Origin of the sequence: Pseudomonas sp. NPDC088444, from assembly GCF_044900175.1 — a bacterium.
In the GTDB taxonomy this organism is placed as follows: domain Bacteria; phylum Pseudomonadota; class Gammaproteobacteria; order Pseudomonadales; family Pseudomonadaceae; genus Aquipseudomonas.
Window position 1 is genome coordinate 57672 of record NZ_JBJDNK010000014.1, and the last position, 57402, is coordinate 115073.

The 57402-nt window shown below is 61.2% G+C and carries 49 protein-coding genes (2 of these 49 running past the window's edge); 21 read left to right on the top strand and 28 right to left on the bottom strand.

Going from position 1 to position 57402, the window contains the following annotated elements; genetic code table 11:
- The 5 genes from ACI2KB_RS24310 to ACI2KB_RS24330 form a co-directional block, all read left to right on the top strand.
- A protein-coding gene (locus ACI2KB_RS24310; protein ID WP_404638788.1) for an isochorismatase family protein crosses the window boundary here: on the top strand, window positions 1-159 show its end. It extends 462 nt beyond the left edge of the window; the window shows 159 of its 621 coding nt (coding positions 463-621); the start codon falls outside the window, past its left edge; its stop codon occupies window positions 157-159.
- Window positions 160-302: 143 nt separating this feature from the next.
- Window positions 303-1517, top strand: coding sequence for an ABC transporter substrate-binding protein (locus ACI2KB_RS24315; RefSeq protein WP_404638790.1), 1215 nt, complete (start codon window positions 303-305; stop codon window positions 1515-1517).
- Window positions 1518-1793: 276 nt separating this feature from the next.
- Window positions 1794-3740: an ABC transporter permease gene (locus ACI2KB_RS24320; protein WP_404638792.1), complete on the top strand. Its 1947-nt coding sequence runs from the start codon at window positions 1794-1796 to the stop codon at window positions 3738-3740.
- Window positions 3737-4519, top strand: a complete 783-nt coding sequence (locus tag ACI2KB_RS24325; RefSeq protein ID WP_404638794.1) for an ABC transporter ATP-binding protein — start codon at window positions 3737-3739, stop codon at window positions 4517-4519. The genes ACI2KB_RS24320 and ACI2KB_RS24325 overlap by 4 nt, the downstream gene beginning before the upstream one ends.
- 26 nt (window positions 4520-4545) lie before the next feature.
- Window positions 4546-5286, top strand: a complete 741-nt coding sequence (locus tag ACI2KB_RS24330) for an ABC transporter ATP-binding protein (protein WP_404638796.1) — start codon at window positions 4546-4548, stop codon at window positions 5284-5286.
- Between the two features lie 73 nt (window positions 5287-5359).
- Here the strand turns inward: ACI2KB_RS24330 and ACI2KB_RS24335 are convergent, their stop codons facing one another.
- Genes ACI2KB_RS24335 through ACI2KB_RS24345 form a run of 3 tightly spaced genes read right to left on the bottom strand, consistent with a single transcriptional unit; the run spans window position 5360 to window position 9099 of the window.
- Window positions 5360-6586, bottom strand: coding sequence for a c-type cytochrome (locus ACI2KB_RS24335; protein ID WP_404638798.1), 1227 nt, complete (start codon window positions 6584-6586; stop codon window positions 5360-5362).
- Entirely contained in the window at window positions 6583-8346 is a 1764-nt protein-coding gene (locus ACI2KB_RS24340; RefSeq protein ID WP_404638800.1) for a GMC family oxidoreductase, read from the bottom strand. Before ACI2KB_RS24340 ends, ACI2KB_RS24335 begins: the two co-directional genes overlap by 4 nt.
- 6 nt (window positions 8347-8352) lie before the next feature.
- Window positions 8353-9099, bottom strand: a complete 747-nt coding sequence (locus ACI2KB_RS24345; protein WP_404638802.1) for a gluconate 2-dehydrogenase subunit 3 family protein — start codon at window positions 9097-9099, stop codon at window positions 8353-8355.
- A 682-nt stretch (window positions 9100-9781) separates the two neighbouring features.
- Between ACI2KB_RS24345 and mrdA the strand changes: the two genes are divergently transcribed.
- Window positions 9782-11716 (top strand): penicillin-binding protein 2, encoded by a 1935-nt coding sequence (mrdA, locus tag ACI2KB_RS24350; RefSeq protein ID WP_404638804.1) that lies wholly within the window; start codon window positions 9782-9784, stop codon window positions 11714-11716.
- On the opposite strand, the gene ACI2KB_RS24355 is transcribed toward mrdA, so the two are convergent.
- Window positions 11713-11853, bottom strand: coding sequence for a hypothetical protein (locus tag ACI2KB_RS24355; protein ID WP_404638806.1), 141 nt, complete (start codon window positions 11851-11853; stop codon window positions 11713-11715). The genes mrdA and ACI2KB_RS24355 overlap by 4 nt on opposite strands.
- Window positions 11854-12289: 436 nt before the next feature.
- On the opposite strand from ACI2KB_RS24355, the gene ACI2KB_RS24360 reads away from it, so the two are divergent.
- Entirely contained in the window at window positions 12290-13810 is a 1521-nt protein-coding gene (locus ACI2KB_RS24360) for an FGGY-family carbohydrate kinase (RefSeq protein ID WP_404638808.1), read from the top strand.
- Here ACI2KB_RS24360 and ACI2KB_RS24365 read toward each other — a convergent pair.
- The 6 genes from ACI2KB_RS24365 to ACI2KB_RS24390 all read right to left on the bottom strand — a co-directional run bounded on the left by ACI2KB_RS24365 (window position 13797) and on the right by ACI2KB_RS24390 (window position 19915).
- On the bottom strand, window positions 13797-14516 hold the full coding sequence (locus tag ACI2KB_RS24365; protein ID WP_404638810.1) for an SDR family oxidoreductase: 720 nt from the start codon (window positions 14514-14516) through the stop codon (window positions 13797-13799). The genes ACI2KB_RS24360 and ACI2KB_RS24365 overlap by 14 nt on opposite strands.
- Before the next feature lie 21 nt (window positions 14517-14537).
- The gene (locus ACI2KB_RS24370; protein WP_404638812.1) at window positions 14538-15518 is read right to left on the bottom strand and encodes a sugar-binding transcriptional regulator; all 981 of its coding nucleotides are present in this window, start codon (window positions 15516-15518) and stop codon (window positions 14538-14540) included.
- Between the two features lie 32 nt (window positions 15519-15550).
- Window positions 15551-16417, bottom strand: a complete 867-nt coding sequence (locus ACI2KB_RS24375; RefSeq protein ID WP_404638814.1) for a carbohydrate ABC transporter permease — start codon at window positions 16415-16417, stop codon at window positions 15551-15553.
- A gap of 1 nt (window position 16418) precedes the next feature.
- Entirely contained in the window at window positions 16419-17324 is a 906-nt protein-coding gene (locus ACI2KB_RS24380) for a carbohydrate ABC transporter permease (protein ID WP_404638816.1), read from the bottom strand.
- Between the two features lie 152 nt (window positions 17325-17476).
- Window positions 17477-18823, bottom strand: a complete 1347-nt coding sequence (locus ACI2KB_RS24385) for an ABC transporter substrate-binding protein (protein WP_404638818.1) — start codon at window positions 18821-18823, stop codon at window positions 17477-17479.
- Between the two features lie 60 nt (window positions 18824-18883).
- Window positions 18884-19915 (bottom strand): zinc-binding dehydrogenase, encoded by a 1032-nt coding sequence (locus ACI2KB_RS24390; RefSeq protein WP_404638820.1) that lies wholly within the window; start codon window positions 19913-19915, stop codon window positions 18884-18886.
- Between the two features lie 141 nt (window positions 19916-20056).
- Here ACI2KB_RS24390 and ACI2KB_RS24395 point away from each other — a divergent pair, with 141 nt between their 5' ends.
- Together ACI2KB_RS24395 and ACI2KB_RS24400 are read left to right on the top strand one after the other, a co-directional pair.
- Window positions 20057-21205 carry an ABC transporter ATP-binding protein gene (locus tag ACI2KB_RS24395; protein WP_404638822.1) on the top strand — a complete coding sequence of 383 codons (1149 nt, stop codon included), beginning with the start codon at window positions 20057-20059 and terminating at the stop codon, window positions 21203-21205.
- 76 nt (window positions 21206-21281) lie between these two features.
- A complete protein-coding gene (locus tag ACI2KB_RS24400) occupies window positions 21282-21890 on the top strand; it encodes a hypothetical protein (protein WP_404638824.1) in 609 nt (202 codons plus the stop codon).
- A 226-nt stretch (window positions 21891-22116) separates the two neighbouring features.
- Here ACI2KB_RS24400 and ACI2KB_RS24405 read toward each other — a convergent pair whose 3' ends face one another.
- The gene (locus ACI2KB_RS24405) at window positions 22117-23040 is read right to left on the bottom strand and encodes a LysR family transcriptional regulator (RefSeq protein ID WP_404638826.1); all 924 of its coding nucleotides are present in this window, start codon (window positions 23038-23040) and stop codon (window positions 22117-22119) included.
- A gap of 137 nt (window positions 23041-23177) precedes the next feature.
- On the opposite strand from ACI2KB_RS24405, the gene ACI2KB_RS24410 reads away from it, so the two are divergent.
- The 3 genes from ACI2KB_RS24410 (at window position 23178) to ACI2KB_RS24420 (ending at window position 26414) form a co-directional block, all read left to right on the top strand.
- Window positions 23178-24233 (top strand): tartrate dehydrogenase, encoded by a 1056-nt coding sequence (locus tag ACI2KB_RS24410; protein WP_404638828.1) that lies wholly within the window; start codon window positions 23178-23180, stop codon window positions 24231-24233.
- A gap of 102 nt (window positions 24234-24335) precedes the next feature.
- Window positions 24336-25679 carry a dicarboxylate/amino acid:cation symporter gene (locus ACI2KB_RS24415; protein ID WP_404638830.1) on the top strand — a complete coding sequence of 448 codons (1344 nt, stop codon included), beginning with the start codon at window positions 24336-24338 and terminating at the stop codon, window positions 25677-25679.
- A 111-nt stretch (window positions 25680-25790) separates the two neighbouring features.
- Complete coding sequence (locus ACI2KB_RS24420; protein ID WP_404638832.1) at window positions 25791-26414, top strand: cell wall hydrolase; 624 nt, start codon at window positions 25791-25793, stop codon at window positions 26412-26414.
- A gap of 143 nt (window positions 26415-26557) precedes the next feature.
- On the opposite strand, the gene ACI2KB_RS24425 is transcribed toward ACI2KB_RS24420, so the two are convergent.
- On the bottom strand, window positions 26558-27409 hold the full coding sequence (locus tag ACI2KB_RS24425) for a CAP domain-containing protein (protein WP_404638834.1): 852 nt from the start codon (window positions 27407-27409) through the stop codon (window positions 26558-26560).
- 249 nt (window positions 27410-27658) lie between these two features.
- Here ACI2KB_RS24425 and ACI2KB_RS24430 point away from each other — a divergent pair, with 249 nt between their 5' ends.
- Both ACI2KB_RS24430 and ACI2KB_RS24435 read left to right on the top strand, forming a co-directional pair.
- Complete coding sequence (locus ACI2KB_RS24430) at window positions 27659-28315, top strand: peroxiredoxin-like family protein (protein ID WP_404638836.1); 657 nt, start codon at window positions 27659-27661, stop codon at window positions 28313-28315.
- Window positions 28316-28392: 77 nt separating this feature from the next.
- Window positions 28393-29277, top strand: coding sequence for a LysR family transcriptional regulator (locus ACI2KB_RS24435; RefSeq protein ID WP_404638838.1), 885 nt, complete (start codon window positions 28393-28395; stop codon window positions 29275-29277).
- A 100-nt stretch (window positions 29278-29377) separates the two neighbouring features.
- On the opposite strand, the gene ACI2KB_RS24440 is transcribed toward ACI2KB_RS24435, so the two are convergent.
- From ACI2KB_RS24440 to ACI2KB_RS24455, 4 genes are all read right to left on the bottom strand, one after another.
- Window positions 29378-30211 carry an amidohydrolase family protein gene (locus ACI2KB_RS24440; RefSeq protein ID WP_404638840.1) on the bottom strand — a complete coding sequence of 278 codons (834 nt, stop codon included), beginning with the start codon at window positions 30209-30211 and terminating at the stop codon, window positions 29378-29380.
- Window positions 30212-30214: 3 nt separating this feature from the next.
- A complete protein-coding gene (locus ACI2KB_RS24445; RefSeq protein WP_404638842.1) occupies window positions 30215-31579 on the bottom strand; it encodes a TIGR00366 family protein in 1365 nt (454 codons plus the stop codon).
- Between the two features lie 229 nt (window positions 31580-31808).
- Complete coding sequence (locus ACI2KB_RS24450; RefSeq protein WP_404638844.1) at window positions 31809-32999, bottom strand: CaiB/BaiF CoA transferase family protein; 1191 nt, start codon at window positions 32997-32999, stop codon at window positions 31809-31811.
- Between the two features lie 133 nt (window positions 33000-33132).
- Window positions 33133-34008, bottom strand: a complete 876-nt coding sequence (locus tag ACI2KB_RS24455) for a LysR family transcriptional regulator (RefSeq protein WP_404638846.1) — start codon at window positions 34006-34008, stop codon at window positions 33133-33135.
- A 199-nt stretch (window positions 34009-34207) separates the two neighbouring features.
- Between ACI2KB_RS24455 and ACI2KB_RS24460 the strand changes: the two genes are divergently transcribed.
- The gene (locus ACI2KB_RS24460; RefSeq protein WP_404638848.1) at window positions 34208-35071 is read left to right on the top strand and encodes an HpcH/HpaI aldolase/citrate lyase family protein; all 864 of its coding nucleotides are present in this window, start codon (window positions 34208-34210) and stop codon (window positions 35069-35071) included.
- Between the two features lie 56 nt (window positions 35072-35127).
- Window positions 35128-36489: a 2-hydroxycarboxylate transporter family protein gene (locus tag ACI2KB_RS24465; RefSeq protein WP_404638850.1), complete on the top strand. Its 1362-nt coding sequence runs from the start codon at window positions 35128-35130 to the stop codon at window positions 36487-36489.
- A gap of 233 nt (window positions 36490-36722) precedes the next feature.
- On the opposite strand, the gene ACI2KB_RS24470 is transcribed toward ACI2KB_RS24465, so the two are convergent.
- Window positions 36723-37949 carry a carbohydrate porin gene (locus ACI2KB_RS24470; RefSeq protein ID WP_404638910.1) on the bottom strand — a complete coding sequence of 409 codons (1227 nt, stop codon included), beginning with the start codon at window positions 37947-37949 and terminating at the stop codon, window positions 36723-36725.
- 307 nt (window positions 37950-38256) lie between these two features.
- Window positions 38257-39183, bottom strand: a complete 927-nt coding sequence (locus ACI2KB_RS24475) for a LysR family transcriptional regulator (protein WP_404638852.1) — start codon at window positions 39181-39183, stop codon at window positions 38257-38259.
- A 131-nt stretch (window positions 39184-39314) separates the two neighbouring features.
- Between ACI2KB_RS24475 and ACI2KB_RS24480 the strand changes: the two genes are divergently transcribed.
- Window positions 39315-40661 (top strand): MFS transporter, encoded by a 1347-nt coding sequence (locus ACI2KB_RS24480; RefSeq protein WP_404638854.1) that lies wholly within the window; start codon window positions 39315-39317, stop codon window positions 40659-40661.
- A 51-nt stretch (window positions 40662-40712) separates the two neighbouring features.
- Here the strand turns inward: ACI2KB_RS24480 and ACI2KB_RS24485 are convergent, their stop codons facing one another.
- Window positions 40713-41777, bottom strand: a complete 1065-nt coding sequence (locus tag ACI2KB_RS24485) for an NAD(P)-dependent alcohol dehydrogenase (protein WP_404638856.1) — start codon at window positions 41775-41777, stop codon at window positions 40713-40715.
- A gap of 308 nt (window positions 41778-42085) precedes the next feature.
- On the opposite strand from ACI2KB_RS24485, the gene ACI2KB_RS24490 reads away from it, so the two are divergent.
- The 4 genes from ACI2KB_RS24490 to ACI2KB_RS24505 all read left to right on the top strand — a co-directional run bounded on the left by ACI2KB_RS24490 (window position 42086) and on the right by ACI2KB_RS24505 (window position 47573).
- Complete coding sequence (locus ACI2KB_RS24490) at window positions 42086-44971, top strand: EAL domain-containing protein (RefSeq protein WP_404638858.1); 2886 nt, start codon at window positions 42086-42088, stop codon at window positions 44969-44971.
- A 126-nt stretch (window positions 44972-45097) separates the two neighbouring features.
- Window positions 45098-45457 carry a winged helix-turn-helix transcriptional regulator gene (locus tag ACI2KB_RS24495; protein ID WP_404638860.1) on the top strand — a complete coding sequence of 120 codons (360 nt, stop codon included), beginning with the start codon at window positions 45098-45100 and terminating at the stop codon, window positions 45455-45457.
- A gap of 284 nt (window positions 45458-45741) precedes the next feature.
- A complete protein-coding gene (locus ACI2KB_RS24500) occupies window positions 45742-46770 on the top strand; it encodes an alpha/beta fold hydrolase (protein WP_404638862.1) in 1029 nt (342 codons plus the stop codon).
- Between the two features lie 188 nt (window positions 46771-46958).
- Window positions 46959-47573, top strand: a complete 615-nt coding sequence (locus ACI2KB_RS24505; protein WP_404638864.1) for a hypothetical protein — start codon at window positions 46959-46961, stop codon at window positions 47571-47573.
- A gap of 62 nt (window positions 47574-47635) precedes the next feature.
- Here the strand turns inward: ACI2KB_RS24505 and ACI2KB_RS24510 are convergent, their stop codons facing one another.
- The 9 genes from ACI2KB_RS24510 to ACI2KB_RS24550 form a co-directional block, all read right to left on the bottom strand.
- Entirely contained in the window at window positions 47636-48040 is a 405-nt protein-coding gene (locus tag ACI2KB_RS24510) for a type II toxin-antitoxin system HicB family antitoxin (RefSeq protein WP_404638912.1), read from the bottom strand.
- Window positions 48041-48209: 169 nt separating this feature from the next.
- Complete coding sequence (locus ACI2KB_RS24515) at window positions 48210-49157, bottom strand: carbohydrate kinase (protein ID WP_404638866.1); 948 nt, start codon at window positions 49155-49157, stop codon at window positions 48210-48212.
- Window positions 49158-49188: 31 nt separating this feature from the next.
- Entirely contained in the window at window positions 49189-50670 is a 1482-nt protein-coding gene (gene xylB / locus ACI2KB_RS24520; protein ID WP_404638914.1) for a xylulokinase, read from the bottom strand.
- A gap of 15 nt (window positions 50671-50685) precedes the next feature.
- The gene (locus tag ACI2KB_RS24525) at window positions 50686-52203 is read right to left on the bottom strand and encodes a mannitol dehydrogenase family protein (protein ID WP_404638868.1); all 1518 of its coding nucleotides are present in this window, start codon (window positions 52201-52203) and stop codon (window positions 50686-50688) included.
- Between the two features lie 33 nt (window positions 52204-52236).
- A complete protein-coding gene (locus tag ACI2KB_RS24530) occupies window positions 52237-53340 on the bottom strand; it encodes an ABC transporter ATP-binding protein (RefSeq protein ID WP_404638870.1) in 1104 nt (367 codons plus the stop codon).
- Between the two features lie 103 nt (window positions 53341-53443).
- Window positions 53444-54277: a carbohydrate ABC transporter permease gene (locus ACI2KB_RS24535; protein ID WP_404638872.1), complete on the bottom strand. Its 834-nt coding sequence runs from the start codon at window positions 54275-54277 to the stop codon at window positions 53444-53446.
- 10 nt (window positions 54278-54287) lie between these two features.
- Entirely contained in the window at window positions 54288-55220 is a 933-nt protein-coding gene (locus tag ACI2KB_RS24540) for a carbohydrate ABC transporter permease (protein WP_404638874.1), read from the bottom strand.
- A gap of 78 nt (window positions 55221-55298) precedes the next feature.
- Window positions 55299-56624, bottom strand: coding sequence for an ABC transporter substrate-binding protein (locus ACI2KB_RS24545; RefSeq protein WP_404638876.1), 1326 nt, complete (start codon window positions 56622-56624; stop codon window positions 55299-55301).
- Window positions 56625-56865: 241 nt separating this feature from the next.
- Window positions 56866-57402: the 3' portion of an AraC family transcriptional regulator gene (locus ACI2KB_RS24550; RefSeq protein ID WP_404638878.1), read on the bottom strand. Its footprint extends 369 nt past the window's final position; 537 of the gene's 906 nt are visible here — the last part of the coding sequence; its start codon lies beyond the right edge, outside the window; its stop codon occupies window positions 56866-56868.

Here is a 57402-nt window from a genome sequence, read left to right on the forward strand (position 1 = left end):
CTGGACGCCATGAATTACGGTTTCCGCCCGCTGGTGGTTAGCGATTGCGTGGGCGACCGGGCGCTGGGGCCGCATGAGGCGAACCTGTTCGACATGGCGCAGAAATACGCCGTGGTCAAACCGCTGAGCGAAGCGCTGGCACTGCTGCGAGGCGTCTAGCTCGCACGATTTCATTCAATTACAAGCCTGTCTGGCACACGCGTTGCTATTTAATTAACTGCCCGTTTAATAACGGTGATCCGAGTCTGGAGCGCCCTGATGCTGTGCAAGTCATTCACCTGATCAGCTTGGAGAACACCCACATGCGTGCACGTTTTACGAAGTCGAACCTGTTGGCAGGCGCCATCGCCGTAATCGTCAGCGGCGCGGCCTGGTCGGCCGACACGATCAAGATTGGCGACATCAACAGCTACAAATCCCAGCCGGTGTTCACCGACGGCTACAAGAAGGGCATGGAGCTGGCTGTCGAGCAGATCAACGCCGCAGGCGGTGTCGATGGCAAGAAGCTGGAACTGATTACCCGCGATGACAACGCCAACCCTGGCGATGCCATTCGCCAGGCCGAAGACCTGATCAACCGCGAGCACGTCGATGCGCTGGCCGGTGCGTTCTACGCGCATATCGGCACGGCGCTCTCGGACTATGCCAAACAGAAGAAGCGCTTTGTGCTGATCACTGAAGCGTTGAGCGACAACATCGTCTGGAGTGCGGGCAACCGCTACACCTACCGCCTTGACGCCTCGACCTACATGCTGACTTCGTCGCTGGTGGACGAAGCGGTCAAATTGCACAAAAAGCGCTGGGCGCTGGTGTACCCCAACTACGAGTTCGGCACGGCGGCGGCCAGTGCTTTCAAGACCCTGCTCAAGGCGCGCCAGCCTGACGTCGAGTTCGTGACCGAGCAGGCCCCGCCGTTCGGCAAAGTGGACGCGGGCAGCGTGGTTCAAGCGTTGGTGGATGCCAAACCGGACGGTCTGTTCAACGCGCTGTTTGGCGCCGACCTGGCCAAATTCATTCGCGAGGGCACCACCCGTGGTTTCTTCGGCGAGCAACTGCCGGTACTGAGCATCATCACGGGTCAGCCGGAATACCTGGAGCCGCTCAAGGATGAAATCCCGCCGAACTGGACCGTCACTGGCTACCCCTGGTACAGCATCGATACCCCGGCGCACAAAGCCTTCGTTGACGCCTACCACGCCAAGTACGGCACCGAAAACATGCGTTTCGGTTCGATCATTGGTTACTCGGCGATTCAGTCCATTGCCGCAGGCATCAAGGCGGCCGGTGGCAAGACCGACTCCGAATCGATGGTCAACGCGTTCAGTGGCCTGAAAGTCGAAACCCCGGACGGCCCGCTGGAATACCGCAAGATCGACCATCAGGCCACGTGGGGTTTGTACGTTGGCAAGCTGGCGGTCAAGGACGGTTCGGGCGTGATGGTCGATTACCAGTTCAAGCCGGGTCAGACGTTGCTGCCTTCGGATGATGAAGTGCGCAAGTTGCGGCCTGCAGAGTAATTCCGGCGGTATTGGATACAACCTGTCGTGCGGGTTGAAATGCGTTTCTGTGGGAGTCGGCTTGCTGGCGAAAAGGGCGTGTCAGGCAATTGAAATGTCGACTGATACGCCGCATTCGCCAGCAAGCCGGCTCCCACAGTAATGCGTGTCGAAGCATGGATTTTTGCTTGGCGCCGATTCTGTGGGAGCCAACTGGGTGGCGAAGGCGGTTGATCGACCCACATAGAATCTCTCACGGGTTCGGCGTTGACTGGGCAAGTCTGGATCGAGGGCGTCATGGACTTTTCAGCGTTATTTTCACAGTTGCTCAACGGCCTGGCCGAAGCCTCGTCGTTGTTTTTGGTGGCCGCGGGGTTGTCGCTGATTTTCGGTGTGACCCGCATCGTCAACTTCGCCCACGGCTCGTTTTACATGCTGGGGCTGTACATCGGCTATTCCGTCGTTGAGCACCTCATGGGTGCGCTCGGCGGGGCGGGTTTCTGGCTGGGGCTGGCGCTGGCCGCCATTTCAGTCGGTGTGATCGGCGCACTGGTCGAGATTGTCCTACTGCGCCGTATCTACAAGGCGCCGGAACTGTTCCAGTTGTTGGCCACCTTCGCGTTGGTGCTGGTGATCAACGACGCCGTATTGGGGTATTGGGGCGCCGAGGAATTATTGGGCCGTCGGGCACCCGGTTTGACCGGCTCCATCGACATTCTGGGGCGTCAGTTCCCCACCTATAATTTCTTCCTGATCATCGTTGGCCCGGCGGTGCTGGGGCTGGTCTGGCTGCTGCTGGTGCGCACCCGTTGGGGCGTGCTGGTGCGTGCCGCGACCCAGGACCGCGAGATGCTCGGCGCGCTGGGCGTCAATCAGGCGTGGCTGTTCACCAGCGTATTTGCTTTGGGTGCGATGCTCGCCGGGTTGGGCGGTGCCGTGCAGTTGCCCCGCGAACCGGCGAGCCTGTCGCTGGATTTGCGCACCATCGGCGAAGCGTTTGTGATCGTCGTGGTCGGCGGCATGGGGTCGTTGCCCGGCGCCTACGTGGCGGCCTTGCTGATCGCGGAAATCAAGGCGCTGTGCATCGGGTTGGGTTCGACCACGCTGTTCGGCATCCCGGTGTCGTTCTCCAAGCTGACGCTGGTGATCGAGTTTCTGGTCATGGCCGTGGTGCTGGTGGTTCGCCCGTGGGGCCTGATGGGCAAGCCCCAGGCCAGCAGCCGCAACTCCGCGCCTGTGGAAGCGCCGATACGTCCGGGGTCCGCGTCCTTCAAAGGGTTGATGGCTGCACTGTTCGTGGTGCTGGCGATCCTGCCGTTGCTCTCGGACTGGCTGCCTTACGCCAGCGTCCTCACCCAGGACGTGCTGGTGGCGGTGCTGTTCGCCGTGAGCCTGCACTTCATCATGGGGCCGGGCGGGATGTCGTCGTTCGGTCACGCGGCCTATTTCGGTCTCGGTGCTTACGGTGCCGCAATCCTGTTCAAAGTGCTGACCATGCCCATGCCGCTGGCCTTTGCCCTCGCGCCGTTGGTGGCCGGGTTAGGGGCGCTATTGTTTGGCTGGTTCTGCGTGCGCTTGTCCGGGGTCTACCTGGCGATGTTGACGCTGGCGTTTTCGCAGATCGTCTGGTCCGTGGTCTTTCAGTGGGAAGACGTGACCGGTGGCTCCAACGGCATCACCGGCATCTGGCCGTCGAGCTGGCTGGACGGCACGGCGTATTACTACCTGACGCTGGTGCTGGTCTCGCTGAGTGTGTTTCTGGTGCGCCGGATTCTCTTCGCACCATTCGGCTACAGCCTGCGTGCGGCACGGGATTCGGCCTTGCGCGCGGACGCCATTGGCATCGACGTCAAGCGCGTGCAGTGGCTGGCGTTCGTGATCGCCGGTGTCTTCGCCGGTCTGGCAGGCGCGCTGTACATCTTCTCCAAGGGCAGCATCTCGCCAGATGCCATGGCCGTCGGCAAATCGGTGGACGGTCTGGTGATGGTGCTGCTGGGCGGCATACAGAACCTGCTGGGGCCGGTGGCCGGGGCCAGTGTGTTCAGCGTGCTGCAGGACTCGATCATGCGCGCCACCGATTACTGGCGAGCCGTGTTCGGCGGGGTGATTCTGGTGCTGGTGCTGGCGTTCCCTCAAGGCATCGCCGGGTTCTTTCAACAGGTCGGCGACCTCTGGCGGCGCTGGCGGTCGCGTTCGTCGTCGCCCGTGCAATCAATGACCCGCGCCGTGGAGAAACAGGCATGACGCTTCTGGAAGTCCGTGATTTGAGCAAGTCCTTCGGCGGCGTGCGCGCGGTCGATGGCATCAATTTCGATCTGCACGAGGGCGAGTTGCTGGCCCTGATCGGCCCTAACGGCGCAGGCAAGTCCACCACCTTCAACATGGTCGGCGGCCAGCTCAAGGCCAGCGGCGGCTCGATTCGGTTGCTGGGGCAGGAGCTGGTTGGCAAGCGGCCCCGCGACATCTGCCGCATGCAGGTCGGGCGCACCTTTCAGATCGCCGAAACCTTCGCCTCGCTGAGCGTGGTGGAAAACGTGCAGATGGCGTTGATTTCCCATCATGGCGAGGGCTTTTCGCTGTTCGGATCGGCCCGCAAGCGCTACCGCGACGAGGCGATGGCGCTGTTGGCGCAAGTCGGCATGCAGCGCCACGCCGAGCGCCCGTGCAGCGAACTGGCTTATGGCGACGTCAAGCGGGTGGAATTGGCGATGGGGCTGGCCAACGACCCCAAACTGCTGCTGATGGATGAACCCACCGCAGGCATGGGGCCGGAAGAGCGCAACGACCTGATGGCCCTGACCAAGCGGCTGGTGGTGGAGCGCAAGATGGCCGTGCTGTTCACCGAGCACAGCATGGACGTGGTGTTCGCCTACGCCGACCGGATGATCGTGCTTGCCCGTGGCCGCCTGATCGCCGAAGGGAATGCGCAGTACATTCGCAATCACCCCAAGGTGCAGGAAGTGTATTTCGGCAGCGGCAAGACCTTCGAAAATGAACAGACCGACGCGCAGGTGCAGGTATGAGCGCAGTGCTTTCAACGCAAACACCCATGGCAACCCCAATGGAAGACCCCTTGCTGGAGGTCAACGGTCTCAACGCCTGGTATGGCGCTGCGCAGGTGCTGTACGACGTCAGCCTCAACGTTCGACGAGGGGAGGTCGTTGCGCTGATGGGGCGCAACGGCGCAGGCAAATCGACCACCTTCAAGGCGCTGATGGGCATGCTTGGGCGACGTCAGGGCGATGTTCGCTTCATGGGGCGAGACGTGGCGGGGATGCAGCCCTTTCAGTTGGCGCGTCTGGGGCTGGGCTTCGTGCCGGAGGACCGTCGCGTGTTCACTCACCTGACCGTCACCGAAAACCTCGAAGTCGGTCGCCAGCCTGATCGTCGCTGGCCGGATGGCACGCAGGCGTTGAACTGGACGCCGGAGCAGCTCTATGAATTCTTTCCCAACCTGGGCGCCATGCAGGACCGACCCGGTGGGCAGATGAGCGGCGGCGAACAGCAGATGCTGACCATGGCGCGGACCCTGATGGGCAATCCGTTTCTGATTTTGCTCGACGAACCCTCGGAAGGCGTCGCGCCGGTGATCGTCGAGCAGATGGCCCACATGATCCTCGCGCTCAAAGCCAAAGGCGCGAGCATTTTGCTATCCGAACAGAACCTGCATTTTGCCGGGCTGGTGTCGGACCGGGCCTACGTGCTGGAGAAGGGGTTGATTCGCTACGAGGGCAGCATGGCCGAACTGGCGGCCAACGAAGACGTGCGCAAGGCGTATTTGACGATGTAGCTCGTGGATACTCAATGAAAAATGCCTGACCCCTTTACAGGCGTCAGGCATTTTTTCGCCCGTGTTGTGAGTGTTACTTCGGCGTCAACGCCTCGCGCACGTCCTTGACGCTGGCGCCGGACACCGCAGGCGCGGCGTTGCCCCAGGTGTTGCGCACGTACGTCAGCACGTCAGCGACGTTTTCATCCGAGAGGTTCCAGCCGAATGCAGGCATGGCCGGGGCCGTTGGCGCTGCGTCGGTTGCGCCTGCGCGGCTGCCTGCCAGCACTACGCGGATCAGCGACGACGGGTCGTTGCTGTTGATCAGCGGGGCCATGGCCAGTTTCGGGAACAGGTTCGCTGCGCCTTCACCGTTCGGCGTGTGGCACGCCGAGCAACGGTCCGCGTAGATCGCCTTGCCCGCCACCATCGCCGGGTCATTGGCGGCGACCGGCTTCGGCGCTTCCACCGGCTTGGCGCCGTCCTTGAGGTACACCGCAACGGCCATCAGGTCCTGATCGGTCCAGTGTTGGGACGAGTGCTCGACTTCCTCGGCCATCGGGCCTGAAGCGATGTCGAAGCGGTTGGCACCGGTCTTCAGGTACTTGACGATGTCGTCTTCGTTCCACGCCCCCAGGCCGTCATGGCCGGTGGAGGTGAGGTTCGGCGCGACCCAGTTCTGCAGGTTGGCACCGGTCAGGAACTGATCGTTCTTGTCACCGCCAATCAGGTTTTTCGGCGTGTGGCAGGTGCCACAGTGGCCCAGACCTTCCACCAGATACGCGCCACGGTTCCACTGCTCGGACTTCTGCGGGTTGGCCTTGAATTCGCCTTCCTTGAAGTTGATCAGGTTCCAGCCGATCAGGCTGGTACGCACGTTGAACGGGAAGGGCAACTGATTGGTTTCAACGTGGTTGTCCGACGCGTCGACGGTGCGCAGGTAGGCCCAGATCGCCAGGTTGTCTTCACGCTTGACCTTGGTGTACGCGGTAAACGGCATGGCGCCGTACAGGCGTTTGCCGTCCAGGCCGTGGCCCTTGGACATGGCGTTCTGGAAGTCGTCGAAACTCCAGCGACCGATGCCGTTGACCGGGTCCGGAGTAATGTTGGCGCCTGCCAGCTTGCCGAACGGCGTGTCGAGAATGACACCGCCGGAAAACAGCGGTTTGCCTGGCAGGGTGTGGCACGCCGTGCAGTCGCCCAGAGTGGTCAGGTAGCGGCCTTTTTCCACGAGATTGTAGGAATCGGCGCCGGTGGCGCCATGGGCCATGGACACGGACAGTCCGAGAACGCCCGCACAAACAGTCAGAAGAGTCTTCATACGCTGATCATCTCCCCTGGACGCTTGAGGTAGCGGGTGCGGATGGCATCCGCCGCTTTGAAGGCCAGCGCCGCGACGGTGCCGGTCGGGTTGTAGCCGGGGTTCTGCGGGAAGGCCGAGGAACCCACCACGAACAGGTTCGGCACGCCCCACACTTGCAGGTATTTGTTGACCGAGCTGTTCTTCGGGTCGGCGCCCATGATGAAGCCGCCGACAATGTGCGAAGACTGATACGGCGCGCTGTTCCAGTGGCCTTGCTGGGAGCTTTGGACCCTCTGACGCGGGTTCATGCTCTTGGCGATTTCATCGACCTTGCCGGTCACGTACGCCGCCATTTTGCGGTCGTTCTCCGGGAAGTCGAAGGTGATGCGCAGCAGTGGACGGCCCAACGGATCCTTGTAGGTCGGGTCCAGCGACAGGTAGTTGGTGCGGGTTGAATAGCTGCTGGCTTCGCAGCCGATCGACATGGTCGCGGCGTAGTTCTTGACCGTGGCCTTCTTCCATTCCGAACCCCAGGTCGGGGTGCCGGGCGGGAGAGGGCGCGAGTCGATGGGCGCAGCGCCAATCGGCGTCACGCGGGTGCTGCCACCGCCGACGAAACCCAGACCCGAGTGGTCGAAGTTGTCGTTGTTAAACTCGTCGATGCCCATGCCGATGGCGCCGCCACCGATGAACGGGTTGAAGTTCTTGTCATCGAAGAACAGTCGCACGTTGTTGGCGGTCTGGTAGGCGTAGTTACGGCCCGTGGTGCCGGTGTTGGTGACCGGGTCGTACGGCTTGCCAATGCCGGACAGCAGCATCAGGCGCACGTTTTCAAAGATGAACGCACTGATCACCACCAGCTCGGCAGGCTGTTCCCACTCTTCGCCGTTCGAATCCATGAAGACGATGCCAGTGGCTTTCTTGCCACTGCTGTCCATGGTCACGCGCAGCACTTCGCAGTTGGTCATCGCCTTGAAGTTCGGCTTGCGGATCAACGCAGGCAGGACCGTGGTGATGGCGCTGGCCTTGGAATAGTTGGCGCAGCCGTAGTTGGTGCAGAAACCGCAATAGGTGCACGGCCCCATGGCCACACCCAGCGAGTTGACATAAGGGCGCGAGACCAGCGCCGAGGGCACCGGGAACGGTTTGTAGCCCAGGTTTCTGGCCGCTTCGGCGAACAGCGTCGGGGCGTAGGTCTGCTCGGTCGGCGGGTTCGGGTATTCCTCGGAGCGCGCGCCTTCGAACGGGTTGCCGCCTTCCTGAATCACGCCCTTGATGTTGCCGGCCTTGCCTGAGATGCCCGCCAGACGATCGAACTTGGTGTAGAACGGCTCCATTTCTTCCCAGTCGGTGCCCCAGTCTTGCAGGGTCAACTCGGGGGACAGCTCTTTGCCGTAACGCTCGGTCAGGTGGCTGTGCAGCCGAAATTCGTGAGGCTGAAAGCGGAAGGTGATCCCCGCCCAGTGGTTACCCGCGCCGCCGGTGCCGTTACCGGGGTGGAACGACCCCCAACTGCGCATGGGTAGCGCTGTCTCATTGACGCTGTTGCGAATCGTCGTGGTGTTTTGCCGCGTTCTCACCATCAGGTCCTGGCGGCGGTTGTAACGCAGTTCGTCCGCTGCCGAAGCGACGTTGAAGTCGACTGCGGTGTCGCGCCATGGGCCGCGTTCGAAGCCGATGATGCTCAGGCCTTCGTCAGCCAGTTCGTTGGCGATGATGGATCCGGCCCAGCCGAGTCCGACAACCACGACATCCGTGGAAGGTAGTTTTTTGGCCATGTCGAATTAACCCTTCTTGGTCCAGGCGGCGCTGCCGGAGATGGAGAGCGGTACCAGATCGAGCTTCTGGTTGTGCTTGCCGATGTATTCGCGGTAGTCGTAGCGTGCACCGGGAAAGCCGATCATCTTCCACGACACCATGTCGCGGTTACCGCCGTAGACCGGGTCGGCGAAGAAGCCTTCCATGGTGTTGCCCAGCACTTGCTGGAAGAACAGCTTGCTGTCGATGCCATCCAGTGTGATCTCGCCTTTTTCGAGGCCGGTCAGCACTTTGTCCTGCACCTCAGGGGCCAGGGCGCTGAAGCCCTTCTGGAACTGTTTCTGGCAGTAGGTCTCGAGACCGGCCAGACCCAGACGGTAGCGGTCGCGAGGCACCAGTTCCGACTGATCGCCCTGCATGGGCGTGCCTTTCTCGAACGGGCCTTGCATGTACAGGCGGCTGAAGGTGCCGTATTCGCCTGCCAACTGGCGGTCGATGAACACCGCGCATCCGGCGTCCTTGCCGCTGACACTCAGGTCGTCGGCAGGAATCAGGCGTGCCACGATGGCTTCTACGGCGGTGGCTTCAGCGTCACTGAAGAACTGCCAGCCGGGTGTGTCGTAGTGCATCGGGCCGTTGTGGTCGAAGGGGATCCACTGGGGAACGCCTGCCACGGTGGCCGCTTTGGCGGTTGCGGCAGCGCCCACGGCCAGGGTCGTTGCCGATCCTTTCAGCAACTGGCGGCGGGTCAGGCCTCTGGATTTTTCTGTCATTCAAGGCTCCTGCCAGCACGCCGGTTCAAGGGACCATGACGAGCAGGGTCCTCGAGGGCGGCGGCATCGTAAGTTTCACGGTTTGGCTCGACAGTCAGAGGTGTCGAACGGGTGCGGCGGCGGGTGTGACATCCGGTCTCTGGCACACCAGCCTGCAAAGCGTGCACGCTAGGCGGGGGAACGCCATGACTCGCTGTCCATCTTTTCCACGCGAAACGCAATGATAGATGTGTTACGGACTATTGCATCACCCTGAAATCAGTAATTAACCGTTACCGTTTTTGCAACAGTCTGATTTTTTGTCTCGACGTGCTAGAAGTGTTGCCTCTTTGCGGCTCACCGGTGATGGAGCGCTGCAAAGCCTGTTTCAGCGCGTTGCTCTGTACTGAGTGGGTTCACGGTGAAAAGCGGTGCAAAACTGATCCGCTTTTCAATGGCTTATCTGATGCGAAGGTGTGGACGGGATTTGTCTTTGTTTCGCAACAAACGAAGCGTTATCGCCACGTTGTTTTTTTGCTTGAAAGACGGTGCCCTTCGTCGCTTTTCGCCAACATGACAGGATTTTCATGAAGAACGGCCCATGGAACGGGGCGCTTCTTGGTAAGGTGCACGCCATTTGCGTTCAGCGAAGCCAGCCGAACGTCGTCTGCACCGTTTATCCGTTCACCGAGTAGCTGTAGAAATGCCCGATCCCATACCTTTAAAGGATCACGAAAAGGAGACCCGGCTGGTCAATAACCGCCTGATCGCCTGTGCCGTGTTCGTGATCCTGCTCAGCGTCGCCCTGGTCTGCCGACTTTATATTCTGCAGGTCGTCGAGTTTGCCTATCACTCGACCATTTCCGAAAACAACCGCGTCCACGTGCTGCCGATTCCGCCTGAACGCGGGCTGATCTACGACCGCAACGGCGTGATCCTGGCCGACAACCGCCCCAGCTTCAACCTGACCATGACCCGTGAGCGGGCAGGGGACTGGCACGCAGTGATCGACACCCTGATGCAGATCCTCAACCTGCCGGACGAGGACCGCATCATCTTCGACAAGGCGATGAAGAACTCGCCCCATCGCTTCGTCCCGGTGACGCTGCTGTATGAGCTGACCGAAGAGCAGATCGCCCTGCTGGCCGTGAATCAGTTCCGCCTGCCGGGGCTGGATGTCGAGGCGCAATTCGTCCGCCATTACCCGCTGGCCGAGCATTTCGCGCACTCCATCGGCTATGTGGGGCGCATCAACGAGAAAGAAGCCAGCCAACTGGATCAGGTGGAATATCGCGGCACCCAGTCCATCGGCAAGACCGGCGTCGAGCGTTTCTACGAAAACGAATTGCATGGTCACGTCGGCTACGAAGAAGTCGAGACCAACGCTCAGGGCCGCGTGCTGCGGGTGCTCAATCACCACGACCCGGTGGCGGGAAAGAGCATCACGTTGAGCCTGGACGTCAAGTTGCAGGAAGCCGCCGAAGAAGCGCTGGGCGACCGTCGCGGCTCGGTGGTGGCGATCGACCCGGCCACGGGCGAAGTGTTGGCGATGGTCAGCAAGCCGAGTTTCGACCCGAACCTGTTCGTCACGGGCATCAGCTTCAAGGAGTATTCGGCGCTGCGCGACTCGGTGGATCGGCCGTTGTTCAACCGCGTGCTGCGCGGTCTCTATGCGCCGGGCTCCACCATCAAGCCGGAAGTGGCGATTGCCGGACTGGACAGCGGCATCATCACGCCTTCGACCCGGGTGTTCGATCCGGGCTATTTCCAGTTGCCGGACTTCGACCATAAATACCGCAACTGGAACCACAGCGGCGACGGCTGGGTGGACCTGAACGCGGCGATCATGCGCTCCAACGACACCTATTTCTATGACCTGGCGCACAAGCTGGGCATCGACCGCCTGCACGATTACCTGACCATGTTCGGCATTGGCCAGAAGGTCTCGCTGGACATGTTCGAAGAGTCTGCCGGGCTGATGCCGTCCAAGGAATGGAAACGCATTACCCGACGTCAGGCGTGGTTCCCGGGCGAGACCGTGATTCTCGGCATTGGCCAGGGCTACATGCAGGTCACCCCGTTGCAACTGGCCCAGGCCACGACGCTGATCGCCAACAAGGGCGTGTGGAATCGGCCGCATCTGGCCAAGGACATCGGTGGTGTGCCGCCGGTCGATGAACATCCTATGCCGAACATCGTGCTGCGTGATCCGCGCGAGTGGGATCAGGTCAACAACGGCATGCAGTCGGTGATGCATGACCCACGAGGCATCGCCCGCGCGGCGGCGCAAGGAGCGCAGTACCGCATTGCCGGGAAGAGTGGTACGGCGCAGGTGGTGGCGATCAAGCAGGGCGAGCGTTACAACCGCGACAAGACCCTTGAGCGGCATCGCGACAACGCCCTGTTCGTCGGTTTCGCCCCGGCGGCCAATCCGAAAATCGCCGTGGCAGTGATGATCGAGAACGGCGAGGCGGGCGGTCGGGTCGCGGGGCCGGTGGTGCGGCAGATTCTCGATGCCTGGCTGCTGGATCAGGACGGGCATCTGAAGCCGCAGTACGCCACGCCGAACACCCCGCCGGTCAATCCGAAAGTGCAGATTGCCGCACCCGCCAAACCGGTGGTTCAGCCGCCGGTTTAGGGGGGCTCGACCTTCGGCGCCATCACCCCCGGCATCGAGTCCTCCGGATAACCCGAGGCCTTGGGGAACTGGCGGCTGTCGAACTGCCGGTCCACCCCCGGATGCGGGCAAAACAGATAGAAACCCATGGAATCCACAGCAGCAACCCGCCCTGGCGTGGCAGTAGCAGCATGTGGCAATCATGGGTGTGCCAGTTCTGCACGTAGCCGCTGGTTTCACTGAGTTCGAAATGAAAAAGTTCGGCCGGGGTGCCACTGAGCTTGGGCGACAGGCGAGTCATGGCGACAGGCTCAAGGAAATGGTGCACCGGAATGGAAAGCGATTGGTGCCATCATACAGACCTTCCCGTGGCGCCACGACCTGTGACACGGACGTGTGAGCGACGGTTCGGCATTGCTGGGGGGCGAGGACGTCTGGTGCGGGAGTGGCATAGGCGCCATACCGGATCACGCTCCTACGCGCTGCGGGCAGAATCAAAATCGACGTGACGGCGATCTTTTATCTGATTTCGGCTAGTCTTGCCCTTCGATTCAACGGCAGCCACGGACGGTGGCGATGACAGGGCAGGGGCGCATGCGCAAGCGGGTAATCGGTATCGATCTCTCCACGACCACCTGTAAAGCCATTGCCTGGGATGAGTGCGGGACGCTGGTAGCGCAGGCGCGGGCGCCTTTGACGTTGTCTCGTCCGGCACCGAATGCCTATGAACAGGACCCCCATGACTGGTGGCAGGCCGCACAGACGTCACTGAGAAATCTGCTGCCGATGATCGCCGATGACGCCATCGCGGCGGTCGCCGTCGTCAATCAGCGGGAAACGGTGGCGGTCACCGACGCAGAGGATCGGCTGCTTCGCCCGGCAATTCTATGGCTGGATGAACGTCGTAAGGACGAAGTCGCCGCGCTTTGCCAGCGCGTCGGCCATGACCGTCTGCACCGTATCACCGGCAAACCCCACGACTGGGCGCCTGCCATTTACAGCCTGGCGTGGCTGGCCGATGCCGAGCCAGCGCTGTTCAGGCATATTCGTCATGTCTACGAACCCCACGCCTGGCTGGTGCGCCAACTCACCGGGCAATTCGTCACCAGTTGGGCCAGCGCCGATCCCTTTGGCGCCTTCGACATTCATCAGCACCGCTGGGCGGAAGATGTGCTCGACGCCTTGCCCATCCCGTTAAGGCCCGACTGTTTCCCGACGGCCTTTGCACCCGGTTCGTCGCTTGGCGTCGTCACTGAGCGGACGGCGGCACTGACCGGGTTGCCCGCAGGCACGCCGGTGGTGGCAGGTGGCGGCGATGGACAGGCCGGTGGATTGGGCATCGGCGTGGTCAGCCCCGGCACGGCATACCTGAATCTGGGCACCGCGATTGTCTCCGGGTTCTATGCCGAGCACGCGCAGGTCAACGATGCCTTTCGCACCCTGTGCGCCATCGACCGTCAGGGTTACGTGCTGGAAACCTCGTTGCGCTCCGGCACGCTGCTGATCAACAGCCTGCTCAAGCAGTTCTTCGACATCGACGTGGTCGCGCAGCCCGACAGCCTGCTGCGTCTGGAAATCGAGGCTTCCCGTGTGGCGCCGGGCAGTGCGGGGCTGATCCTCTTGCCGTACTGGAACGGCGTGATGAACCCCTATTGGGATCAGGATGCCCGGGGTTGTCTGCTGGGCCTGTCGCCGGATCATGGCCGCGCGCAAATCTATCGGGCGGTGCTGGAAGGCATCGCGCTGGAGCAGGCCGTCGCCACCCAGCATATGGTTGAAGCCACGGGCGAGCCGGTGAACACCTTCGTTGCGATTGGGGGCGGGGCGGCCAGTCGGCTGTGGTGCCAGATCATCGCTGACATCACGGATCGCCCGGTGATTCGCGCGGCAACTCAAGAGGCATCGAGCCTCGGTGCAGGCATCGCCGCTGCGGTGGGGGCCGGTTGGTACAAAGATTTTGCCAGCGCTGCACAGGCCATGACGCAGGACGGCGAGCGCTTTGTTCCTAACCCTGCGCTGCGTGAATTTCATCGTGAACTGCGGGAGCTGTATCGCGAGCTGTACCCGCGCCTGCGTGATCTTTATCCACGGCTCGCAAAACTCAACCCGCGCTGAAGCCGCCGTCCACGGTCAGGGTCACGCCGTTGACCATGGCCGCGTCATCGCTGAGCAAAAACGCAATGGTCGAGGCGATTTCGCTCGGTTGCACGAAGCGGCCCAATGGAATGCGTGACAGCATCGACGCCGACTTGGCCGGGTCGCTCCAGGCTTTTTCAGCCATCGGCGTCAGGGTCACCACCGGGTTGATGCTGTTGACCCGAATACCATGCGGCCCCAGTTCCACGGCCATCACCCGGGTCATCGCATCCAATGCGGCTTTCGAGGCGCAGTACGCCAGATGATTGGGGGTGCCGACCGCAGCGGCGAGGCTGGAGACGTTGACGATGGCGCCGGGCACGCCGCGTTTGATCAGATCGCGAGCCACCACCTGTGCGATCACCATCGGCGCGCGGGTGTTGACCGCCATCAGGTGATCGAAGGTCTCGATCGTGGTGTCGAGCACCGATTCCAGCTCCACCACGCCTGCGCAGTTCACCAGCAGGTCGATGGGCAACATACTCGCGACTGCCGCCTGGGTTGCAGTTGCGTCGGCCAGATCGACGATCAGCGTTTGCTCGCAGTACGTCAGGTCCGCTGGATTGCGCCCCAAGGCGATCACCTCGGCACCGCAGCGGGTCAGCCACTTCACGGTTTCCCGGCCTATACCTTTGCCTGCGCCGGTGACCAGAATGCGTTTGCGGAGGAAATCGTGTGTGGCCATAGGGCAGGCTCCAGAGGCGTATCAGTTGTCGTGATCGAGCAATTCCAGGGCGGCGCTCTCGTCGATCACCAGTTCATGCACGACATTGCGCAACAGCACGGCGCGAATGATCTCGGCCTTGTACGGCCCGCCCGACACCAGTATCACCTTCTTGATCTTGCGCAGGTCTTCCGGGTTTAACGAAATCGCTCGCCGGTTCAGCGGGTGATTGACTTCGATGCCGTCGCGGTCCAGCCAGTGCCCGAGCAAATCACCCACGGCACCGGCAGCGCGCAGAGAGCGAGCATCCTCTGGATTCACCAGCCCCAACTCCAGCATCAGCGAGCGTTCGCTCAAGTCACCCACGGTCAGCAGCGCCACATCGGCGTGCTGCGCCTTACCCAGCACGTTCTGCACCGAGGGTTCTTCCAGAATCATCCTACGATAGGCTTCCGACGGCGCGAACAGCGGGGCGGCGAGGTAGTAGTAGGAGCCGCCGAACAGGGTGGCGAGGCTGGAGGCAATCTCTACCGTGTTGTTTGCCGAGCCGTAATGCAGCCCGCCCAGCAGCGAGACCACGGTCATGTTCGGCAACGGACGACCTTGCAGTTCGCGCACCGCCTGACGCAAGGTGCGACCCCAACCCACGGCGATGCTACAACCGTCGTTGAGGTATTCCTCGATGCTGGGCGCCACGCCGACGCCCAGCACGCGGAAGATGCTCGAAGGGTCGTCCGGCGAAGGCACCACGGTGACCCGTTCCAGTCCAAACCGCGCTTGCAGGCGCTCTTCCAATTCGACGCAAGAGGCCAGCGGCGAGTTGATGCGGATCTGCACCACACCGGTTTCGCGGCAGGTCGCCAGCGCTTTGTTGACCCGTACGCGGGTGATGCCGAGACGGTCGGCGATCTGCTGCTGGGTCATGTTGTTGACGTAGTAATACCAGGCGATGCGAATGTTAAGTTGATCCTCGGCGTTCACCGGTTCGGCGTCGGCGAGAAAGTCCGGGTAGCGATTCTGCACGGCAGTGTCCTTGGCGCTGAAAACGGCAGCGCCTATTTAACGGCGCCCATGGTCAGACCTTGTACCAGATGCCTGGAAACCATCAACGCGAAAATGATCACCGGGAACACGATCAGCGTGCCGGTGGCCATGATCTCGCCCCAAGGCAAGTCATAACCGCTCATGAAACTGGTGGCGGTGACTGGCGCGGTGCGCGCGACGTTGCGGGTGAGCACGAGCGCGTACAAAAGCTCGTTCCAGGAAAAGATGAACGAGAAGATCGCCGACACCGCCACCCCCGGCATGGCCAGCGGCAGGGCAATGCGCCAAAAGATGGTGAAGCGCGAGGCCCCGGACAGGCGCGCAGCTTCGTCCAGATCCTTGGGCACGCCACGAAACTGGTCGGTGCAGATCCACACCACGATGGGCAGGTTGAACGTCAGGTAAATCAGGATCAGCACCAGATGGGTGTCGATCAGGCTCAGATTGCGCGCCATCAGGAAAATTGGCAGCGCCACGACAATCGGGCTGAGCATGCGGTTGGTGATGAACCAGAACCACAAATCTTCCTTGCCCCGGAATTCGAAGCGGGCCAGTGCGTAAGCGGCAGGCGTGCCCAGCCCGACGGCGAGCAAGGTGGTGCACACCGCGACGATCAGCGAGTTGCCGAGGCTGTGCAGCACGTCGCGCTCGAACAACACTTTGATGTAGTTATCCAGGTGCGGCGTGAAGGCCCACACCGGGGGCGAGGCCAGCGTTTCGGCCTGGGTCTTGAGGCTGGTGGCGACCATCCAGTAGAAGGGAAACACAGCGAACAAAAAGATCGCCAACAGCCCCACCAAATGCCAGGCGTTGACCTTCATGCGGGGCCGGACGTGCTCGGGTGCGGCCGTGATTTTTGCAGCGGAAACAGTGGCCATGTCAGATCTCCCGGTACACGAATTTGATGTACAGCCGCGCCAGCACGATGGTCAGGATCAGCAGCAGAATCGCCTGCGCCGAAGCCACGCCCTGATCGAACACGCGAAACCCGACGCGCTGGATGTACACGCTCACAAGCTCCGTGGCCGCGCCCGGTCCGCCACGGGTCATGGTGAACACGGTGTCGAACATTTTCAGGATGTCGGCAGTGCGCAGGATCAGGATCACCGTGGCGCTGGGCAGCAGGAACGGCAGTTGCACGTAGCGCACGATCTGCCAGCGGCTGCGGGTTTCCAGACGCGCAGCTTCTTCGATCTCGTTGGGCACCATCGTCAGCCCGGCCAGCAGCACCAGCGCGCAGAAAGGCGTCCATTGCCAGATGTCCATCAAGGCCACGGCGATGAAGGCGTTGGTGGTGTCGCCCAGCCATTCCACGGGACCGGCGTTGAGCATCGCGAGTAACGCGTTGGCCACACCGAAATCGCGGTTGAAAATCAAGCGGCCAATCAGTCCGGCGACCGCAGGGGCGGTGGCCAGCGGTATCACCAGACTCATGCGTGCCAGCAACTTGAAGCCCGACAGGCCGGGTTTGTGCAGCAGCAGGGCGATGATCAGGCCGAGGGCCAGTTGAATGGGCACCACGGTGATCAAAAACAACCCCGTTCTGCCCAGTGCCGCCCAGAACGAGGCGTCACTGAGCACGCTGAGGTAGTTATCGAAGCCGATGAAGGGCGTCGCATCTTTGGGACGTGCGAGGTTGTACTGGCGGAAGGAATTGACCAGCGCAAAGACGGTCGGAAAGATCCCGATCAACGCCAGTGCCACGGTGGCAGGCGCCAGAAAGGAAAACGCGGCGCGGGTGTTGTTCCACAGGGTGGGGAACAGCGGTTTTTTTGGGGTGGGCATGCCGGTCAGTCTCGAAACGGATACACAGTAGGGTGATGTTGCGATCCCGGTGGGAGCCGGCTTGCTGGCGAATGTGGTACATCAGACACCTCATTGGTGAATGACACGCCGCTTTCGCCAGCAAGCCGGCTCCCACAATGATCCCGCGTGCATTACTTCAGCAGTTTCACCTTGCCGTCGTAGTAACCGGCCTTCTTCAGGATGTCCTCCATCTTCGTTCCGATGGCCTTGGCGCCATCGGTCACGCTGCTCTTGCCGAGCATGATCGCGGTGCCGTTTTCACCCACCACTTCAGAGATTTCAGGCCACTGCGGGAAGCGCGGGCGGTAGTCAGGCACGCCGCCTTCCCACGAGGTCACCATCGGCTGTACGAACGGGTATTTCTTCTGCACCTCGGGGTCTTTGTACACCGACATCCGGCCACTGACGCCACCGGCTTCCAGGTACGGCCTGGCCATGGCTTCGGAGGTCACCCACTGAATGAAGAGCCAAGCGGCGGCTTTCTGTTTGTCCCCGGAGTTGGCGTTGACCCCCAGGGAGAAACCACCCAGCGCAGGCTTCAGACCTGCTGGGCCTTTCGGTTCTGTGGCCACGGCCAGGCAATCAGTGATCTTCGATTTCGCAGGATCGGCCAGGGTGCTGTAGAACGCCGACCATTCGGTGATCATTGCCACCTTGCCTTGAGCGAGGGCGTTGACCGCCTCGTTGTGGTCGTAGTCGACGATGCCCGGCGGCATGAATTTCATCAGGTCCTGACGGAATTGCAGGCCTTCTTGCGACGCCTTGGCGTTGAGGTTGGATTTGAAATTGGCGTCCAGCAACGAGCCGCCGAACGGCCAGAGGAAACGCATGAAGCTGTCCGCCGACTGAGTCTCACCCCGGCGCGATTGCAGGGCGTAGGCGTAGCGATCCTTGGCCTTGTCGGTGAGTTTGGGCGCGTAGACCTTCAGCAATTCATCCCAGGTCGCTGGCGGCTTGTCGAAGCCTGCATCCTTGAGCATGCATTTGTTGTAGAACAGCAGGCCCGAGTAGTTATCGAACGGCAGGCCGTAGGTCTTGCCGTCCCAGCCGCCGAAGGATTCCAGCAGAATCGGAAAGAAGCCGTCGAGCTTGAGGTTCGGGTCGGCCAGCTTGGGGTCTTCGGTGAACGTGGTGACTGGCTCCAGCCAGCCGTTGCCCGCGAATTCGCCGATCCACACCACATCGGTCAGCACCACGTCCAGCGGCTCGGTGCTGCTGAAACGCAGGACTTCCTGCTCGCGGGTGTTCTCGTAAGGGATGATTTCGTAATTGACCTTGATCCCGGTTTTCTTCTCGAATTCCGGCAGCAGCTTGATGGCAGCCGCATAGCCCGGACGGTCGAGAAAAATCGCCTTGATCTCCGTGCCTTTGTACGGCGCCGAGGCCTCTTCGAGGGTCCAGGCCTGAGCGGGAGCAGACCCCAGAGCAGTGCCCAGTGCGACCGACAGGGCGAGGGCATTCCATACCAGCTTTTTCATTACGTGACCTCTTTATTGTTGTTGGTGAGGGTTACGCGGTGTCTGCGCTGACGCGCGTGTTCAGTCCGGGTGGGGCAAGATGATCGTCTTCAAGGCGCCGTCGAGAAATTCCGAGGGGTAGCTGAAGGCCTCAGTGGCCTGTTGCAAATCGAAGCGGTGGGTCACCAGACAGTCGACATCCACCCAGCCTTGGGCCACCAGTTGAATCGCCCGGTCGTAGACATGGCCCATGCGCCGCGACAGGCGAATGTCCAGGCCCTTGCGACGCAGTAATGAGGCACTGAGAGGGGCGTACTGATCGCCATCGGGAATGCCCACCAACACCACCCGGCCGCCGATGCGCGCGGATTGCGCGGCGATCTGGAAACCTTCGGGCGAGTTGGTGGCTTCCAGCACCAGATCCACGCCCCGGCCATCGGTCCATTCGGCAATCGCGGCGTGATCGGCGGCCACTTGATCGGCGCCCAGTTGCCGGGCTTTTTCGGTGCGGTAGTTGATCGGGTCGATGGCGTAGACGGCCTTCTTGCAGAGCCTTTTCGCCAGTTGCAGCAGGCACAGGCCGATGGGGCCGCAGCCGATAATGGCGACGGTCTCGAAAAGCTTTTTGCTGCCCGCCAGGTCCATCGCATGAATCGCCACGCCCAGCGGCTCCAGCATCACTGCCTGCACCGGCGTAAAGTGGTCGGGCACGGTGTAAATCTGGCTGGGCGAGACCACGATGTACTCGGTCATGGCGCCGTGGGTGTGAGGTGGAGAACCGAGGAATTGCACGTGAGGGCAGAGGTTCACATGGCCGCGATGGCACCATTCGCAACGACCGCAGGGTTTGGCCGGGTCGACGGCTACCAGTTGCCCGGCCTTGAGGCCCAGCGCTGGATGGTCCTCGACCACACGGGCGGCGAATTCGTGTCCGGCGATGAACGGCTGGGTGATGCGGGCATGGCCGATGGCGCCTTCCTTGAAGTAGTGCAGGTCGCTGCCGCAGACGCCGACAGCGCTGACACGAAGCAGGATTTCGTCGCCCACCGGCACCGGTTTCGGCTTTTCGCCGATGCGGATGTCGCGGATGCCATGGATGTAAGCCGCCCGCATTCAGTGCACTCCTTGACATTTGTATTTTTAGAATTACAAATGATCGTAGAGCGAAAAGATTGGCTGTCAAGTATCAAGCTCACTCCTACAGTGATCGGTGTTGGCAAGACCCAAACAACAATAAATCCAGGGGACACGATTTTGACTGAGCTCAGTTTGAGTGGCGTCGAGAAAGCCTACGGCGACATCAAGGTGTTGCATGACATCCACCTGAGTATCGAAAGCCGCGAATTCGTGGTTTTCGTCGGGCCGTCCGGTTGCGGCAAGTCGACGCTGCTGCGCTGCATCGCGGGGCTGGAAAGCATCACTCAGGGGCAAATCCGCATCGGCTCTCGGGACGTGACCTACCTGGAGCCCGCCGACCGTGGCGTGGCCATGGTGTTTCAGTCCTACGCGCTGTACCCGCACATGTCGGTGTACGACAACATCGCCTTCGGCTTGAAGATGCAGAAGACCCCCAAGGATCAGATCGACGCCAAGGTGCAAAATGCGGCGCGCATTCTGCAACTGGAACCCTTGCTGGCGCGCAAGCCAAAGGCCCTGTCTGGCGGGCAAAGGCAGCGCGTGGCGATTGGTCGGGCCATTGTGCACGAGCCGGAAGTCTTCTTGTTCGACGAGCCGCTGTCCAACCTCGATGCCTCCCTGCGGGTGCAGATGCGCATCGAAATCGCCAAGCTGCACGCCGATTTGCAAGCCACCATGGTTTACGTGACTCACGATCAGGTCGAGGCCATGACCCTGGCCGACAAGATCGTGGTGTTGAACAAGGGCACCATCGAACAGGTCGGCTCGCCACTGGAGCTTTATCACCATCCGCGCAACCGTTTCGTCGCGGGATTCATCGGTTCGCCGCAGATGAGTTTTCTGCCGGTACAGGCGCTTGCGGCCAGCGCCGAGGGCGTGCAGGTCGAGCTGCCGGGCGGCGGGCGATTACGGGTGCCGGTCAAAGGCGAGGGGGTCAAGGCCGGGGATGCGCTGACCCTGGGCCTGCGCCCTGAGCACCTGTCCGAGCGTGGGCAGGGCGATGCCCAGATCCCGGTCAAGGCGCTGGTCGTCGAGCATTTGGGCGGAGAAACGTTCATTCATGCCGAAACCCTCGATGGCCATGACTTGATGATCAAGGGCGACGGCATGTCTCAGGTGGTGGCTGGGCAGCCGCTGTCGGTGGGGGTGTCGGGAGCGCGTTGTCACCTGTTCGACGGACAGGGGCAGGCGTTCGCTCATCTGCGACATTTCACTGAGCAGGTGCCGGAAGAGGCGCGACAGTACCCGGATTCGGTTTTTCCTTAAGCGTCAGCCGTTTGCGCCGATACAGCCCTGAGCCCGACGCGTTGTCGGGCCGGATATTTTTATCAAGGAGCTGTAGATGCGTATTTCAGGTGTTTTGGGCCTCGCGGGTTTGATGGGCACGTTGCTGCTGACCGGCTGTTCGTCGATGATGCAACCGGTCGAGAACCAGACCGTTCAGCCAAGCGCGCAGGACGGCGCCCAAGTCGTGTTCATGCGCAGTGCGTTTACCGCCAAGGCAATCGATGCGTCGCTGTACGACGTGACCGGCGGCGAAACCCGTTTTATCGGCATCATGGCCAATGGCACCAAAGTCGCCTACCCGACTACGCCGGGCCATCGCACCTTCATGGTGGTGTCGGAAGCAGCGGATTTTCTCGAAGCGGACCTCGCTCCCGGCAAGACCTACTACTCATTGGTCACCCCGCGCATGGGCATGTGGAAAGCGCGTTTCTCCATGTGGCCGGTGGCCCGTGATCCAAAGGCCGAATACAGCTCGCAGTCCAGCGATTTCAAGGACTGGATCGCTGACACCAAACTGGTGACCAATTCGACAAAGTCCCTGAACTGGTTCGAAAGCAACAAGAACTCCGTCGAAGCCAAGCGTGCTGAATACTGGCCGGAGTGGCAGAAGAAGAGCGCGGCGGATCTGCAACTGCGCACCTTGCATGCGGCGGATGGTCTGTAAGCGGCTTGAGTGAATGTTGACCTGTGGGGCGTCTTTGCTGGCCAGTCAACCGCTTTCGCCAGCAAGCCGGCTCCCACAGTTTTGGCGTTGAAAACGAGATTTGGATTCGGCGCAAACCTTGTGGGAGCCGGCTTGCTGGCGAAAGCGTCCTTTCATTAGGTATCGATGTGGCTGACCTGACCCCTTTTCCACCCAGTTGGACACTGCAGGCTCCAGGGCGCAGATATCACTCCCGCTCCGAAACCGTCTCCTCCAGATGATCGATGTGCTTGAACCGCTCCACCAGAAAATCGATCAGGCTGCGCACCCGTGCCGACAGGTGCAACTGCTGCGGATACACCGCGTATACGTCGGCGCGGGTCGGGGTCTGGTCTTCCAGCACCAGCCTCAGCCGCCCGCTGCGCACATACCGGGCGATGTCCCACTCAGCCCGCAGTAAAATCCCATAGCCCTCCAACGCCCAGTTCAGCGCCACTTCGCCGTCATTGCAGCCCAGCGCGCCGCGCACCTTGACGTTCTGTGTCTTGCCGCCGTTGGTGAAGCTCCACACGCCATAAGGTGTTTCGTTCTGGCGCAGGAAAATGCAGTTGTGATCTTGCAAGTCCGCCAGTCGCGTCGGCACGCCGTGCTTTTCCAGGTACAACGGCGAGGCGCACAGCAGGCGGCGGTTGGAGGCGATCTTGCGCGCATGAAAGGCGGCGTCAGGGAGGGTGCCGAAGCGGATGCCCAGATCGAACCCATGGGTGGCCAGGTCCAGCGGGTGGTCGCTGATTTCCAGCTGAATTTCCACCTCCGGATAGCGGGCAAAAAACGCGGCCAGCGCCGGGCCAATGTAGCGCCGCCCGAACCCCAATGACGCGTTGACCCGGATCAGCCCCTTGGGCGTGGCGCGGCTGCTGCTGACCAGTTGTTCCACTTCTTCGATTTGCGTGAGGATCCGCGCCGCGTGGGAGAAGTACACCTCGCCCTCGGCGGTCAGGCTCATGGAGCGAGTGGTGCGATGGACCAGACGAATCCCCAGCCGGGCCTCCAGCGCACTCAGGCGTTTGCTCACCGCCGGAGGCGTTACGCCCAGCTCACGGGCGGTGGCGGCGAGGCTGCCTTGCTTGGCCAGCAGGTGGAAAAACTGCAAATCCAGAGACTGATTCATTCGTAACTCAGAGTTATGGATGTAGTGATTTTGAGTCAATCATCGCGTTGGTTTCACTACATATACTCCGCTCACACCCCGCTTGAACAGCCCGTCTCAAGCGGCACAACAAAAATGCAGAGAGAGTGGAGTTGATCATGAGCGCATATAAAATTGCAGCGATCCCAGGCGACGGCATCGGTGTGGAAGTCATTGCGGCAGGCGTGGAAGTGTTGCAGGCCCTGTCGAAGAAATCCGGCTTCGCGCTGGATTTCAAGCACTTCGACTGGAACTCCGACAATTACCTGAAAAATGGCTACTACATTCCCGAAGGCGGCCTGGCGGAACTGAAAACCTTCGACGCGATTTTCTTCGGCGCCGTCGGTGCGCTGAACGTACCCGACCACATTTCGCTGTGGGGCCTGCGCCTGCCGATCTGCCAGGGTTTTGACCAGTACGCCAACGTGCGCCCGGCCCGAGTCCTGCCGGGGGTGAAAAGCCCGCTGCACAACGGCGAGCAGATTGACTGGGTGGTGGTGCGCGAGAACTCCGAAGGCGAATATTCGGGCAATGGCGGCCGCGTGCATCGCGGCTTGCCGGAAGAAGTGGCGACCGAGGTGTCGGTGTTCACCCGCGCCGGGGTCGAGCGCATTCATCGCTTCGCCTTCCAACTGGCGCAAAGTCGTCCACGCAAACACCTGACGATGGTCACCAAATCCAACGCCCAGCGTCACGGCATGGTGTTGTGGGACGAGATTTTCTACGAGGTGGCCAAGGACTTCCCGGACGTCAAAATCGACAAGGAACTGGTGGATGCGGTGACCACGCGCATGGTGCTCAAGCCGTCGACGCTGGACGTGATCGTCGCCACCAACCTGCACGCCGACATACTCTCGGATCTGGCTGCTGCACTGTCCGGCAGCCTGGGCATCGCACCAACCGCCAACCTCAATCCGTCGCGCAACTTCCCGTCGATGTTCGAGCCGATTCATGGCTCGGCCTTTGACATCACCGGCAAAGGCGTGGCCAACCCGGTCGCGACCTTCTGGACTGCCGCCATGATGCTGGAGCATTTGGGCGAACCTGCCGCGGCCAAGGAACTGATGGCGGCCATCGAAGCGGTCACCGAGAGCGGACTGCACACCCCGGACCTCGGCGGCACGGCCACCACACGCCAGATCACCGATGCGGTATTGGCGTTGATCAATCGCTGAGCCTATTCCGTACACAATCGTCATGCAGCACATCGCCGGGAGGCGGGCCAGAGCCCGACCTTCCGGTATTTCCTGACAACAATAAAAAATCAGGGCCCTGTCATGAAAAAAATGCTCTCCAAGCTCTACGTACAAGTGCTCATCGCCGTGATTCTCGGCGCCATCGTCGGGGTGCTGGTGCCCGACACTGCGGCCTCGCTCAAACCCCTGGGCGATGCCTTCATCAAACTGATCAAGATGCTGCTGGCGCCGGTGATCTTCCTCACCGTGGTCTCGGGCATCGCGCGCATGGAAAGCATGAAAGAACTGGGGCGTGTAGGCTTTCGCGCGCTGCTGTATTTCGAGGTGGTATCGACCCTGGCGCTGGTGGTTGGCCTGATCGTGGTCGACGTGTTCAAGCCTGGCGCGGGAATGAACATCAACGCCGCGACGCTCGATACCTCAAGCCTGGCCACCTACACCGCTGCGGTGAAGCACGACTCGTTCATGGATTTCGTCATGAACATCATCCCTGACACCATCGTCGACGCCTTCGCCAAGGGCAACGTGCTGCAAATCCTGCTGTTCTCGATTTTGTTGGGTGTGGCGCTGGCGCAGGTCGGGCCGCGCGGGAAGTTCTTCGTCGACGCGCTGGACAGCCTGATGCAAGGGATGTTTCGCATCGTCAACATGGTCATGCGCCTGGCGCCGATCGGGGCCTTTGGCGCGATTGCGTTCACCATTGGCAAGTACGGCTTCGGCTCGCTCTTCTCTCTGGGCAAGTTGATGGCCTGCGTGTACCTGACCTGCGCGCTGTTCGTGATGTTCGTGTTGGGGCCGATCTGCCGTTACAGCGGTTTCAGCCTGTGGAAGTTCCTGCGCTTCATCAAGGAAGAGCTGTTCACTGTGCTGGGCACCAGTTCGTCGGAATCGGTGCTGCCGCAGATGATCGCCAAGATGGAAAAGGCCGGCGTGTCCAAGCCGGTGGCCGGGATGATCATTCCCTCGGGGCTGACCTTCAACCCGGACGGCCAGGCGATTTACTACACCATCGCGGCGATTTTCATCGCCCAGGCCACTAACACGCCGCTGACCCTGACCGACCAGTTGATCGTGCTGGCGGTGCTGATGTTCACTTCCAAAGGCTCGGCGGGGGTGACCGGCTCAGGCTTCATCATTCTCGCCGCAACGTTGGCCTCTCTGGGCACGATTCCGGTGGCAGGGATGGTCTTGTTGTTGGGCGTCGACCGTTTCATGTCCGAGGCGCGGGCGATTACCAACACCATTGGCAATGGTGTCGGCACCATGGCCATCGCCAAGTGGGTCGGGGCGCTGGACACCGAAAAGATGAACCGGGCACTTAACGGGCAGCCGGAAACGGTCGTGCCCTCCGACAACCAACCGGTTGCGAGCGCGCCCTCTGCCTCGGGGCTGCGACCGGCGTTGGGCCGTGTTTCTCAGGGGTAGCCTCAGCAGCACCGTTGCGCAAAGTTAAAAGGCCACTATGCTGGGTTCGTCGAGCCATATTTCAGGCGCTGTTATGGCTCGACGTTCCCTCTTTACGCAGAAGGTTTGACGATGCGCCCTGTTTCCCTTTCGATCTGCCTGATCATGACACTGTTGGCCGCTCCGGCATTCGCGGCCGAGGCCGCTTCAGCCCCTGAAGCGGTGGCCAGCAAAGCCCAGGTGCTGGAAGAAAAAGCCGCCGGGAAAGACGGCCCCACGCCTGCGGTTCCCAAGAGCGAAACCATCACTAAATCCGAGGCCCAGGCCGTCGATCCCGCAGGTGCGGATGCGGTTGATGATGCGCTTGTGTGCCTGTCGCGAACGATTTATTGGGAAGCCAAGGGCGGCACCGATGCCGACATGGAAGGGGTGGCGGACGTGGTGCTCAATCGCCTGGGGCACGAGGGTTATCCGGACACCATTTGCGCCGTGGTGAAGCAGGGCTCGGAGAAAAAGGCCTGCCAGTTTTCCTGGTGGTGTGATGGTAAGTCCGATCAGGTCAAGGAAGACGACCGCTACGCCGCGTCCAAGGAAATCGCGCGCAAGGCGCTCAACCAACAACTGACCGACCGTACCAAAGGCGCGATGTATTTCCACGACCGCAACGTGAAGCCGGCGTGGGCGTCGGAGTACATCAAGACCGCCGAGACCGAGAAGTTTCTGTTTTACAAGCCCAAGGATGGCAAGGCGAAGTGATGCCCGGAGTACACAATCCCTTGTGGGAGCCGGCTTGCTGGCGAAAGCGTCCTGTCAGTCGACATCAATGTAGCTGACGTGACGCATTCGCCAGCAAGCCGGCTCCCACAGGGGGTTGCATGAAGTTCGGACCTGCCTCACGCCTACTGTTGCACCCCAAACATCGCTGTCCAATAAATCCCCGCATCGCTCTTTGGGTCCACCGCGTACGCCGCGCCCAGTTCCTTGAACGAGGGGTTCATGATATTGGCGCAATGCCCCGGGCTGGCGAGCCAGCCTTCCACCACCTTGCGCGCGCTGTCTTGCCCGGCGGCGATGTTTTCGCCGATCGCCTGACCGATGTAACCCGCCAGTTCTGCGCGGTCGCCAGGCGTGCCGCCGTTGCGGCCCTTGTGGTCGAAGTAGTTGTTGTTGGCCATGGAGCGGGTGTGGCCTTCGGCGGCGGTGGCCAGGCTCTCGTTCCAGGTCAGCGGCGACGCCGGGTCATACGGCTGGCCGCCGCATTGGTGAGGCACGCTGCGGGCGGCGTTGATCAGCCCGAGCATTTTCTGGCCTTCAGCCTGCGAGTTGCCCAGTCCACCGGCCAGCAACGGACGCGCCAGCACGATGCGCCAGTCGCGGTCGTTGCGGCTCACGCCCACATCGACGAACTGCGGGTTGAGCACCACCTGACAGAAACTTTCCTGAATCGCTTTCATCGCCGATTGCGCGTCACGCGGGCCAGACAGACTGATGGCCTGCACCGAGACCATCGGGTACGCCGCGCGGGACAGCATCGGCTGCAAATCCACCGCGCCACTGGCGGGCAGGTTCAGACGCGGGTCAGTGTTCAGCGGTGGGAGTTCCTGAGACACCACGTTGGCGCAGGGCTGCGCCTCGCTACGATAGGTGTTGATGGACTGGATCAACTGCGTTTCTTCGCTGGCCAACGCCGTCCCGGTCGCCATCAGCAGCCACGAAAGCGTGGCCAGGCGAGTGAATGATGTGAAGCGCATGAAGATCTCCCTTGAACGGACTGCGGCCATGATGCGCGATTTACCGGTATCGACATAGTCTGAGCCGAAGAATCGCAGGAGGTTGCAATGCGATGACAGCTTTTTGCAATGCTTTCATGAAAAACGCACCTCTGCGTCGGCCATTCCCCCAAGGCATGGCAGTTATCGCCAGGCCCTGTCTACTGAGGCTGGGCGGGTATTGAGAGGATGAGCTCACCGAATCGCTCACCCACTAAAAGGAACACCGCCATGACCCTGCAAGCCACTCTTGACGCCTTCAAAGCCGATTTCGTTGCCGGTAAACCGCCTTACAACGCGCCACCGCAAGTCCACGCCATCATGAAGCGCGCCACGGATGAACTGATCGCGTCGGGCCAGGCCCAGCGCACGCTGAACGTCGGCGACAAGGCCCCGGTTTTCACCCTCAACGACTCGGACGGCAACCCGGTGTCCTCCATCGAACTGTTGGCCAAAGGGCCGTTGGTCATCAGCTTCTACCGAGGCGTGTGGTGCCCGTATTGCAACATGGAACTGCAAGCCCTCGAAGCGGCCCTGCCGCAGTACCGGGAACTGGGCGCGACCCTGGTGGCGATCTCGCCTCAGGTCAAAGCCAACAGCCGCAAGTCGGTACGCCAGAACAACCTGACCTTTCTGATTCTCAGCGACGCGAAAAGCGAAGTGGCGGATGCGTTTGGTCTGCGCTTCAACCTGCCGGATTATCTGATCGATCTGTACAAAGGTTTTGGCAACGACCTGCCGACCTTCAACGACGACCCGGCCTGGGTGCTGCCGATGCCAGCACGTTTTGTCATCGGTCAGGACGGACTGATCAAGTATGCCGAGGTCAATCCGGATTACACTCAGCGCCCTGAGCCGACCGATCTGCTGCCTGCACTGCGCGGCTGATCTTCGCCTGTGAAGAAAGCCGCCACTTTTTAGTGGCGGCTTTGTGCGTTGAATTCTCTGACTGACAAGGAGCCTCCATGGACCGTCTGGCCGCAATGGAAACCTTTATCTGCGCCGTGGAAACCGGGTCGTTTTCGGCGGCGGCCAAGCGTCTGGGTGTGGGCCAGCCTGCGGTGTCGAAATCCATTGCCGCGCTGGAAGAGGTGCTGGGTACACGTCTGTTACTGCGCACCACCCGAGGCCTGACGCCCACCGAGGCCGGGCAGACCTACTTCGAAGCGGCCCGACGCACGCTGGATCAGGCCGATGAAGCCGATGCCGCCGTGCGGGGGGCCGGTTCAGGGTTTACCGGGCGGCTGCGGGTCAGTGCCGCCGTGACCTTCGCCAGTTTGCATGTGGTGCCTTATCTGGGGCCGCTGCTCAAACAGCACCCGCAGTTGAACATCGAGGTGGTGCTGGATGATCGCAGTGTCGATCTGGTGGAAGAGGGAATCGACGTGTCCCTGCGCATGGGAGAACTGCCGGATTCATCCATGACCGCGAGGAAGATCGCCCAAGGGCGCCGACGCATCATCGCAACGCCCGCGTATTTCGAGTGCCTGGGCATTCCGACCCATCCCGACGAGTTGGCGGGCCATCAGGCGATCATTTACAACCGTGGGCTGGGCGGGGACACCTGGGACATGCGCAAGGGCGATGCGCTGCACACCGTTTCGGTCGAGGGACGATTACGGGTTTCGGCGGCAGAAGGTGTGCGTGCGGCCGTGAAAGCCAACCTTGGGCTGGTGATGGCCTCGGAGTGGATGTTCGCCCCGGAACTGGCCAGCGGCGAGGTGGTGACGGCACTGGACGACTGGTCATTGCCGCCCGTTGACCTGTGGGCGGTATTCCCCGCCGGGCGCATGACCAGCGCCAAGGCGCGGGTGTTCGTTGATTACGTCGCTGCGTTGTTGAATCACTGATCCTGCGGATAAGCACCGCACACTACCTGTGGGAGCGTTGCCGCTGAAATCCAGTCAGATTAGCTCCCACAGGGGATAGGCGTTAGACCGGCTCAGCGTTTCAATCTTCAAACCCATAAAGCTGCGCCGGGTTGTCCGCCAGAATCGCCTGACGCGCGGCATCGCTGCCGGTCCAGTCCAGCAACAGGTCCAGCAGGTCGGCATCGTCAGGTTTATGGGCCTCGGTGACGTGGGGCCAATCGCTGCCCCAGACCATGCGCTGCGGCGCCAGTGTGGCAAAATCCTGCGCCAGTGAGCGCACATCCTCATACCGCGGGCCGCCTTCGACCGTATTCAGGTAAGGCCCGCTTAGCTTGACCCAGGCCTTGTCCGCATCGATCAGCCGGGCGATGAACCGAAACGCGGGATGACTTACATTCGCACCCGCAGGCAGACGCCCCATGTGATCGAATACCAGCGGCACCGGCAGGTTCGCCAACAATGTTTGCTGGTCGAGAATCTGCTCGGCACCCATGTGAATCTGCGCATGCCAGCCGAACTCCGCGATGCGCACGGCCAGCGGTTTGATCATGTCCACGCTGACCACCTGATTGCCCGCATTCCACAGGCTGAAGCGCAGGCCGCGAATGCCGCCTTCATGCAGGCGAATCAGTTCCTGTTCAGTGACCGAGGTGTCCACCACTGCGATGCCCCGCGCTTGGCCGTTCATCTGCGCGATGGCGTCAAGGGTGCAGCGGTTGTCGGTGGCGTAATACTTGGCCTGCACGATGACCGCGCGACGCAGGCCCAGACGGGTCTGCACGTTGCGGTAATCAGCCATCGATTGCCCGTGCGCCACAGGGGTTGAGGGATCAGCCGGGGCGAAACGCGGATCAATGATGTGGATGTGCGCGTCGCAGGTGTTGGCCGGGGTTTTGAGGTTTGGGCTTTTCATGATTTACACCAACAGTAACAACGCCGCGCCATAGGCCACGGCAGCAACCAGAAAGGTCACGAAAGTGAAGCCCAGCACCCGCTGCACACCGACCCCAGCCATGGCCACGACCGGCGCGGCCCAGAACGGTTGCATCATGTTCGACACCTGCTCACCCATCGCCACGGCCATGGTGGTGGCGGACAGCGAGGCATGCAACTCCACCGCCGCCGGAATCGCAAACGGGCCTTGCACCGCCCAATGACCGCCGCCGCTGGGAATCAAAAAGGTCACCAGCAGCGAACACACATAACTCCAGAACGGCAGCGTGTGGGTGGTGGAAATGGCCACGAACACCTTGGCGATCACCCCCGGCAGACCGGTGGCTTCCATCATGCCCATGATTCCGCCGTAGAGCGGGTATTGCAGCATCATCGAGCCGCTTTGCCTGGCTGCCGCCTTGACCGCGTTGGCGTAGGCCAGCGGGTAGCCGTGCAGGATGATGCCCAGGGTGAACATGATCACGATCACGCCGTTGACCCCGGACAACTGCAACTGGCCGGTGAACGAGTACGCGAACACGGCAATGCCCAGCACGCCCATGATCACGCTGCCCAGCGGCGAATATTCGAGTAATTGCGCGAAGCTGCGTTTGCCTTGCGGGCGTTTGGCAGGCTCTGGGTCCGGGTGTTTGCTGATGTCCAGGCACACCGCGTCTTCGTCTTTCGGACGCAGGGCCGCGAGCACGAACGGCATGATCACCAGCAGGGCGATGGTCGGCACCATGTTGTAGGGCACGAACACCATGTCACCCAGGGTCAGCACCTGGCCGGTGAGTTTCTGCACCACGTTCATCGGGTTGCCCGGCGTGGTCTGTGCCAGCACGATGGAGCTGGACAGACCGCCTGCCCAGACCACCCAACCGGAGAAGCCTGCCGCGACGATCCAGGCGAAATCCACGCGCATGCGCTTGGCGATTTCCCGGGCGAGCAGGGCGCTGAGCACCAGGCCGAAGCCCCAGTTGAAAAACGAGGTGATTGCCACGCACAAAAAGATCATCGCCCCCGCTTGGGCTGGCGTGCGAGCCAGGGCCACCAGACGGGTGAAGAAACGTTGCACGATCGGGGCATGGGCCAAGGCGTGGCCGAGCACCAGCACCAGGGTGATTTGCAGGGCGAAGGTGAAGATGTTGCAGAAACCTTTGTACCAGCCGCCCAATATTGCATCGAATGAGGCATTCGGCGCGACGAGCCAGGAGGCCGCCGCGACGATGGCGGTGATGAAAATCGCCAGCACGAACGGATCGGGAATGGTGCGCTCGAACAGGCTGATGGTGCTGTCCGTGAAGCGCGTGCGCAGGGTGCGCGGTGCGGTGAGGGCGGTGCTCATGGGCGAAGCCCTCCGTGCGGACGGAGTAGGGGTGTGGTGCTGGTCATGGAGTGATCCCTTTTATTGTGTTTGTGGGAAACGGGCCTGATAACGATCTATCGGCTGAAAGCGGTGTTCGTTGTGGGAGCGAATTCATTCGCGAGGTGGCGTGACACCCGACAGATGTGCTTCGGATGCAGCGGCCAATCGCGAATGAATTCGCTCCCACAGGGGTGGTGCGCTGGTTCGGTCAGTGCAGCGCGCCGTTGGCCCTGAGTTGCGCAATCTGTTCGTCGCTAAACCCGTAGTCGGCCATGATTCGATCCGAATCGGCGCCGAATACCGGTGCGGCGAACGGTTCCGATCCGGGGGTGCGGCTGAAGGTGACGGCCCGGGTGAACCCTTGATAGCGGCCCACCACCGGGTGCTCGAATTCGGTGATCATCGATTCGGCCTCGCACTGTGGATGGTCAAACATGTCTTCCACCTTACGCGCAGCCGCGCAAGGCACGGCTTCGCCAAAAATCGCTTCCCACTCCAACGCGCTGTGCTGCGCCAAGGCTTCATGCAGTTGCGGCACGATGATCGCGTGGTGAATCGCCCGTTTGCGCACGCTGTCGAAGCGTTCATCGCGGGCCAGATGGCTCAGGCCGGTCAGTTCGCACAGGGCATTCCAGAAGTGCGGGGTATTCGCCGAAATGTACAAATGGCCTTCGCGGGTCGGGTGAATGCCGGTGATACCACCGGAACGCATGTCGCGGTCCAGTGAGCGCGGCTCGCTGTCGGCCCAGATCAGTCGCGCCGATTGCATGGCCAGCGCGCTGCGCAACAGCGACACGCCGACTTCCTGGCCCAACCCCGTACGTTCACGCTCGTAGAGCGCCGACGACACACCGCCCGCCACCAACGAGGCGGCGTAGTAGTCGACTACCGAACCGTAGAGAATCTCGGGCGGACCGTCGGGCTTGCTTTGCGAAGCACACATGCCGGTCATGGTTTGCAACACCTGGTCGTAGCCGGCTTTGGCCTTCAGCGGGCCGTTTTCGCCGTAGCCGGTGACGGCGCAGTAAATCAGCCGTGGGTTGAGCGCTTTCAACTGCTCATAATCGATGCCCAGACGGGTCGGCACGCCGGGTCGGAAGTTGTGCACCAGCACGTCAGCCTCGCGGACCAGTGTCAGCAATGCGTCCAGTCCGCCCGCTGATTTGAGGTCCAGCACCACGCCGGATTTGCTGCGATTGACGCCCAGAAACGCGCGGCTTTCAGCGGCCAGCGTGGAGGGGTATTTGCGCAGGTTGTCGCCGGTCGGCGGCTCGATCTTGATCACCGTGGCGCCTTGATCGGCCAGCAACGAGCAGCCGTAAGGGCCGGCGATGTAGGCGCTGAGGTCAAGGACGGTGATCCCGGCAAGCGGGCCGGTGGGCTGGCGGGAATGGGGCATGGGTGTTTCTCCGATCTTGTTATCGCGGATCGGGCCAAGGCAGGCGCCGATGCAGCACATGGCGCCATTCTGGTCAGCGGGATCGAGAAATAAAATGCGTTTTGAGTGGTTTCAGAATCCAGAAAAAATGGATTTAGTGGTGGCTGAGCTGTTCGAACAGCACCTTACAGAACACCTCGATCAGACGCTCTTTGGCCGAGTTGCGCTTCCACAACAGACCGATCGGCCGATAAAGCCCGGCGCCCGGCAGCGGGATCTGCGCCAGCTCATGCAATTGCGCATGCATGGGCCGCCACTGCGGGACCAGCGACACCCCAAGGTTGCCTTTGACCATCGCCGCGATGGCGTCCAGCGCATCCATTTCGAAGCGTTCCTGGGGCTGAATGCCCGCCTGCAACAGATACCGATCCGCCAACACGCCGCCCCATGAACGACGGTGATAGCGAATGAACGGCTGGCTGCGCAGCACTTCATGAGGGTGCTGATCGGCCAAGCGGGGCGGGGCCAGGACCACGAATGGCTCGTCGCGCACCGGGCGCCAGATGAACTCCTTGGGCAGTTCGAATTGCGGGGCGACCATCATCGCGATATCGGTCTCGCCGGACAGCACTTTGCGGTACAGGTCGGTGGAAAACGCCGGTTCGACGTGGGGGCGCAGGTGCTCGTAATTGGCGATGAGGGTGGCCAGCACGTCGGGCACCAGATAGGCGAGGGCTGTGGTGATACAGCCGATGCGCAGCTCGCCGGCCACCGCGTCCAGCGCGGCGATGGCGCGCAGGTCCTTGGCGCGCACCAGCAATTCGCTGGCAGGTCCCAACAAGGCTGATCCGGCGGCGGTCAGTTGCATGTTGCGCCCGGTACGGCTGAGCAGCGGCTGACCGATTTCGTGTTCCAGCGCCTTGATCCGTTGCGCGACAGCGGTGGGTGTGAGGTTGAGCTTGCGCGCCGCTGCGGCAGTGGAGCCCAGTTCAGCGACCTGCAGGAAGCTGTCGAGGTAGCGAGTGTCCATAGTCTAAAAATTCTGGATTCTAAACGTAGAAATACGCACTTTAGTTAGCTTTTGCGCTTTTGCAATATGGGGCCGGTTGCAAGACCGCCGGGTTCACCTATCCGGCTTCCAAGAACAATGCCGGATATGGGCTCGATCCTGTCATCCGGCGCGGCGCGGCCTGCCTTGAGGGTGAGCGTCGTCATCGAGTGAACCGCCCATGCGCAGCAAACTGTTCGTTCCCGGATCCCGCCCTGAACTCTTCGAAAAAGCCCTGGCATCCCGCGCCGATGGCATCAGCTTTGACCTGGAAGACGCTGTGGCTGAAAGCGCCAAGGCTGATGCGAGGGGCGTGTTGGCAAACTTCCTCCAGCACGTTCCTGCTACCGATAAAACCATCGTGGTACGCGTCAATGGCCAGGATTCGCCTCATTATCAGGCCGACCTCGACGCCCTGATCGGCACCCGACTGGACATCATCAACCTGCCGAAAGTAGAGAGTGCTGCGCAGATTCTGCAACTGGTGGCAGATCTTGAGCGTTTGGAGCAACAGCAGCCGTCTGCCGCGAACATCCGCGTTCTTGCCAACATCGAATCGCCCCGTGGCCTGCGTCTGGCGGCTGAGATCGCCTGTGCTCACCCACGTGTCATGGGTTTGCAACTGGGTTTCGCCGATCTGTTGGAGCCGTTGGGCATTAACCGTCGCGACGCCAGTGTGATTCGCCAGATTCAACTGAGCGTCCGGCTGGCCGCCGGAGAAGCCGGTATCGCGGCCTATGACGCTGCCTTCGCTGCGATCAAGGACCCGGAGGCCTACGGCGACGAAGCCCGTTACGCCCGCAGCCTGGGCTTTAGCGGTAAATCCTGCATCCACCCGACCCAGATCGACATGGCCAATGAGGCCTTCATGCCGTCGGCTGATGAGATCGACCGCGCCCAGCGTTTTGTGGCTGCGGCCGATGAGGCCGAGGCCGCAGGTGTTGGCGCGTATCAGGTCGATGGCCAGATGGTCGACGCGCCGTTCGTGGTGCGTGCGCGAGCCGTGCTGGAACAGGCGCGTCAGGCGGGTTTGCTGACCTCATGACCTGTATCTGATTCATCCGCTTCAAACCCGATCTACAACAATAAGACGAGGTTCACATGCACAACGCCGATTCGCTGGCCAAGCCCTCGGTGGCTACGCCAGACGCGGACCGCGGCGCGCTGTTCGGGCGCCTGATGGACATCCGCATCAGCTTCATCCCCTTGCCGGTCTACCTGGTGCTGTTGGCGCTGGTGGCCGGGCTGTCGCTCACCAAGGAACTCAAGGCCGATTTGCCGACCATGGTCGCGATCATCGGCTTGGGCGGGGCCACCTGTGGCGAGATCGGCAAGCGTCTGCCGTTCTTTGGCAAGATAGGCGGCGCGGCCATCGTTTCGGCGTTTCTGCCTTCCTATCTGGTCAGCGTCGGCTGGGTGCCGCAGGACATCATTGCCCCGGTGACCACCTTCACCAAGTCGAGCAATTTCATCTACCTGTTCGTCTCCTCGGTGGTGGTCGGCAGCATCTTCACCATGGACCGCAACCTGATCATCAAAGGCTTCGCCAAAATCTTTGTGCCCTTGTTGGTGGGTTCGGTGCTGGCGCTGTTCGCCGGTGTGGCGGTGGGCATGCTCTGTGGGCTGGAGCTGCGTCAGGTGTTGTTTTTCGTCATCGTGCCGGTGATGGGCGGAGGTCTGGGGGAGGGCGCGATTCCGCTGTCGGTGGGCTATGGCGAAATTCTGGGCATGGACTCGGGGAAAATCCTGGCGCAACTGTTGCCGATCATTTTGCTCGGCAACCTCTGCGCGATCCTGGCCTGTGGCGCGTTGGACCTGTTAGGCAAACGCTATCCGCAACTGACCGGTAATGGCCGTTTGCAGAGGCTGGAAGTGCCGCAGGATGGCGACAAGGTCGGTGTTGAGAAAGAAACCAGATTCGATGGGCAGACCGTCAATCAAGTGATTGCGGCAGGGATGTGCGCGATCACTCTGTACCTGGCCGGAGTGCTGTTGCACGCGCTGTTCGGGTTGCCGGGGCCGGTGTGCATGCTGTTTCTGGCGGTGTTGCTGAAGCTGTTCAATGCCGTGCCCGAACGTCTGGAAGCCGGGGCGCAGGTATTGTTCAAGTTCTTCACCACGTGCGTGACCTATCCGCTGCTGTTCGCCAACTCCATCGCGGTGACCCACTGGAGCGAGCTGACAGCGGCTTTCCACGTCGGCAACGTGCTGACCATCGTCACCACCGTGTTGACGCTGGTGCTGACCGGGTTGGTGATTGCGCGCAAGATGGGCATGTACCCGATTGAAACCGCCATTGTGAACGGCTGCCACAGCGGGTTGGGCGGCACCGGGGACATCGCGATCCTGACGGCGGCCAACCGCATGCAACTGCTGCCGTTCGCGCAGATTTCCACGCGGATTGGCGGAGCGATCACGGTGATGGGGGCGTTGTTGATTCTGGCGAATCTGCCGCCGGTTTAGAGAGGGCTCGAGAGGTGGATAATGCCCCGTAAGAGCCGCCTTGGTGGCGAATGCGGTCTGTCAGTCAGCTCATACTTAGCTGACCCACTGCTTTCCCCAGCAAGCCGGCTCCCACGGTTTCAGCGTTGAATACACGATTTGGATTCGACGCAATCACTGTGGGAGCGGCCTTGGTGGCAAATGGTGTTGACCAGCCAACATAGAATTTCCGACACGGTCATTACACGCCGCGTTTACAACGTTGCTTTAACCTGCAGTCCGACGATCAACGTATTGTCGATGTCTTCCCCATAAAACGCCCCCGGTTCGATGATGTACTGCACCGACGGGCGAATCGTCAGCCAGGGCGCCACTTGCGCGCCGTAGGTCATCTCCACCAAACCTTCGCCGCTGGCCAGATCCGGGAAGTCATCCCCTCGGGCCTGTGCGGCATTCTCTTGAACATCGCGGCTGCGTGAGTTGAACACTGCGCGGCCATAACCGATGGCAATCGTGTCATTCGGGCGAGACACGAACGGCTTCTTCAGCGCGAAACCGGCCGAGTACCAGCGACGGAACGGGGCCGCCGCAGCACTGGCGTTGGAGAACTGGCCGAACATGTGCACGTTGCGCCCGCTGACGTCTGCGGAATTCCAGATCGCCTGATCCATCAGGAAATACGAGCCTTCGCGGCCCGACACTTCCTTATTGGTGCCGATGCGCGGCGCGTCCGAGGTGTCGTAGTAATAGCCGACGCGGTACTCGCCGGGCATGTCGCCGAGCACGTTGTAGATGGCTTCGATGGGCAGGATATTGCCCGTGCTGTCTTTCGGTGTGACGTGCCAGGCGCGGCTGGAGTCGCCGTTGCTCGCGGCGTCGACCTTGAAGGCAGCCACCTGCAAGGCGAAGTTCGGGTTGAAGCGGTACTTGGCCACGCCGCCCAAATGTGCGTTCGGGTAGTTGCTCCAGCCGCTGCCGCCGGACATTGCCAGCGGGTGGCCGCAGAAACCGGCGTTCATGAAGTTGCACAGAATGCCGGTGCTCAAACCGCCCAGGTCGTTGCCCATGGCCATGTAGCCGAGTTTGACATTCAACGCCGGCGTGAACAGGGTATTTTCGTAGCTCAGCTCGGTGAGGCGCGTGTACAGGCCGCCGTAGTTCTCCTGCACCGGCAGGCGGTTGCCCACCAGATCGCCCGAGCCGTCGTTGCCGCGTCGATCGTTGATGGTCAATTGCACCTTGCCGCCGCTTTCCAGGTCCAGCAGCTTGCCCAGATCGAACTGTGCGCCGAGCTTGATGTTCTGCGAGTAGCGCGTGCCGCGCTGCTTGCCACCGTGGGCGTTGTAGACGGTCTCGCCGCTGTAGTCGCCAGTGATCTTCACGCCTTGCGCGGCCAGTCGGCTACGGCTGCCATTCCAGTCGCCGGTCATGGTCGACTGGTCGAGCCAGTCGTCAGCCAGCGTCGGTGTGGAGGCGGCCATTGCCAGTACGGAACCGACGACCAGTGCAGTGGAAAGACCACGGCGCGCGCGGGAGTCTGCGGGGTGTTGCGAAGGATTGCTCATCAATGAACCTGAAATGCGAAAGACCGTTCTCTCAAGGCGAGGTCGGCAGAAGAGGGGCACGCGCGGGGGCGCTCACAAGCGGGGCGCATGAAAACATATTTATGTACTGACCGGTTAATTCATTTTGACGATGGCGACTATCGTCGTAGGCCATAGCGGGCTAAGACGATAGTCGCGATTTCTGTAGCAGTCCGGCTTGCCGGCGGTGGCGGATTCGAAATCGCTACCGCCGGCAAGCCGGACTGCTACAGAGGTCTACGCCAGAATCTGGAACCGGCGCGGTTTGTACCAGCCCCTTGAACGCAGGCAACGCCGGGTTGTCGTTGTCCTGGCGCGACACCATGTACAGCTCGGCATGCAGTTCGGCATCGCGCAGCGGGCGGAACGCCAGGTTGTCGCCGTGCAGTTGCATGGCCGAGGCGGGCACGATCGCCACACCCAGCCCCGCCCTGACCATGCTGACCACGGTGTGGGTCTGGCCGAGGTGATACACGTAGCGTGGCGTCACCCCGGTCATGGCGAACAGCCCGGCGATGCAATCGTAGAAATAACGACCCTCATCGGCGGCGTACATCACGAACGGCTGCTGGTCCAGATCGCGCACGGCGACGGAGTCCTGCCCAGCCAGCGGGTGGCGGTGGGGCAGGGCCACGAGTAACGGCTCGCGGCTGATCAACTGTGCGTCCAGCGTGTCACGGTCATTGACCTGGCGCACGAAGCCAACGTCGATGCGGTGGGCGGCCAAGGCGTCGAGTTGCGCGCCAGAGACCATCTCCTTGAGGGTGAATTGCAGACCCGGCAGACCTTCAGCGGCCTGTGCCAGCAAGCGCGGGATCATTTGATACGCACTGACCGCCGTGAAGCCCAGCGTCAGACTGCCTGCCTCACCCCGCGCCAGCCGCCGTGCGCCCTCGGCTGCCTGATCCGAAAACGCAAGAATGTGCCGCGCATCCCTTAGAAACCCCTGACCGGCTGCCGTCAATTTCACCGAGCGGTTGTTGCGCTCCAGTAATTGAATGCCCAGCGCGCGTTCGAGCAACTGCACCTGACGGCTCAGCGGCGGTTGGGTCATGTACATCCGTGCGGCGGCGCGGCCGAAATGCAGTTCTTCGGCGACGGCCACGAAACAGCGCACCTGGTGCAATTCCACGATTCAAAATCCGCATCAATCCATACAGTCTCTATGTTAGACCTGAATCGACCTCGGCTCCTATGATCATGACGTAAGTTGTACGACAACAAAAACAAAAGGCCCGCCACGCAGCGGCCAGGAGACACACCATGCTCAGCAAATCCCTTCCTGCGGATTACGCCGACGCGCAAGCGAAGGTTGGCCGTCACCGTTTCCTCATTCTCTCGATGATTTTCATCGTCACCGTGATCAACTACGCCGACCGCGCGACCATGTCGATTGCGGGCACGGGGGTGGTCAAGGACCTGGGGCTGGACCCGATCATGCTTGGCATGATCTTTTCGGCGTTCGCCTGGGCCTATGCGCTGGGGCAGATTCCCGGCGGCTGGCTGCTCGACCGCTTTGGCGCTCGGCGCGTTTACGGGTGCAGTCTGGTGCTGTGGTCGGTGTTCACCATGGCTCAGGGCACGGTGGGCTGGTTCGGCCTGATGGGTGCTTCGGCGGCGATGAGCCTGTTCGCCATGCGCTTCATGCTCGGCCTGGTGGAGTCCCCGGCCTTTCCGGCCAACAACCGCATCGTCTCCTGCTGGTTCCCCACCAGCGAGCGCGGCACGGCATCGGCCTTGTTCAACTCGGCGCAGTACATGGCGGTGGTGCTGTTCACCCCGTTGATGGCCTGGTTGACGCACGCCCTGGGCTGGGAACACGTCTTTCTGTGGATGGGCGCGCTGGGGCTGGTGCTGAGCGTGTTCTGGTTCGCCCTTTATCGCGAGCCCCACAGCGACAAACGCCTGAGCGCCAAGGAGCTGGACTACATGCGCGAAGGCGGTGCGCTGGTAGACTTGGAACTCAACCGCAAAGAAAAAAAGAACAAGGCCACATGGGCCGAGATCAAGCAACTGTTCACCAGCCGCACCCTGTGGGCGATCTACATGGGGCAATACTGCATCACCGCGTTGACCTACTTCTTCATCACCTGGTTCCCGATCTACCTGATCAAAGGCCGCGGCATGACCATCATGGAAGCGGGTTGGGTCGCGGCGCTGCCAGCCATCTGTGGATTTTCCGGCGGGGTGTTGGGCGGCATGCTCTCCGATCTGCTGATCCGTCGCGGCGTGCACCCGTCCATTGCCCGCAAGACGCCGTTTTTGATCGGCATGATCATGTCGACGATTCTGGTGCTGGCCAACTTCGTCGACGCCAACTGGATCGTCATCAGCCTCATGGCCATCGCCTTCTTCGGCAAAGGGCTGGCTGCCGTGGGGTGGGCGGTGCTGTCTGACACGGCGCCGAAAAACATGGTCGGCCTGAGTGGCGGCGTGTTCAACGGCATCGGCAACATTGCCGGGATCGTCACGCCGGTAGTGATTGGCTACATCGTCGCGGCCACCGGCTCGTTCAATATTGCCCTGTGGTTCGTTGCGGCCCATGGGCTGCTGGGTGTGTTTGCATACGGTGTACTGGCGGGGCGTTTCGAACGACTGCAAGTGCGCTGATGCGGATCCGGCGCGAAGGAGCGACCCCTTCGCGCCGGAGACTGGAACGCCTCAGGCTGCCGAGGCTTCCTCTTTGAGCGTGGCCATGTCAATGACGAAGCGGTACTTCACGTCACCCTTGACCATGCGCTCGTAGGCTTCGTTGATGTCCTTCATGTGGATCATTTCGATGTCCGAAACGATGCCGTGTTTGGCGCAGAAATCCAGCATCTCCTGAGTTTCCTTGATCCCGCCGATCAGTGAACCGGCCAGGCTGCGACGCTTGAAGATCAGGTTGAACACCGAAGGCGACGGGTGCGGATGATCCGGCGCGCCCACCAGGGTCATGGTGCCGTCGCGTTTGAGCAGGTTGAGGAAGGCGTCCAGATCGTGGGGCGCGGCCACGGTGTTGAGGATGAAGTCCAGCGAGTTGGCCTGTTTGGCCATTTCATCGGCACTCTTCGACACCACGACCTCATCGGCACCCAGCCGCTTGCCGTCTTCGCGTTTGTTCGGCGAGGTGGTGAACAGCACCACATGCGCGCCCATGGCGTGGGCGATTTTCACCGCCATGTGGCCCAGACCACCGAGGCCGACCACGCCGACTTTCTTGCCGGGGCCGACGTTCCAGTGATGCAGTGGCGAGTAGGTGGTGATGCCGGCGCACAGCAGCGGAGCCACGGCAGCCAGGTTGTCGCTGTGGGAGATTTTCAGGACGAACTTCTCTTTCACCACGATCTTGTCGGAATACCCGCCGTAGGTGTTTTCACCGCCGAAGACCGGGCCGTTGTAGGTCCCGGTGAAGCCGTTTTCGCAGTACTGCTCGTCACCTTCGGCGCAGGACGCGCAGTGCTGGCAACTGTCGACCATGCACCCCACACCCGCCAGATCGCCCACCTTGAAGTGCGTCACGTTGGCGCCAACCGCCGTGACCTTGCCCACGATCTCGTGACCCGGCACCGAGGGGTACAGGGTGTTGTTCCATTCATTGCGGGCGGTGTGCAGGTCAGAGTGGCAGACCCCGCAATACAGGATGTCGATCTGGACATCGTCGGCGCCCGGATCGCGGCGCTCGATCTGGAACGGTGCCAGCCGGTCCGTGGGTTTTTGTGCGGCGTAGCTGTAAGTCTTGATCATGTTGCGATCCTCTGCGTTGAGCTAAAAGGTTTCAGTCACAGCATTCAGAGACAGGCGGATGGTGTGAAAGGTCAGTGCAGGTCGACCGACATCGGTGTGAACGGAGCGATGTCGGACAATCTGACCGGCGTGCGCCGAAATGCTTTCATTTCGAGGGCGACCTGCCGATAACGAGACAGATGTCACGTGAAATGTCGTGAAATCTCGATTTTCGGTCGTTTACAGGCAGTAAAAACGAATATGGCGCTTGCAACCATCTGTCAGACCCCATGAAGATAGCCCAGTCCCACGCTGGTATTGGAGCGCCCATGAATTCCCACGTGTCGAACCCCTCCCAGCGCTCGCCATTTGCCGACGGACAGGCACTATTGACCGGTGATACAGGATTGGAAAACGCCTCATCGATGACCGACGAACATTCCCTTGATGCGTTATTGAAAGCGGCCAGCGCGGCAGCCCCACAACTGAGCTGGGCCGCCTACCGTGCCAATCGACATCTGCATTTGCTGGGGCAGGGCGATGCCTCCACCGAATGGCCGACGCTGATTCCCCGTGAAGGGTTCGACGCCTTTTGTCGCGACCATGACTTGCACCGCTGGGTCACCGGGCACGGCGAGGCGCCGTTGGGCTGGCTGCTGACGCCGGAGCGGGAGTCCGGCAACCCGTTTCTGCTGAGCCTGGCGAACCGCCTGGGCCTGCGCTTGCAGACCGTTGCCTTGGCCCGAGCGCAAGCGACGCAACGCGTGTTGTATGAAATCAGCTCACTGGCCAGTTCGACCCGGGACCGTTCGGCGTTTCTGCAAGGGGTGCACCAACAACTGGCGACGCTGATCGACGCGGAAAACTTTTATCTGGCGCTGTACGAAAGCCACAGCGGCAAGATCACCTATCCGTATTACATCGACATTACCGACGTGGACGCACTGGAGGCCGAAACACAGGAGTTTCTCGACCCGGAACGCCTTTCGATGACCGGTTACGTCTTGACCACTGAGCAGCCGCTGTTCGTGGACGCGGCGGGCATCGAACGCGCCCGGGCCTCGGAGCGTTTCCATTGCGTGGGCCATCGGCCGGAGTTCTGGATGGGCGCGCCGCTGAAAAATGCCACGGACGAAGTGTTCGGCATGCTGGCGATGCAGGTTTATGACGTATCGCGGGTCTACAGCGTCGAGGATCAGGAGTTGTTTCTGGTGGTGGCGCGTCACGTGGCCATGGCGCTGGACCGCATTCTGCACCGCGCGCACTTGGAAGAAACCGTGGTGCGCCGCACCCTGGAGCTGTCCCGGCTCAATGACGCCCTGAGAAACGAAGTGGCGGACCGTGAGCGGGCCGAGCATTTGCAGACGGCGCTGTTCCAGATCACCGAACTGTCGAGCCAGCAGGGTGACATGGCCGACTTGTTCAAGCGCCTGCACGGGATCGTCGGCGAGTTGCTGTTTGCCCTGAATTTCTACATTGCGCTGTTCGACGACACCACGGGCGAGGTGACCTTTCCGTACTACGTCGACGAACGCCTGACCCGCCGTCCCGACCCGCGTCGTGGCGAGCGCGGCTTCACCGAGTACGTGATCCGTCAGCGCCGCCCCTGTCTGATCGACAGCGCCGAAGCGCGGCGTCTGGAAGGCAATGGCGAAATCACCTTGCAAAACGACGTCAACCGGTCCTGTTCGTGGTTGGGCATCCCCTTGTTCGACGGCGACACCGTGCGCGGTGTGCTGGCGGTGCAGAGTTACTCACCGCATGTCAGCTATTCGCTGCGCGATCAGGACCTGCTGACCTTTGTGTCCCGCCACATTGACACCGCCCTGTCGCGGCGCAGTGCCGCCGAGGCCATTCATGCCGCCAACCTGCAACTGGAAGCCCGGGTACAGGACCGCACGCGCGAGCTGGATTACGCCAATGCCAAACTGCAACACGAAAACGCCCACGACTCCCTGACCGGCTTGCCCAATCGCAGCCACCTGCAACACCGTCTGCAACTTGCCTGGCAAGAATTCTGCGACAAGGGGCGTGAGTTGGTGGTGATGTTCATCGACCTCGATCGCTTCAAGATGGTCAACGACAGCCTGGGGCATCACTCCGGAGATTTATTGCTGATTCAAGCGGCCGACCGCCTGCGCAGTTGCATGCGCGACAGCGACCTGCTGGCGCGGCTCGGCGGTGACGAGTTCGCGGTGCTGGCCTACGCCGCGCCGCCGGACGTGACCGTGGCCATCGCCGAGCGCATTTTGCTGGCCTTCGATGCGCCTTTTTATATTGACGGCCACGCGGTGTTTTCGTCATGCAGCATCGGCGTCGTGGCCGCGGACCTGCAGTTTCACACCGAACCCGCCGACCTGCTGCGCGATGCCGACACCGCGATGTATCGGGTCAAGAATGCCGGGCGTGACAGCTACGCGGTGTTCAACCAGGAAGTGCGGCGTGAGGTGTCCGATCAGATGGAGCAGGAGGGCGCGTTGCGTAACGCGCTCAAGCGCACCGACGAATTGCTGCCGTATTTCCAGCCGATCATTGACGTGGCAACGGGCAAGATTCTCGCGCTGGAAGCCCTGATTCGCTGGCGCCAGCCCGATGGCCGGATCATCGCGCCGGGGCAATTTCTGCCCGCACTGGAAGGCTTGCGCCTGATCGGCAGGCTGGATTTCTACATGCTGCAACAGGTGGTGGCGATGCTCGCCCAGCCCAGCCATGCCCACTGGCCGACCGTGCACGTGAACTGTTCGAGTTACAGCATCAGCCGACCGGAATTCGCCAGCGAGGTTCTGGGGCTGCTTGCCCAGCATGATGTGGCGCCGTCGCGTATCTGCCTGGAGCTGACCGAAGGCGCATTGGTGGCTGAGCCGGAACTGGCGCGTCAGGCCATGAAGCACTTGGCGGAGAATGGCGTTTCCACCGTGCTTGACGATTTTGGTGCCGGGTTCTCGTCCCTCAGTTACGTGCACCAGTACCATTTCAGTGGGTTGAAAATCGACAAGTCTTTCACCCTTGAACTGACCACCAGCTCCCGCAGCCGCGCCATCGTCCGGGCCATCGTGCGCATGGCCGAATCGCTGGGTTTGAGCGTGGTTGCCGAAGGGGTGGAAGACGCCGACACCCTGCAATTGCTCAGGGAAATGGGCGCCGGGCAGGCGCAGGGGTACTACTTCTCGATGCCGGTGCCGCAACAGAAGCTGGATTTGAGTGCGTTGGTTTGAGCGGTCCCGTACTGCGGATCTTGTTCTTTGCACAAAGAGCAGGATCAAAGGCGAACGGGAGGTGAAGACAGAGACGGCGCGGATTTTCAGATTGACTCGCTACAGCCCCTTGCTAGACTCGCGCTCATGTCAAAGACCAAGTCCGAATCCCCAGAACCCTTTCCCACCTACGCCTTTTGCCCGGTGATCACCGCGCTGGAAGTGATCGGAGAACGCTGGGTGATCCTCATCCTGCGAGACCTGCTGCGCAATCCAACGCGCCGTTTTCAAGACCTGCAGGACTCGCTCAAGGGCTGCGCGCCAAGCACGCTGTCCACGCGACTCAAGGCACTGGAGGCCAACGGCCTGATTGAACGTCGTCTCTACGAACAACATCCGCCGCGGCTTGAATACCTGCTGACCGCCAAGGGCCGTGAAGTCGGTCCGGTGGTGGCCTCGTTGCGTGACTGGGGGTTGCTGCTGCAAGCGCAGAATCCGCCAGAGTAGGCCGCTGCCACGCCTGTTGCGGCGCAGATCACCCTGTGGGAGCGAATTCATTCGCGATGCGCCGGTGCATCAGATGAAGATGTATCGGATGTGTCGCCCTCTCGCGAATGAATTCGCTCCCACAAGTCCTGCGGCGACATCGTCTCCACTCTGCATTTCATCCCCTCGTCCAACGCCGCCAGACCAACCGGCTACGCTCATTCCTGCGCGCGACGGCATGGTGTCAGACGTACATGGTTTTCCTCGGCCGCAACACTGAAGTCTGATCGTCTGGGGGAAGACACATGAATCTGTGCCGATGGGCGCGCCAGGCGCTGTGTGCGTGGCTGGCAATAACGGGCGTGTGCCTGGCGAATGCCGCTGAACAACAGTTGGCGAGTATTGGCTCGCTGAGCATGGTAGGGGGCAAGATCAAGCAATGTTCATTGGGCTATCGGACCTACGGCACGTTGGCGGCGGACCAGAGCAACGTGGTGCTGGTGCCGACGTGGTTGACCGGCCGCACCGCTGATCAGATCGACCTCATCGGACCGGGCAAGTTGATCGACACGGACCGCTGGTACGTCATTGCACTGGACGCGGTGGGGAATGGCGTGTCCTGTTCGCCCTCCAACAGCAAAACCCACCCTGGGTTGAAATTCCCCGAGTTTGGCATCCGTGACATGGTCAAGGCCCAGCATCGCTTGTTGGCACTGACCCTGGGCATTGACCACGCCCACGCGATCATCGGCTTTTCCATGGGCGCCATGCAGGCGCTGCAATGGGGCGTGATGTACCCCGATTACGTCAGCCATCTCGTGACCATCGTGGGCACGCCGCAACCCTCGATGCGGGATCTACAGGTCTGGAAAGCCGAACTGGCCGCTATCGAGAGCAATCCTGGCTGGAACAGCGGCAACTACCCACCGGGCACAGCGTTCAAGAAACTCACCGCGTTGCACACTGAATCCCTCTGGACGCCCGAACACCGCGCCGCCAAGGCCGTTGCGGGCAAGCGTGCGACCGAAGACCGTCTGCACGCCACCCAGACCAGCCAGCGTTTCAGCGCGGTGGACTGGTATCGGCAATTGCAGGCCATGACCACCTTCGATCTGGTCCGTGATGGCGACATGGCAGCACTGGCGAAGAAGATCAAGGCGCCCCTGTTGGTGATCGTGTCCGAGCAGGATCGGCTGGTGGACCCGGCGCCTGCCAAGGCATTGGCCGCCGCCAAAGGTGCGAAATTGCTGGTACTGGACAACGACTGCGGGCACATGGCGCCAGTCTGTGAAATGGGCAGGGTCGATGAGGCAGTCAAGGCCTTCTTGAAATGAGGTGAGGCGTCAAGAAGCGGCCAGTGACTGCCGCATGCGGCAAGCTTCTGTCGAGTTTGCCGCCTCATACGCCAACGTCGCTCAGCCACGAAGCCTTGTAGGACGTGGCCTACAGTTAATGTAACCTCATGTGGCACTGCTTTTGCTGCGCAAGCCGATGCATCGATGACCTGATAAGGAGGTGAAAGATGATTATTGGTAACAGTGCCATCCAGCACTTCGTGTCCAAAGCGGTTGCTCACACGCAATACGACACGACAGACAAGGATGCGTACACCACCGCCGCGATGGCGGGCTCGACGGCGCCGGTCGCGGCTATCGCGAACAGCAACAACGGTTCGACCCAAAGCAGCACCGACCAGAGCTACGACGAGTCCTTCGCCAAAATGATGGTGAACCTCAAAGCTGCTCTGGCCAACACCACGGCTTCGGTGACGGACGATGACAAGGCGGCTGCCGCTGCGGCGTTCTCATCCAGCACCGACAAGCAGGTCGCGGCGTCGGACAGTGTGACCAAAACCGTCGATAAAGAAATCGCTGCGGTAGACAGCAGCGACTCAAGCTCGTCGGCCACCACGTCTGCCCAGGCTGATTTTCTGGCGTACATGAACCAGACCGATGCCGAGAAGGTGCGTCAGCAACTGACCGGCGTTTCGAAGGAAGAGTACGACAACATGACGCCGGAGCAGCAGGCGGCAGTGGACAAGAAAGTCGCCGAGTTGCAAAAGCAAAAGACTGACCAGCAAATTGCCGAGCAAGAGGTCAAGACCAAGATCGCCATGGCGAAGGCGGAACTGGCCTGAGGTGATGTGGGCGGTACATGAGAAGGGGCAGCGGTGTCGACCGGCTGCCCCTTTTTTGACGTTCATGGACGGGCCAGTTTTTCCAACGCCGCATCGGCCAAAAATGATGACCGGCTTTTGATGTTGTGATCACGAACGTAGTGGTCAATGCGTTGGATAACGAAACCGGGCAGGGTGACATTGACCTTTTCGGTCTTGCCCAGATAAGGCGTGATATCGATTTCCAACATGCCCCAGCCCATTGCGGCGTAGTCCGGATGATCGTGATGGTTTTTGACGCAGGTCGGCATTGGCAAGGGGTGCCCGCTGGTCACTTGCTCCTCAAGCATGATGTGGGCGATTTCGATGGCCGCGTTATAGGCTTCCTCAAAGGTATCGCCTGCAGTCACTGCACCGGGAATGTCCGGAATATGAATGCCGGTAGCAGTGGTTTCGTTGCTCCACTCGATAGCAATGGGATATTGCATAGTGTGCTCCTGCGAAAGAGTCAGCGCGGTTCGGACGGCGTTAGCCATGCGCGCCTCCTTCTCTACTCTTCACCATCAGTATCCCTTTGATGTGCAAGAGGGCTGATGGTGGAGAGAGGGTGATGTTAGATCAAGAAGAGAAGATGTATCTAGAGGTATGAATGACGAATCAAACCACCTGATCCCTATACGGCAAATCCGGCCCCACCCGCGTGCAGGTGACTGCCGCTGCGGCCACGGCAAAATTCAGCATTTCGGTCAGCGTCTCGCGGCTCAGGGTTGGCAGGCTGTCTGGCGTATCGAGCTGGCGTTCGGTGAGAAAGGTGATCAGCGCGGCCTGGAAGGTGTCGCCTGCGCCCACGGTGTCGGCGGTTTTGACTTCGCGGGCCGGGACGGACCAGTGGCCCAGTTCGCGGGTGAAGACGGTGGCGCCCTGGCGGCCACGGGTCATGATCACCAGTTGGCAGTTGTTTTGTAGCCAGCCTTGCGCCACGGTTTCAGGTTCGGCGTCGGGGTAGAGCAGGTGGAGGTCTTCATCGCTGACTTTGATGATGTGCGCATGCTCGGCGAATTTGGCCACCTGTTTGCGCCAAAGGTCGATACTCGGTGCCGGGTTCAGCCGAACGTTGGGGTCGAAGGTGATCAGGCGCTGGCCACTTTCTCGCTGCACCAGTGCCATCAGGGTGTCGGCCACCGGTTGCACCACCAGCGAGAACGAGCCGACGTGCAGGCCGCGCACCTTGGCGTCGAGTGTCGGCAGGTGCTTGCTCAGCAGCAGGCGGTCGGCGCAGCCTTCGCCACGAAAGCTGTACTCCGGCGAGCCGTCAGCGCCTACCGCGACCATTGAAAGGGTGGTCGGTGCATCGAAGTGAATCAGGAAGTCATCCCGTACGCCTTCTTCGTCAAGGACCGTTTCCAGGCGTTTGCCCAAGTAGTCGTTGGAGATACCGGCAAAGAAACCGGCGTCTACGCCCAGCCGACGCAAGCCGATGGCGACGTTGAAAGGCGACCCGCCCGCGATGGCTTGATAACCGATTTTGTTGCTCTTGGAGTTGGCTCCGTTGTCGTCCGATTGACTGAAAAAGTCGAACAGTGCTTCGCCACAGACCAGGTACATAGGTGCTCCGTTAAGGGCTGACGGCGATCCGTCAGATGCCCTGCAATTGATTGCGGTAGTGCTGATAAACCTGTTGATACGCGGCCACATGCTCGGCGATGGGTCGCGTTTCGCTTCCCGAATCGAGGCTGACACATCGCTCACTCAACGTCTGCAACGATTCGTTGCCACCTGTGGCATGGGCATGACACCAGGCCGCTTGAATCGCCGCGCCCAAGGCAGCCGCTTCGGTACCGGTGGTGCAGATGACCGGGGTGTCCATGATGTCAGCGACGATCTGCCGCCAGACCGCGCTCTTCGCACCGCCGCCGATCAAACGAATGTTGGCGCTCTTGATCCCGCTGTCGCGCAGCAGGTCCAGCCCGTATCGCAAGCCGAACGTGGTGCCTTCGACCACGGCCCGGCAAAGATTAGCCTGAGTCAGGTTGGTGCTGTCCAGCCCCAGAATACTGCCGGTGGCGTGGGGCAGGGCGGGCACCCGCTCACCGTTGAGGAATGGCAGCATCAGCACCCCTTGCGCGCCGATGGGCGACGAAGCGATGGCGGCGTTGAAGGCGCCGATGTCCAGCGCGAACAGCTCGCGAATGGCACTGGTGGCGTTGGTCAGGTTCATGGTGCAGATCAGCGGCAGCCAGCCGCCCGAGGACGAGCAGAAGGTGGCGACCGAGGGCTGAGCGCTGACGTTACCCGCGTCCGCATAGGCGTACACCGTGCCGGACGAGCCCAGGCTCATGGTGATCGAGCCAGGCACGATGTTGCCAGTACCAATGGCGCCCATCATGTTGTCACCGCCACCGCTGGAGACGAGGGCGTCGGGATTGAGGCCCAGACGATCGGCAATCGCAGGCAGGATTTTGCCTACGGGCGCATGGGCTTCCAGCAGTTCTGGCAGGGCCTTGACCAGCCGACCGCTCGGATCGATGTGGTTGAGAATGTCCAGATCCCACTGGCGAGTGCGTACGTTGAAATAGCCGGTGCCCGACGCGTCGCCGAATTCGCTGCAGCAACGCCCGGTCAGCCAGTAGTTGAGGTAGTCGTGGGGCAGCAGGATTTTGTCGATGCGGGCGAACAGCTCGGGAAACTGCTCTTTGCTCCAGAGCAGTTTGGAGACGGTATAGCCCGGCGCGATGGCGATGCCCAAACGTTCCAGCGAGCCTTTTTCGCCGCCCAGATAGTCCAGCAGGCGATCATTCTCGGGCGCTGACTCGGTGTCGCACCAGAGTTTGGCCGGGCGCAACACCTGACCATGTTCGTCGATCATCACCAGCCCGTGCTGCTGCCCGGACACGCCGATGCCCTGAATCTCCGCACCGGAAATGCCCGCTTGCTTCAACGCTGCTGCGGTGGCCTGCTCGAACGCTGTCAGCCACTCCTGCACATCCTGTTCGCGACGCCCGTTGGCGCCGCTGATCATGTGATGGGCACCTGAGCCTTCGCCCAGAACCTTGCCGCTGACGGCATCCAGAACAATCGCCTTGGTGCCTTGGGTGCCGCAATCGATGCCGAGAAACATGCTCACCTCTTCACCTCAGACGGCTTTCGCCAACAGGTTTTCCAGGGTCTTGCTGACGCCCAACTGCTTCAGGCTGTTCAGGTTGTGCTCGAATGAGGCGACGAATTCAGCGGATTTCGGGATCGCCGCGCCGAAGATTTCTTCGACCTCCAGCAAACGTTGGGTCACCAGCACGTCGTCAGCGACCAGCGCCTTGCAGAAGTCGGCGCGGGGATCGACCACCCTGTACTCGACGCCGTTCTCGCCTTTGAAGTCGCCATTCTTGTTGCCTTGCAGGTACAGCGCCCAGGCCGCAACCACCAGCGAGGCGCGGTCCATGTTGCCCTTGTCGACGATCAGCCGGTTGATGGTCGGCACGGTGAATTTCGGGAATTTCGACGAACCGTCCGAGCACACGCGCTCCAGTTGGTCGGCGATGGCCTGATTGGAGAAACGGTCGATCAGGGTCTGTTTGTAATCCGTCAGATCGATGCCCGGTACTGGTGACAGCTGTGGCGTGACATCCAGATCCATGTAAGTGCGCATGTACTTCACGAACAACGGGTCGTTCATGGTTTCGTGAACGAAACGATAGCCCTTCAGCGCGCCCAGGTAGGTCAATGCCAGGTGGCTGCCGTTGAGCAGCTTGATCTTCATCTCTTCGTAGGGCGTGACGTCGTCGGTGAATTGCACACCAACCTTTTCCCAGGCGGGACGGCCGTTGACGAATTTGTCTTCCAGCACCCACTGCACGAACGGCTCGCAGACCACCGGCCAGGCGTCGTCGATGCCTTTCTCGTCGTGCAGTTGCAGACGATGGGCAGCGCTGGTCATGGGCGTGATGCGGTCGACCATGGCGTTGGGGAAGCTGACGTTAGCGGCGATCCAGTCATGCAGCTCGGCATCGCGCAGTTTGGCGAAGGCCAGCAGTGCCTTGCGGGTGACCGCGCCGTTGTGCGGCAGGTTATCGCAGGACATCAGCGTGAACGCCGGAATGCCTTGTGCACGGCGCTTGGCCAGCGCGGCACACAGGTAGCCGAACACGGTTTTCGGCGTGGCCGGGTGGGAGAGGTCGTGCTGGATCTGTGGCAGGTGGCTCATGAACTCGCCGGTGCTGTCGTCGATGCAGTAGCCGCCTTCGGTGATGGTCAGCGAAACGATGCGGATGTCCGGGCTGGCCAGCTTGTCGATCAGGGCCAGGTCGTTGTCGGTGGACATCAGCATCTGGCTCATGGCGCCGATCACACGGGTTTCGGTGTCCGGCGTGTCGCCCAGTTCGAACAGCGTGTAGAGGAAGTCCTGCCCCTTCAAGGCCTCAAAATTGGCGCGGTCTTCTTCACGCAGGCTGACCCCACAGAAGGCCCAGTCCAGGCCTTCGCCGGTCTGTTCCTTGGCGCCGAGGTTCATCAAGGCATCGGTGTAAAACGCCTGATGAGCACGATGGAAACCGCCGACGCCGATGTGGGCGATGCCCTGGCGGCGGTTTTCGAGGGCGTAGGCGGGCAATTCAATGCCGTCACCCAAATTCGACAGGTTCTGTTTGTTCAGTTTCATGACTGCATTCCCGATTCTGTGAGCGCGGCGGACTCAGGCCGCGGCTTGCATGGCTTTGCGAATGACCTGGCCTTGGGCGTCGAACAGGTGGCAATGGGCGCTGTCCAGGTGCAGGTTCAGGGTTTCGCCGTACTGGCTGGCCAGATCGCCGCGAATCCGCATGGTCAGGGCCTCGCCGGATTGCGTGCGCACGTGGCAATAGGTGTCGCTGCCCAGTCGCTCGCTGACATCGGCCACCACTTGCAACTGGCAGTCGCCGGGCTTGGCGATCTCCAGATGTTCAGGGCGAATACCCAACGTCACGGCGTCGCCAACGCTTTGCTGGGCATTGGTGAAGGGCAGGTTGATCTGGGTCCCGGCGTCCAGCGTGACTTCGCAGCCAGTGGCCTCGACGCGGCTGACTTTCCCCTTGAGGAAGCCCATTTTCGGTGTGCCGAGAAAGCCCGCGACGAACAGGTTGGCCGGGTGGTGGTACAGCTCCAGCGGCGAGCCGACCTGTTCCACGCGACCGCCGTTGAGCACCACCACCTTGTCGGCCAGGGTCATGGCCTCGACCTGATCGTGGGTGACGTAGATCATCGTCGCTTCCAGCTCTTTGTGCAGGCGCGACAGCTCAAGGCGCGTCTGCACCCGCAGCGCGGCGTCGAGGTTGGACAGTGGCTCGTCGAACAGGAAGATTTTCGGGTTGCGCACGATGGCGCGGCCGATGGCCACACGCTGACGCTGGCCGCCCGAGAGTTGCTTGGGTTTGCGCTCCAGCAAGGGGCCGAGTTCCAGAATGCGTGCAGCTTCGGCGACTTTCTTCTCGACTTCGGCTTTCGGTGTACCGGCCAGGTCCAGGGCGAAGGAGAGGTTCTTGCTCACCGTCATGTGCGGGTAGAGGGCGTAGGTCTGAAAGACCATCGCGAGGTCGCGCTTTGCCGGAGTGACTTCGGTGATTTCCCGGCCATCGAGAGCGATGCTGCCGCTGGTGACGTCTTCAAGGCCCGCGATCAGGCGCAGCAGGGTGGACTTGCCGCAGCCGGACGGACCCACGAAGACCACGAACTCCCGGTCTTTGACGTCCAGGTCGATGCCTTTGATGATCTGGTGGCCGTCGAAGCCTTTTTGCAGATTTCTGATTGTCAGGTTAGCCATGTGGGGCTCCAGTTTTGTTCTTCATGAATCGCTGTGAAGGATCAGGGTGCGAAGCTACGGTTCTGTGGGAACCGGCTCCCACGAAGTGAGATCGTGGCGTGATTCATTTCACCGCACCAAACGACAACCCACGGACCAGCTGTTTCTGACTGATCCAGCCAAAGATCAGGATCGGCGCACAGGCCAGCGTCGACACTGCCGACAATTTGGCCCAGAACAGCCCTTCAGGGCTGGAATACGAGGCGATCAACGCCGTCAGGGGCGCAGCGCTGGAGGACGTGAGGTTCAGCGACCAGAACGCCTCGTTCCAGCACAGGATCAGCGACAGCAGCGCCGTTGAGGCCAGGCCGCCTTTGCAGATCGGGATCAGCACCTTGAAGATTTCCTGCCCGGTGCTTGCGCCGTCCAGCCGCGAGGCTTCGAGGATTTCCCCGGGGATGTCCTTGAAGTAGGTGTAAATCATCCAGACTACGATCGGCAGGTTGATCAGGGTGTAGATCACGATCAGTGCGATGCGCGAGTCGAGCAAGCCGAACGTCTTGGCCAGCAGGTAGATCGGCATCAGCACGCCCACTGGCGGCAGCATCTTGGTCGAGAGCATCCACAGCAGGGTCTGTTTGGTGCGCTTGGTTTCGAAGAAGGCCATGGAATAGGCCGCCGGAACCGCGATCAACAGGCACAGAATCGTCGCGCTGAACGAAATCAACACCGAGTTCCAGGCGAAGTGGAAGTAGTCACTGCGCTCCTGGATGTGCAGATAGTTTTCCAGCGTCGGCGTGAAGAACAGCTGCGGCGGCGTGGCGAAGGCGTCCAGTTCAGTCTTGAAGCTGGTCAGCACCATCCAGAAGATCGGGAAGAAGATCAGCGCCGCGACCAGCCATGACAGGCTGCCGAGCAGCAGGCTTTGCAGGCGACGGGATTGTTTGAGCGTCATCATGTCCGTGCCCTCAGGATTTTTCGGTGAGGTTTTTGCCGATCATCCGCACCAGGATGATGGCGGCGATATTGGCAATGACCACCGCGATCAGGCCGCCCGCCGAGGCCATGCCCACGTCGAACTGCAACAGCGCCTGGTTGTAGATCAGGTAGGCCAGGTTGGTGGAGGCGAAACCCGGACCGCCGTTGGTGGTGGTGAAGATTTCCGCGAACACCGAGAGCAGGAAGATGGTCTCGATCATCACCACCACCGCGATAGGCCGCGCCAGATGGGGCAGGGTCAAGTGCCAGAAGATGGCGATGGGACCGGCGCCATCCAGACGTGCGGCTTCTTTCTGCTCCTGATCCAGCGACTGCATGGCGGTCATCAGGATCAGGATGGCGAACGGCAGCCACTGCCACGACACAATGATGATGATCGAGAGCATCGGGTAGTTGGCCAGCCAGTCCACGGGCTGGGCGCCGAACAACTTCCAGACCCAGGCGAGAATGCCCGAGACCGGATGGAAAATCAGGTTCTTCCAGATCAGCGCACTGACCGTGGGCATGATGAAGAACGGCGAAATCAACAGCACGCGCACAATGCCGCGCCCGAAAAACTCGGTGGCTTCCAGCAGTGCGGAAATCAGTACACCCAGGATCACGCTGATGGCCAACACGCTACCGACCAGCAACAGGGTGTTCATCGCACCGGGAAAGAAGCCTGAATCCGTGACAAAGAATTCAAAGTTATCCAGGCCAACGAATTCGTTTTCACCCGGATTGAGCAGGTTATAGCGAATCAGCGAGAAATAGATGGTCATGCCCAGCGGGACGATCATCCAGACCAGCAGCAGGGCCACCGAGGGGCTGACCAGAAACCAGCCGGGTTTGGTGACGCTGGCTTTTTTCGGGTCTTTTTCGGCGACCTGAGCCGCGCGAGGGGGAATGGTTGAGGTGTTCATGATGACTCCGAACCGGGGCAAAAGCGTGAGCAAGGCAGCGACCCGATCAGGCCGGTCGCTGCCCGGAGACGAGCGGGATCAGCCCTTTTTCGGGTAACCCGCGCGCTTCATTTCACGCTCGGACACGCTTTGCGCGTTGGTCAGGGCCTGATCGACCGAGGAGGTGCCCACCAATGCCGCCGAGAACTGCTGGCCGACCGAGGTGCCGATCGACTGGAACTCAGGGATGGTCACCAACTGGATGCCGACGTAAGGCACAGGCTTGAGGGTCGGCGCTTTCGGCGTGACCGCCTTGAGCGATTCCAGGGTGATGTCGGCAAACGGCGCGGCTTTCTTGTACGCATCGGTGTAGGTCGAAGCGCGGGTGCCTGGCGGCACGTTGGACACGCCGTCTTTCTCGGCGACGAGCGCGGCGTACTCTTTGGAGGTCGCCCACTCAGTGAAGGCGCGGGCGTCCTTGTCATTCTTGGCGCTGGTCGGGATCGCCAGGGCCCACGAGTACAGCCAGGCCGAGCCTTTGTCGGTGACTTCGTGAGGCGCGTAGGTGAAGCCGACGTTATCGGCGACCTTGCTCTGAGATTTGTCGGTCACGAAGGAGCCGGCCACGCTGGCGTCGACCCAGATGGCGCACTTGCCGCTGTTGAACAGCGCGAGGTTTTCGTTGAAGCCGTTGCTGGAGGCGCCGGGTGGGCCGTCTTTTTTCATGACGTTGGTGTAGAAGGTCAGCGCGTTTTTCCACTCTGGCTGATCGAACTGCGGTTTCCACTGTTCGTCGAACCAGCGTGCACCGAAGGCGTTGGCGACGGTGGTGATCAGCGCCATGTTCTCACCCCAACCGGCCTTGCCGCGCAGGCAAATGCCGTATTGCTCTTTGGACTTGTCGGTGAGTTTGTCGGCGAATTCGGAAATCTGGGTCCAGGTCGGACGCTCCGGCATGGTCAGGCCAGCGTCTTTGAACAGGTCTTTGCGGTAATAGGTGATCGAGCTTTCGGCGTAGAACGGCAGGGCAAACAACTTGCCGTCGACGGACAGGCCGTCACGTACCGAAGGGAACACGTCGTCCAGCGCGTAGGACGCTGGCAGGTTGTCCATTTCTTTCAGCCAGCCTTTGGCACCCCACAGCGAGGCCTCGTACATGCCGATGGTCAGTACGTCGAACTGGCCGCCTTTGGTGGCGATGTCCGTGGTCAGGCGTTGACGCAGGACGTTCTCTTCAAGGACCACCCACTTGAGTTTGATGTCGGGATGCTGTTCTTCGAAGGTCTTGGACAGCCGCTGCATGCGGATCATGTCGCTGTTGTTGACGGTGGCGATGGTCACCTCGCCCGCTGAGGCGCTGTTGCAGAGGGTCAGGCCGAGTGACAGAGAGGCGCAAGCAAGCAGAACGTTTGCAGAGGTCTTCATGTATCTCTCCTCTTCTGAGCCTCGCGGCGCCAGAAGCTTGGTTTATTGTTTTTGTTCCTTCCAAAAGACCTGGAAGAAGTCCGTTGATTACAACGGCCCGCACAGACGATGACAAATCCTGCGACACACTTGAACTGATACTTTCTTGCACTGAGAGTTCAGACGGCAACGCACCAGAACTGCGTTCCAGCATGGTGTGGCGCAGTTCCAGCGTAGTCGATGGGGGCGAGAGGGGAGCGAATCAGTACAGGTTTTGCTCGGTCAGCCGCTGCACCGCAAGCCGACGATAATGGGACGGCGTCATGCCTTTGAGTTGCTGAAAACGCCGGTTGAAGTTGGAAATGTTGTTGAAGCCGGACTCGAAGCACACGTCCGTCACCGGTTTTTCACCATCGGCGAGCAACTCGCAGGACTTGCTGATGCGCAACCGATTGACGAACTCGACGAAGGTTCGACCGGTCGCTTGTTTGAATACGCGGGAGAAATAAGTCGGTTTCATCCCCAGATGATCCGCCACCTCTTCGAGGGTCAGCTCCCGAGCGTAATGCGTGAAAATGTAATCCACCGCCTTGTTGGTGCGCTCCACGGCGTGGTCATCCGACAGTTGTGAGGCGGTGGTGCCCGACAACAATTGGAAATCATCACTGGCCGCCAACAGCTCCAGGAGAATGAAAAAGTGCCCCAGGCGAGTCATGCCGGTGGAGTCAGCGATCTTCTGCATCAGCTTCATGGCCTGACGAACAGTGCGCTTGCAGCGAAATTCGATGCCGTATTGCGC

Excerpts from the sequence above, each read along its gene's own strand:
- ACI2KB_RS24400 (WP_404638824.1), top strand. The coding sequence starts at position 21,282 with ATGCGTATTTCAGGTGTTTTGGGCCTCGCGGGTTTGATGGGCACGTTG.
- ACI2KB_RS24510 (WP_404638912.1), bottom strand. The coding sequence starts at position 48,040 with ATGCAATATCCCATTGCTATCGAGTGGAGCAACGAAACCACTGCTACC.
- ACI2KB_RS24445 (WP_404638842.1), bottom strand. The coding sequence starts at position 31,579 with ATGAGCACCGCCCTCACCGCACCGCGCACCCTGCGCACGCGCTTCACG.
- ACI2KB_RS24530 (WP_404638870.1), bottom strand. The coding sequence starts at position 53,340 with ATGGCTAACCTGACAATCAGAAATCTGCAAAAAGGCTTCGACGGCCAC.
- ACI2KB_RS24375 (WP_404638814.1), bottom strand. The coding sequence starts at position 16,417 with ATGGCCACTGTTTCCGCTGCAAAAATCACGGCCGCACCCGAGCACGTC.
- ACI2KB_RS24320 (WP_404638792.1), top strand. The coding sequence starts at position 1,794 with ATGGACTTTTCAGCGTTATTTTCACAGTTGCTCAACGGCCTGGCCGAA.
- ACI2KB_RS24345 (WP_404638802.1), bottom strand. The coding sequence starts at position 9,099 with ATGACAGAAAAATCCAGAGGCCTGACCCGCCGCCAGTTGCTGAAAGGA.
- ACI2KB_RS24480 (WP_404638854.1), top strand. The coding sequence starts at position 39,315 with ATGCTCAGCAAATCCCTTCCTGCGGATTACGCCGACGCGCAAGCGAAG.
- ACI2KB_RS24525 (WP_404638868.1), bottom strand. The coding sequence starts at position 52,203 with ATGAAACTGAACAAACAGAACCTGTCGAATTTGGGTGACGGCATTGAA.
- ACI2KB_RS24455 (WP_404638846.1), bottom strand. The coding sequence starts at position 34,008 with ATGGACACTCGCTACCTCGACAGCTTCCTGCAGGTCGCTGAACTGGGC.
- ACI2KB_RS24465 (WP_404638850.1), top strand. The coding sequence starts at position 35,128 with ATGCACAACGCCGATTCGCTGGCCAAGCCCTCGGTGGCTACGCCAGAC.
- ACI2KB_RS24430 (WP_404638836.1), top strand. The coding sequence starts at position 27,659 with ATGACCCTGCAAGCCACTCTTGACGCCTTCAAAGCCGATTTCGTTGCC.
- ACI2KB_RS24470 (WP_404638910.1), bottom strand. The coding sequence starts at position 37,949 with ATGGCCGCCTCCACACCGACGCTGGCTGACGACTGGCTCGACCAGTCG.
- ACI2KB_RS24420 (WP_404638832.1), top strand. The coding sequence starts at position 25,791 with ATGCGCCCTGTTTCCCTTTCGATCTGCCTGATCATGACACTGTTGGCC.
- ACI2KB_RS24315 (WP_404638790.1), top strand. The coding sequence starts at position 303 with ATGCGTGCACGTTTTACGAAGTCGAACCTGTTGGCAGGCGCCATCGCC.
- ACI2KB_RS24405 (WP_404638826.1), bottom strand. The coding sequence starts at position 23,040 with ATGAATCAGTCTCTGGATTTGCAGTTTTTCCACCTGCTGGCCAAGCAA.
- ACI2KB_RS24410 (WP_404638828.1), top strand. The coding sequence starts at position 23,178 with ATGAGCGCATATAAAATTGCAGCGATCCCAGGCGACGGCATCGGTGTG.
- ACI2KB_RS24460 (WP_404638848.1), top strand. The coding sequence starts at position 34,208 with ATGCGCAGCAAACTGTTCGTTCCCGGATCCCGCCCTGAACTCTTCGAA.
- xylB (WP_404638914.1), bottom strand. The coding sequence starts at position 50,670 with ATGTTTCTCGGCATCGATTGCGGCACCCAAGGCACCAAGGCGATTGTT.
- ACI2KB_RS24505 (WP_404638864.1), top strand. The coding sequence starts at position 46,959 with ATGATTATTGGTAACAGTGCCATCCAGCACTTCGTGTCCAAAGCGGTT.
- ACI2KB_RS24380 (WP_404638816.1), bottom strand. The coding sequence starts at position 17,324 with ATGCCCACCCCAAAAAAACCGCTGTTCCCCACCCTGTGGAACAACACC.
- ACI2KB_RS24450 (WP_404638844.1), bottom strand. The coding sequence starts at position 32,999 with ATGCCCCATTCCCGCCAGCCCACCGGCCCGCTTGCCGGGATCACCGTC.
- ACI2KB_RS24495 (WP_404638860.1), top strand. The coding sequence starts at position 45,098 with ATGTCAAAGACCAAGTCCGAATCCCCAGAACCCTTTCCCACCTACGCC.
- ACI2KB_RS24335 (WP_404638798.1), bottom strand. The coding sequence starts at position 6,586 with ATGAAGACTCTTCTGACTGTTTGTGCGGGCGTTCTCGGACTGTCCGTG.
- ACI2KB_RS24545 (WP_404638876.1), bottom strand. The coding sequence starts at position 56,624 with ATGAAGACCTCTGCAAACGTTCTGCTTGCTTGCGCCTCTCTGTCACTC.
- ACI2KB_RS24500 (WP_404638862.1), top strand. The coding sequence starts at position 45,742 with ATGAATCTGTGCCGATGGGCGCGCCAGGCGCTGTGTGCGTGGCTGGCA.
- ACI2KB_RS24540 (WP_404638874.1), bottom strand. The coding sequence starts at position 55,220 with ATGAACACCTCAACCATTCCCCCTCGCGCGGCTCAGGTCGCCGAAAAA.
- ACI2KB_RS24435 (WP_404638838.1), top strand. The coding sequence starts at position 28,393 with ATGGACCGTCTGGCCGCAATGGAAACCTTTATCTGCGCCGTGGAAACC.
- ACI2KB_RS24425 (WP_404638834.1), bottom strand. The coding sequence starts at position 27,409 with ATGCGCTTCACATCATTCACTCGCCTGGCCACGCTTTCGTGGCTGCTG.
- ACI2KB_RS24330 (WP_404638796.1), top strand. The coding sequence starts at position 4,546 with ATGGCAACCCCAATGGAAGACCCCTTGCTGGAGGTCAACGGTCTCAAC.
- ACI2KB_RS24360 (WP_404638808.1), top strand. The coding sequence starts at position 12,290 with ATGCGCAAGCGGGTAATCGGTATCGATCTCTCCACGACCACCTGTAAA.
- ACI2KB_RS24490 (WP_404638858.1), top strand. The coding sequence starts at position 42,086 with ATGAATTCCCACGTGTCGAACCCCTCCCAGCGCTCGCCATTTGCCGAC.
- ACI2KB_RS24365 (WP_404638810.1), bottom strand. The coding sequence starts at position 14,516 with ATGGCCACACACGATTTCCTCCGCAAACGCATTCTGGTCACCGGCGCA.
- ACI2KB_RS24485 (WP_404638856.1), bottom strand. The coding sequence starts at position 41,777 with ATGATCAAGACTTACAGCTACGCCGCACAAAAACCCACGGACCGGCTG.
- ACI2KB_RS24415 (WP_404638830.1), top strand. The coding sequence starts at position 24,336 with ATGAAAAAAATGCTCTCCAAGCTCTACGTACAAGTGCTCATCGCCGTG.
- ACI2KB_RS24535 (WP_404638872.1), bottom strand. The coding sequence starts at position 54,277 with ATGATGACGCTCAAACAATCCCGTCGCCTGCAAAGCCTGCTGCTCGGC.
- ACI2KB_RS24390 (WP_404638820.1), bottom strand. The coding sequence starts at position 19,915 with ATGCGGGCGGCTTACATCCATGGCATCCGCGACATCCGCATCGGCGAA.
- ACI2KB_RS24385 (WP_404638818.1), bottom strand. The coding sequence starts at position 18,823 with ATGAAAAAGCTGGTATGGAATGCCCTCGCCCTGTCGGTCGCACTGGGC.
- ACI2KB_RS24325 (WP_404638794.1), top strand. The coding sequence starts at position 3,737 with ATGACGCTTCTGGAAGTCCGTGATTTGAGCAAGTCCTTCGGCGGCGTG.
- ACI2KB_RS24340 (WP_404638800.1), bottom strand. The coding sequence starts at position 8,346 with ATGGCCAAAAAACTACCTTCCACGGATGTCGTGGTTGTCGGACTCGGC.
- ACI2KB_RS24515 (WP_404638866.1), bottom strand. The coding sequence starts at position 49,157 with ATGTACCTGGTCTGTGGCGAAGCACTGTTCGACTTTTTCAGTCAATCG.
- ACI2KB_RS24440 (WP_404638840.1), bottom strand. The coding sequence starts at position 30,211 with ATGAAAAGCCCAAACCTCAAAACCCCGGCCAACACCTGCGACGCGCAC.
- mrdA (WP_404638804.1), top strand. The coding sequence starts at position 9,782 with ATGCCCGATCCCATACCTTTAAAGGATCACGAAAAGGAGACCCGGCTG.